General features: G+C 59.7%; 54 protein-coding genes and 1 tRNA gene (2 of these 55 running past the window's edge). 23 read left to right on the forward strand and 32 right to left on the reverse strand.

The window, feature by feature from the left end; all coding sequences use genetic code 11:
• Positions 1–347: the 3' end of a polysaccharide deacetylase family protein gene (locus MRBLRC7O_RS09745; protein ID WP_080866352.1), read on the forward strand. The gene continues 637 nt to the left of window position 1, outside the view; only the last 347 of its 984 coding nucleotides appear in the window; its start codon lies off the left edge, out of view; the stop codon is at positions 345–347.
• Between the two features lie 84 nt (positions 348–431).
• Here the strand turns inward: MRBLRC7O_RS09745 and sbmA are convergent, their stop codons facing one another.
• The 4 genes from sbmA to MRBLRC7O_RS09765 all read right to left on the reverse strand — a co-directional run bounded on the left by sbmA (position 432) and on the right by MRBLRC7O_RS09765 (position 5,201).
• Positions 432–1,700 (reverse strand): peptide antibiotic transporter SbmA, encoded by a 1,269-nt coding sequence (sbmA, locus tag MRBLRC7O_RS09750; RefSeq protein WP_060727457.1) that lies wholly within the window; start codon positions 1,698–1,700, stop codon positions 432–434.
• A gap of 183 nt (positions 1,701–1,883) precedes the next feature.
• Positions 1,884–3,074: an MFS transporter gene (locus MRBLRC7O_RS09755; RefSeq protein ID WP_080866353.1), complete on the reverse strand. Its 1,191-nt coding sequence runs from the start codon at positions 3,072–3,074 to the stop codon at positions 1,884–1,886.
• A gap of 259 nt (positions 3,075–3,333) precedes the next feature.
• Positions 3,334–4,086, reverse strand: a complete 753-nt coding sequence (gene map / locus MRBLRC7O_RS09760; protein ID WP_003510360.1) for a type I methionyl aminopeptidase — start codon at positions 4,084–4,086, stop codon at positions 3,334–3,336.
• A gap of 53 nt (positions 4,087–4,139) precedes the next feature.
• Positions 4,140–5,201, reverse strand: coding sequence for an LLM class flavin-dependent oxidoreductase (locus MRBLRC7O_RS09765; RefSeq protein ID WP_003510358.1), 1,062 nt, complete (start codon positions 5,199–5,201; stop codon positions 4,140–4,142).
• Positions 5,202–5,421: 220 nt separating this feature from the next.
• Between MRBLRC7O_RS09765 and MRBLRC7O_RS09770 the strand changes: the two genes are divergently transcribed.
• The 5 genes from MRBLRC7O_RS09770 (at position 5,422) to MRBLRC7O_RS09790 (ending at position 12,184) form a co-directional block, all read left to right on the forward strand.
• Positions 5,422–6,198, forward strand: a complete 777-nt coding sequence (locus MRBLRC7O_RS09770; protein ID WP_003510356.1) for a 3-hydroxybutyrate dehydrogenase — start codon at positions 5,422–5,424, stop codon at positions 6,196–6,198.
• Between the two features lie 137 nt (positions 6,199–6,335).
• On the forward strand, positions 6,336–7,805 hold the full coding sequence (xdhA, locus tag MRBLRC7O_RS09775; protein WP_080866355.1) for a xanthine dehydrogenase small subunit: 1,470 nt from the start codon (positions 6,336–6,338) through the stop codon (positions 7,803–7,805).
• A 3-nt stretch (positions 7,806–7,808) separates the two neighbouring features.
• Positions 7,809–10,148, forward strand: a complete 2,340-nt coding sequence (xdhB, locus tag MRBLRC7O_RS09780) for a xanthine dehydrogenase molybdopterin binding subunit (RefSeq protein ID WP_162690745.1) — start codon at positions 7,809–7,811, stop codon at positions 10,146–10,148.
• Positions 10,149–10,162: 14 nt separating this feature from the next.
• Positions 10,163–11,017 (forward strand): xanthine dehydrogenase accessory protein XdhC, encoded by an 855-nt coding sequence (gene xdhC, locus MRBLRC7O_RS09785; protein WP_162690744.1) that lies wholly within the window; start codon positions 10,163–10,165, stop codon positions 11,015–11,017.
• A gap of 237 nt (positions 11,018–11,254) precedes the next feature.
• Positions 11,255–12,184, forward strand: a complete 930-nt coding sequence (locus tag MRBLRC7O_RS09790) for a LysR substrate-binding domain-containing protein (protein ID WP_080866357.1) — start codon at positions 11,255–11,257, stop codon at positions 12,182–12,184.
• Here MRBLRC7O_RS09790 and MRBLRC7O_RS09795 read toward each other — a convergent pair.
• Positions 12,160–12,498 carry a hypothetical protein gene (locus MRBLRC7O_RS09795; RefSeq protein ID WP_003510346.1) on the reverse strand — a complete coding sequence of 113 codons (339 nt, stop codon included), beginning with the start codon at positions 12,496–12,498 and terminating at the stop codon, positions 12,160–12,162. The two genes, MRBLRC7O_RS09790 and MRBLRC7O_RS09795, sit on opposite strands and share 25 nt — an antisense overlap.
• 503 nt (positions 12,499–13,001) lie before the next feature.
• On the opposite strand from MRBLRC7O_RS09795, the gene puuD reads away from it, so the two are divergent.
• The 4 genes from puuD (at position 13,002) to MRBLRC7O_RS09815 (ending at position 17,808) form a co-directional block, all read left to right on the forward strand.
• Complete coding sequence (gene puuD / locus MRBLRC7O_RS09800) at positions 13,002–14,264, forward strand: urate hydroxylase PuuD (protein ID WP_003510343.1); 1,263 nt, start codon at positions 13,002–13,004, stop codon at positions 14,262–14,264.
• Positions 14,261–15,571 carry a guanine deaminase gene (gene guaD, locus MRBLRC7O_RS09805; RefSeq protein WP_003510342.1) on the forward strand — a complete coding sequence of 437 codons (1,311 nt, stop codon included), beginning with the start codon at positions 14,261–14,263 and terminating at the stop codon, positions 15,569–15,571. Before puuD ends, guaD begins: the two co-directional genes overlap by 4 nt.
• Before the next feature lie 304 nt (positions 15,572–15,875).
• Positions 15,876–16,595 carry a sulfite exporter TauE/SafE family protein gene (locus tag MRBLRC7O_RS09810; protein ID WP_112540345.1) on the forward strand — a complete coding sequence of 240 codons (720 nt, stop codon included), beginning with the start codon at positions 15,876–15,878 and terminating at the stop codon, positions 16,593–16,595.
• A 79-nt stretch (positions 16,596–16,674) separates the two neighbouring features.
• Positions 16,675–17,808, forward strand: a complete 1,134-nt coding sequence (locus MRBLRC7O_RS09815) for an alpha-hydroxy acid oxidase (RefSeq protein WP_162690299.1) — start codon at positions 16,675–16,677, stop codon at positions 17,806–17,808.
• 193 nt (positions 17,809–18,001) lie between these two features.
• Here the strand turns inward: MRBLRC7O_RS09815 and MRBLRC7O_RS09820 are convergent, their stop codons facing one another.
• The gene (locus MRBLRC7O_RS09820) at positions 18,002–18,346 is read right to left on the reverse strand and encodes a DMT family transporter (RefSeq protein ID WP_003509523.1); all 345 of its coding nucleotides are present in this window, start codon (positions 18,344–18,346) and stop codon (positions 18,002–18,004) included.
• The gene (locus MRBLRC7O_RS09825) at positions 18,343–18,927 is read right to left on the reverse strand and encodes a TetR/AcrR family transcriptional regulator (protein WP_080866359.1); all 585 of its coding nucleotides are present in this window, start codon (positions 18,925–18,927) and stop codon (positions 18,343–18,345) included. The genes MRBLRC7O_RS09820 and MRBLRC7O_RS09825 overlap by 4 nt, the downstream gene beginning before the upstream one ends.
• A 190-nt stretch (positions 18,928–19,117) precedes the next feature.
• Between MRBLRC7O_RS09825 and MRBLRC7O_RS09830 the strand changes: the two genes are divergently transcribed.
• On the forward strand, positions 19,118–20,386 hold the full coding sequence (locus MRBLRC7O_RS09830; protein WP_003509519.1) for a D-alanyl-D-alanine carboxypeptidase: 1,269 nt from the start codon (positions 19,118–19,120) through the stop codon (positions 20,384–20,386).
• Positions 20,387–20,389: 3 nt separating this feature from the next.
• On the opposite strand, the gene MRBLRC7O_RS09835 is transcribed toward MRBLRC7O_RS09830, so the two are convergent.
• The 9 genes from MRBLRC7O_RS09835 to MRBLRC7O_RS09875 form a co-directional block, all read right to left on the reverse strand.
• Entirely contained in the window at positions 20,390–21,133 is a 744-nt protein-coding gene (locus MRBLRC7O_RS09835; protein ID WP_003509517.1) for a metallophosphoesterase family protein, read from the reverse strand.
• A 5-nt stretch (positions 21,134–21,138) separates the two neighbouring features.
• Positions 21,139–21,495, reverse strand: a complete 357-nt coding sequence (gene uraH / locus MRBLRC7O_RS09840; RefSeq protein ID WP_003509516.1) for a hydroxyisourate hydrolase — start codon at positions 21,493–21,495, stop codon at positions 21,139–21,141.
• The gene (locus MRBLRC7O_RS09845) at positions 21,492–21,992 is read right to left on the reverse strand and encodes an ureidoglycolate lyase (RefSeq protein ID WP_003509515.1); all 501 of its coding nucleotides are present in this window, start codon (positions 21,990–21,992) and stop codon (positions 21,492–21,494) included. Before MRBLRC7O_RS09845 ends, uraH begins: the two co-directional genes overlap by 4 nt.
• Before the next feature lie 3 nt (positions 21,993–21,995).
• The gene (locus MRBLRC7O_RS09850) at positions 21,996–22,358 is read right to left on the reverse strand and encodes a HepT-like ribonuclease domain-containing protein (protein ID WP_003509514.1); all 363 of its coding nucleotides are present in this window, start codon (positions 22,356–22,358) and stop codon (positions 21,996–21,998) included.
• Positions 22,355–22,648, reverse strand: coding sequence for a nucleotidyltransferase family protein (locus tag MRBLRC7O_RS09855; protein ID WP_003509513.1), 294 nt, complete (start codon positions 22,646–22,648; stop codon positions 22,355–22,357). Before MRBLRC7O_RS09855 ends, MRBLRC7O_RS09850 begins: the two co-directional genes overlap by 4 nt.
• A gap of 53 nt (positions 22,649–22,701) precedes the next feature.
• Positions 22,702–23,199, reverse strand: a complete 498-nt coding sequence (uraD, locus tag MRBLRC7O_RS09860) for a 2-oxo-4-hydroxy-4-carboxy-5-ureidoimidazoline decarboxylase (protein WP_060725203.1) — start codon at positions 23,197–23,199, stop codon at positions 22,702–22,704.
• Entirely contained in the window at positions 23,199–24,122 is a 924-nt protein-coding gene (gene puuE, locus MRBLRC7O_RS09865; RefSeq protein ID WP_080866360.1) for an allantoinase PuuE, read from the reverse strand. Before puuE ends, uraD begins: the two co-directional genes overlap by 1 nt.
• Positions 24,123–24,326: 204 nt before the next feature.
• Positions 24,327–25,034 carry a DUF1045 domain-containing protein gene (locus MRBLRC7O_RS09870; RefSeq protein WP_080866361.1) on the reverse strand — a complete coding sequence of 236 codons (708 nt, stop codon included), beginning with the start codon at positions 25,032–25,034 and terminating at the stop codon, positions 24,327–24,329.
• 96 nt (positions 25,035–25,130) lie between these two features.
• Positions 25,131–26,339, reverse strand: coding sequence for an NAD(P)/FAD-dependent oxidoreductase (locus tag MRBLRC7O_RS09875; protein ID WP_031233540.1), 1,209 nt, complete (start codon positions 26,337–26,339; stop codon positions 25,131–25,133).
• Here MRBLRC7O_RS09875 and mnmC2 point away from each other — a divergent pair.
• Positions 26,338–27,093, forward strand: a complete 756-nt coding sequence (gene mnmC2 / locus MRBLRC7O_RS09880; RefSeq protein WP_080866362.1) for a tRNA (5-methylaminomethyl-2-thiouridine)(34)-methyltransferase MnmC2 — start codon at positions 26,338–26,340, stop codon at positions 27,091–27,093. The genes MRBLRC7O_RS09875 and mnmC2 overlap by 2 nt on opposite strands.
• Positions 27,094–27,124: 31 nt before the next feature.
• Here mnmC2 and MRBLRC7O_RS09885 read toward each other — a convergent pair whose 3' ends face one another.
• The gene (locus tag MRBLRC7O_RS09885) at positions 27,125–30,799 is read right to left on the reverse strand and encodes a PAS domain-containing hybrid sensor histidine kinase/response regulator (protein WP_162690742.1); all 3,675 of its coding nucleotides are present in this window, start codon (positions 30,797–30,799) and stop codon (positions 27,125–27,127) included.
• A gap of 504 nt (positions 30,800–31,303) precedes the next feature.
• Here MRBLRC7O_RS09885 and MRBLRC7O_RS09890 point away from each other — a divergent pair.
• Positions 31,304–32,776: a DEAD/DEAH box helicase gene (locus MRBLRC7O_RS09890; RefSeq protein WP_080866364.1), complete on the forward strand. Its 1,473-nt coding sequence runs from the start codon at positions 31,304–31,306 to the stop codon at positions 32,774–32,776.
• Between the two features lie 233 nt (positions 32,777–33,009).
• On the opposite strand, the gene MRBLRC7O_RS09895 is transcribed toward MRBLRC7O_RS09890, so the two are convergent.
• From MRBLRC7O_RS09895 to MRBLRC7O_RS09910, 4 genes are all read right to left on the reverse strand, one after another.
• Positions 33,010–33,918 carry a DMT family transporter gene (locus tag MRBLRC7O_RS09895; RefSeq protein ID WP_080866365.1) on the reverse strand — a complete coding sequence of 303 codons (909 nt, stop codon included), beginning with the start codon at positions 33,916–33,918 and terminating at the stop codon, positions 33,010–33,012.
• Positions 33,919–34,081: 163 nt separating this feature from the next.
• Positions 34,082–34,471, reverse strand: coding sequence for a DoxX family protein (locus tag MRBLRC7O_RS09900; protein ID WP_031233598.1), 390 nt, complete (start codon positions 34,469–34,471; stop codon positions 34,082–34,084).
• Between the two features lie 241 nt (positions 34,472–34,712).
• Positions 34,713–35,330 carry a L,D-transpeptidase gene (locus tag MRBLRC7O_RS09905; RefSeq protein ID WP_003509494.1) on the reverse strand — a complete coding sequence of 206 codons (618 nt, stop codon included), beginning with the start codon at positions 35,328–35,330 and terminating at the stop codon, positions 34,713–34,715.
• Between the two features lie 78 nt (positions 35,331–35,408).
• Entirely contained in the window at positions 35,409–36,305 is an 897-nt protein-coding gene (locus MRBLRC7O_RS09910) for a DMT family transporter (RefSeq protein ID WP_003509492.1), read from the reverse strand.
• A 431-nt stretch (positions 36,306–36,736) separates the two neighbouring features.
• Here MRBLRC7O_RS09910 and MRBLRC7O_RS09915 point away from each other — a divergent pair, with 431 nt between their 5' ends.
• The 7 genes from MRBLRC7O_RS09915 (at position 36,737) to MRBLRC7O_RS09945 (ending at position 42,251) form a co-directional block, all read left to right on the forward strand.
• On the forward strand, positions 36,737–38,146 hold the full coding sequence (locus tag MRBLRC7O_RS09915) for a circularly permuted type 2 ATP-grasp protein (protein ID WP_020809408.1): 1,410 nt from the start codon (positions 36,737–36,739) through the stop codon (positions 38,144–38,146).
• 3 nt (positions 38,147–38,149) lie between these two features.
• Positions 38,150–39,091 (forward strand): alpha-E domain-containing protein, encoded by a 942-nt coding sequence (locus MRBLRC7O_RS09920; RefSeq protein ID WP_003509488.1) that lies wholly within the window; start codon positions 38,150–38,152, stop codon positions 39,089–39,091.
• Positions 39,092–39,112: 21 nt separating this feature from the next.
• The gene (locus MRBLRC7O_RS09925) at positions 39,113–39,928 is read left to right on the forward strand and encodes a transglutaminase family protein (RefSeq protein WP_020809407.1); all 816 of its coding nucleotides are present in this window, start codon (positions 39,113–39,115) and stop codon (positions 39,926–39,928) included.
• A 4-nt stretch (positions 39,929–39,932) separates the two neighbouring features.
• The gene (locus tag MRBLRC7O_RS09930; RefSeq protein WP_080866618.1) at positions 39,933–40,529 is read left to right on the forward strand and encodes a class I SAM-dependent methyltransferase; all 597 of its coding nucleotides are present in this window, start codon (positions 39,933–39,935) and stop codon (positions 40,527–40,529) included.
• A gap of 117 nt (positions 40,530–40,646) precedes the next feature.
• Positions 40,647–41,111, forward strand: coding sequence for a GNAT family N-acetyltransferase (locus MRBLRC7O_RS09935; RefSeq protein ID WP_020011468.1), 465 nt, complete (start codon positions 40,647–40,649; stop codon positions 41,109–41,111).
• A 48-nt stretch (positions 41,112–41,159) separates the two neighbouring features.
• Entirely contained in the window at positions 41,160–41,570 is a 411-nt protein-coding gene (locus tag MRBLRC7O_RS09940; RefSeq protein ID WP_080866366.1) for a VOC family protein, read from the forward strand.
• A gap of 27 nt (positions 41,571–41,597) precedes the next feature.
• A complete protein-coding gene (locus tag MRBLRC7O_RS09945) occupies positions 41,598–42,251 on the forward strand; it encodes a histidine phosphatase family protein (RefSeq protein ID WP_080866367.1) in 654 nt (217 codons plus the stop codon).
• Between the two features lie 178 nt (positions 42,252–42,429).
• Here the strand turns inward: MRBLRC7O_RS09945 and araD1 are convergent, their stop codons facing one another.
• From araD1 to chvE, 4 genes are all read right to left on the reverse strand, one after another.
• Entirely contained in the window at positions 42,430–43,425 is a 996-nt protein-coding gene (gene araD1, locus MRBLRC7O_RS09950; RefSeq protein ID WP_162690864.1) for a 2-keto-3-deoxy-L-arabinonate dehydratase AraD1, read from the reverse strand.
• 119 nt (positions 43,426–43,544) lie between these two features.
• Positions 43,545–44,741 carry a sugar ABC transporter permease GguB gene (gguB, locus tag MRBLRC7O_RS09955; RefSeq protein ID WP_003509476.1) on the reverse strand — a complete coding sequence of 399 codons (1,197 nt, stop codon included), beginning with the start codon at positions 44,739–44,741 and terminating at the stop codon, positions 43,545–43,547.
• Positions 44,738–46,276, reverse strand: a complete 1,539-nt coding sequence (gguA, locus tag MRBLRC7O_RS09960; RefSeq protein WP_020011472.1) for a sugar ABC transporter ATP-binding protein GguA — start codon at positions 46,274–46,276, stop codon at positions 44,738–44,740. Before gguA ends, gguB begins: the two co-directional genes overlap by 4 nt.
• A 90-nt stretch (positions 46,277–46,366) precedes the next feature.
• Positions 46,367–47,431: a sugar ABC transporter substrate-binding protein ChvE gene (gene chvE / locus MRBLRC7O_RS09965; protein ID WP_080866369.1), complete on the reverse strand. Its 1,065-nt coding sequence runs from the start codon at positions 47,429–47,431 to the stop codon at positions 46,367–46,369.
• Positions 47,432–47,685: 254 nt separating this feature from the next.
• Here chvE and MRBLRC7O_RS09970 point away from each other — a divergent pair, with 254 nt between their 5' ends.
• Positions 47,686–48,690: a LysR family transcriptional regulator gene (locus MRBLRC7O_RS09970; protein ID WP_003509470.1), complete on the forward strand. Its 1,005-nt coding sequence runs from the start codon at positions 47,686–47,688 to the stop codon at positions 48,688–48,690.
• Between the two features lie 71 nt (positions 48,691–48,761).
• The gene (locus tag MRBLRC7O_RS09975) at positions 48,762–49,238 is read left to right on the forward strand and encodes a hypothetical protein (protein ID WP_080866370.1); all 477 of its coding nucleotides are present in this window, start codon (positions 48,762–48,764) and stop codon (positions 49,236–49,238) included.
• A 55-nt stretch (positions 49,239–49,293) separates the two neighbouring features.
• Here the strand turns inward: MRBLRC7O_RS09975 and MRBLRC7O_RS09980 are convergent, their stop codons facing one another.
• Positions 49,294–49,557 (reverse strand): hypothetical protein, encoded by a 264-nt coding sequence (locus MRBLRC7O_RS09980; protein WP_080866371.1) that lies wholly within the window; start codon positions 49,555–49,557, stop codon positions 49,294–49,296.
• A gap of 252 nt (positions 49,558–49,809) precedes the next feature.
• Complete coding sequence (locus MRBLRC7O_RS09985; protein ID WP_020809385.1) at positions 49,810–50,316, reverse strand: MarR family winged helix-turn-helix transcriptional regulator; 507 nt, start codon at positions 50,314–50,316, stop codon at positions 49,810–49,812.
• A gap of 521 nt (positions 50,317–50,837) precedes the next feature.
• On the opposite strand from MRBLRC7O_RS09985, the gene MRBLRC7O_RS09990 reads away from it, so the two are divergent.
• Positions 50,838–50,914 (forward strand) — tRNA-Arg (locus tag MRBLRC7O_RS09990).
• Positions 50,915–51,527: 613 nt separating this feature from the next.
• On the opposite strand, the gene MRBLRC7O_RS10000 is transcribed toward MRBLRC7O_RS09990, so the two are convergent.
• From MRBLRC7O_RS10000 to MRBLRC7O_RS10020, 5 genes are all read right to left on the reverse strand, one after another.
• A complete protein-coding gene (locus MRBLRC7O_RS10000) occupies positions 51,528–53,462 on the reverse strand; it encodes a methyl-accepting chemotaxis protein (protein WP_111821146.1) in 1,935 nt (644 codons plus the stop codon).
• Between the two features lie 348 nt (positions 53,463–53,810).
• Positions 53,811–55,013 (reverse strand): MFS transporter, encoded by a 1,203-nt coding sequence (locus MRBLRC7O_RS10005; RefSeq protein ID WP_080866383.1) that lies wholly within the window; start codon positions 55,011–55,013, stop codon positions 53,811–53,813.
• A 2-nt stretch (positions 55,014–55,015) separates the two neighbouring features.
• Entirely contained in the window at positions 55,016–55,588 is a 573-nt protein-coding gene (locus tag MRBLRC7O_RS10010) for an NADPH-dependent FMN reductase (RefSeq protein WP_003509456.1), read from the reverse strand.
• A 140-nt stretch (positions 55,589–55,728) separates the two neighbouring features.
• The gene (locus MRBLRC7O_RS10015) at positions 55,729–56,640 is read right to left on the reverse strand and encodes a homocysteine S-methyltransferase family protein (protein ID WP_060725264.1); all 912 of its coding nucleotides are present in this window, start codon (positions 56,638–56,640) and stop codon (positions 55,729–55,731) included.
• A gap of 20 nt (positions 56,641–56,660) precedes the next feature.
• Positions 56,661–57,108 carry the 3' portion of an ABC transporter permease gene (locus MRBLRC7O_RS10020; RefSeq protein WP_003509452.1) on the reverse strand. It continues 242 nt past the right edge of the window, so the window shows 448 of its 690 coding nt (coding positions 243–690); the start codon falls outside the window, past its right edge; it ends in the stop codon at positions 56,661–56,663.

Below are 57,108 nucleotides of genomic sequence, written 5' to 3' on the forward strand. Positions count from 1 at the left end.
TCGGCCTGCCCCTCGTTCCCGAAGGACCGGGCAACCGCCCGATCATCGCCATGGACTACAATCTCTTCATCCGCCACTCCATCGGCATCGAGACGCCGGATCGTTCGAAAGAATTCGAGGAACGCGCCTATGCCGCCTTCCGCACCGCTTTTGACAGGCAGTATAATGGCGAGCGCATTCCCCTGCAGATGGGCTTTCACTTCGTGAAGATGAATGGCGGCGCCTATTGGAATGCCTATGAGCGGCTGCTGCGCGAGGTCTGCCACAAGACCGATGTCGCCTGTGTGAGCTATGCCGAAGCCATGCCGATGATCGAGGCGCGCAAGAAGCAGAAGACCGAAGGTTAAACCCGACCGCGGATCATCCTCGGGCTTCTTCCTTGGACCGAAGCAACAGGTGCAAAAGGCGGCCGAGGGGCCGCCTTTTCTTACTCAGGGCTTGTTGGCCGCCAGTTCACCGGCTTCCGCTTCCCGCTTCAGATAACGCTCATCGATATCCGGCAGGGGCTTGTCGTCAATCGCAGCCTCAAAGGCCACAAGACGCTTGTGGATTGAAAGCAGCTCGATGATCGTCGTCCAGGAATTGACGAGATACTGGAACGAATTGCTGACCTGACCGAAGGCCGTGGCGATCTGCTGGTAGATACCATAGGTGATCTTGCCCGCCACGATGGTCGGAACGAGCATCAGAAGCAGGAACACCGCATCGGCCTGAATGTAGAAATATCGTGCGACGTTGAAATAGAGATAGTGCCAGTACATGCGGAAATAGTTTTTCCGCACATTGGAGTAGAGTTCCTTGACTGTCGGCGGCTGGGCGCGGTCGGCGTGGTCCTCGCCATAGACGAGTTCCTTGCGATAGGCGGCTTCCACACGCTGATTGCGGAAGTTCAGGCCGGGCAGCTTGATGCCGACTGTCGCCAGAAGCACCGTACCAAATACCGACCAGACAATCGCCAGCCAGAACAGCGCATGCGGCACTTCACCGAGGATCGGCAGTTCCGAGACATAGGACGACAGCGCAAACAGGATCGGCAAGAAGACGACGAGCGTCATCACCGAGTTGATGAGCGTGATGCCCAACCCTTCGAGCGTCGAGGAGAACCGCATCGTATCTTCCTGAACGCGCTGGGACGCACCTTCGATGTGACGCAGCTTTTCCCATTTCGACATGTAGAAGTCGTTCATCGCGGTTCGCCAGCGGAAGATATAATGGCTGGTGAAGAAATCCGTCAGGATCGAAACGGCCATGCTGAGAAAAGCGATCTTGGCGAAGACGATTTGAAGACTGTAGAAATCCCAGACCTCGATACCCGGCTGTTTCGAAAGGGCATTTTGCAGAAGATCGCCGAAAGGCCGCCGGAAATTGTTGATCACGACGGAAATCTGAACGCCGAAATAGGTCACCGCGATAATCAGCAACGATCCCCAGATGGACCAGTATTTCCAGGGATGATCCTTGGCGATAACGGTCCACACGCCGCCGAACGCCGCCAGGCACAATGCGAGATAGCCGTAAAAGAACAGGTTAGCCGGGACCAGGAAGTAGCTGAGATCGTAGGGTTCCTGTTCAGGCATTACATAGCCCCAAGACCGACCTAACCCTTCAACGATGAAGTACCATCCAAGAATGGCGAAAAAAGCCCAGATAATGGCCGACGTGAAGAAGATTTTCGGTTTGGGAAAGAAAGAATGAAACACGTTTCGAACTCACGCGCGTTTGAAATCAGCCATTATTGGCGAAGCACTAGATGGCCCGAACCTAGGGCAGAAATTTGTGCACAGCAATGAAGAAGCGCTGACCTTAACAAGATGTAAGGCGTGCGCGGCGGACAATCCCCAAGGGAAACACCAGATTAAAGGCAGGAAAAGACGGCCCGCGGCCTAGCTCCGCCGCTCCGTGGCGAGCACCGGCAGCATCAGGAGAATGCTGACGACGAGCACGGCCGAAGCGAGAATGCTGGGCGCGGTAAAACTTCCCGTCACCTCAGCAATCCAGCCGGCGGCAAGCGGCCCGACAATCTGGCCCGTGCCGAAAGCGGCCGTCATCAGCGCAAAGGCGCGGCGCGGGCTCGGCCCGGCAAATTCCCGGCCGAGCTGCAGGCCATAGGCGGTGATGACCATGAAGGTCAGTCCGAGAAGCAGGCCGCCGGCGAGAACACCCGGCACGGGCGGCAGCATCACGGAAGCGAAGACACCGATGGCTTCCAGCGCCAGCACGATCACGAAAGCCCGTTTCAACCCCTGCGATTTCAGCACCGGTTTCCAGAGGAAAAGAGAAATCGCGGCGGCGCAGCCGGTGATGAACCAGGCGAGAAACTCAACGAAAGCACCGGCGGCGGCCATGCGCGCTATCGCCACGATGAAGGTGGCGGTGATGACATAACCGAAGCCGAAAAGCCCGTAGGCGAGCGTCGTCAGAACCAGCGGCCGTGTCCAGCGAAGCGGCGGCTCCGCCACCGCGGATGCATGCCGCGGCGGGCCAGCGGGAAGCACGCGAAAGACGAGAAGAAATGTGACGAAGGAAAAGACCGCGCCGGCGATCCATTCCTCTCTCCACGAGGCGCCGCCGCCGTCAAAAACAACGCCGATCAGATAGACCGCAAGCGAAGAAATCGCGATACCCGCGCCGACGCCGCCATAATGCAGCGCCTGGATAGTGTCCCTGCCGGCCTTCATGGCGTGGCCGATGACGATCTGCGAGGTGAAGATCATGGTCATTGCACTGGCGACACCGGCAAGAAACCGGATGACGGTGAAAGCCGCGACGGAACTGAAAGCGGCCATGGCAAGCAGCAACGCAGCGGTGGAAAACAGGCCGCAAAGGGCCACCAGCCGCTCCCGCCCCGACCCCCATGAATAGGCGGCCAGAACCGCACCCGCCAGATAACCGGCGAAGTTGCCAGCAGCCACGATCCCCGCATCGCCCGCCGAAAGCGGAACATCCGCCATCATGCCGGGCAGGATGGGCGTGAAGGAAAAACGGCCGAAACCCATGGCGGAGGCCATCATCAGCGCCCCGGAAAATCCAAGTGCGGTCAGATGTTTGGCGGAAAGTGGCTTGTCGATGGTCATGCATGGCTTATCGCAACGGGGCAGATAAGGGACAAGCGAGTTATTTTGATCGGCGTCATAAGCGGTCGTTATCGGTGCGAGACCTCAGGTGAAGGATACGGCGCCGCGCCCTCCAACCCTCATTCCCGTGCTTGTCACAGGAATCCAGCCGACGCGCGTCGGCGCGACGAGAGGGCTCTTTTCAGCCCAAGGACTTGGGCTGGCTGGATCCCTGTGACAAGCACAGGGATGAGGAGATGGAAACCCGACAGCCCACACCTCACTCGGCCAGCGTCAGCACCAGCGGCCCGTTCTTCGTCGCCACGACCGTATGTTCATACTGCACCGTCGGCGCGCTCGGATCGCTATAGAGCGTCCATGGATCGTCATCGCCATCCTCGGCCCAATAGGCCCCCGTCGACAGGAAGGGCTCGACGGTAAACACCATGCCTTCCTGCATGATACGGCGCTCGTCCTTGTCCGGCCAGGTCGCCAGTTCCTTCGGCTCCTCATGCAGCGAGCGGCCGATGCCGTGGCTCGCCAGATTGGTGATCAGCGTATAGCGGTTCTTTTTCGCGAAAGCGCCGATGGCATTGCCGATATCGGCAAACGGCCTGCCGGTCTTCACCTGCTGAAGACCCGTCCACATGGCGCGTTTGCCATCGCGGCAGAGGCGCTCGATTTCCTTCTTCACCGGCGGCACGGCAAAAGACGAACCGGTATCGCCGAAGAAACCGTTCTTCACGGCCGAGACATCGATATTGACGAGGTCACCCGCCTTGATGATACGCGGTCCCGGAATGCCGTGGGCCACTTCCTCGTTGACGCTGATGCAGGTTGCCCCGGGGAACTTGTAGCAGAACTCCGGCGCCGATTGCGCGCCATTATCCTCCAGCACCTTGCGGCCGATAGCATCCAGCTCGGCCGTGGTGATGCCGGGTTCCAGCGCGTCCGCCATGGTCTGCATGGCAACGGCGCAAAGGCGACCGATATCCTTGAGCAGAACCAGTTCTTCTTCGGTGGAAATGACCATGTCTCTGTCCGTCGTTCTGTCTGGCGGGTCTGAAAGCGCCCGCCTTGTAATAATCAGGCCGTGGCTTTCACCGGATCGGCGCTCCCCGTCAATTCTTTTCTGACGATCGGGGCGACTTTCGTACCATAAAGCTCGATGCCGCGCATGATCTGGTCGTGCGGCATCAGGCCGATGGCCATCTGCAGCAGGAAGCGATCATTCCTGAACACGCCATGCGCCTTGATGATCTTTTCCGCCACCAGCTCCGGTTCGCCGAGGAAGAGATTGCCCTCCGGTCCGCGCGCCGCATCGAAATGGGCACGGTTCGTCGGCCCCCAGCCGCGTTCGCGACCGATGCGGTTCATCACCTCCGCCTGCGGGCCGTAAAACTGGTCGGCCGCCTTGTCGGTGGTGTCGGCAATGAAACCATGCACGTTGATGCTGGTGCGCAGCTTGGTCTTTTCCTGACCCGCCCTGCGCGCAGCCTCATGGTAAAGATCGAACAGCGGCGCAAAGCGACGATATTCACCGCCGATGATGGCAAGCGCCACCGGCAGGCCCATCGCGCCAGCCCGCGCCACCGATTGCGGCGTGCCGCCGACGGCGATCCACACCGGCAGACGCTCCTGCAACGGACGCGGATAAACCCCACGCCCATTGATGGCGGGGTGCTTGGTGCCGGACCAGGTGATGATTTCCTGTTCGCGCAGCGCCAAAAGCAGATCGAGTTTTTCGGCAAAGAGCACGTCGTAATCTTCGAGATCGTAACCGAACAGCGGATAGGATTCGATGAAGGAACCACGCCCGGCCATGATCTCGGCGCGGCCGTTCGACAGGAGATCGACGGTCGAGAATTGTTGGAACACCCGCACCGGATCATCCGAACTCAGCACCGAAACGGCGCTCGTCAGGCGAATGTTCTTCGTCTTCACGGCGGCTGCCGCCAGCACAGTTGAGGGCGAGGACACGACATAATCCGGACGGTGATGTTCCCCGAGGCCAAAAACATCGAGCCCTACCTGATCGGCAAGCTCGATTTCCTCCAGCAGATGTTTGAGACGGCGCGCGCCTTCCGGCCCGCGACCATCGGCGGGGTTGGGATTGACATCCGCGAATGTGTAAAGACCGAGTTCCATAAACGATACCTCTGTTTGCTTGCCTCAGAGATAGGGGCCGACGCCCCCGCAGGCAAATGCAAAATCTGGCGCAAAATCTGGATGCTTAGCTTCGAAAAAATGGATGGGCGTGGCCGGATTCACCCCTCTGTCACCCTCACCCGAAATCGCGATTGCCAGCCCGCCCCCTTTGGGCATACGCTGCTTAAACATGTGCGAAGTAATGCAAAAAGGGGAAAGCATGCATCGGACAGTTATCGTGACAGGCTCTACAAGCGGTATCGGTCTTGCCATCGCGCAGAGATTTGCGCGGGAGGGCGCCAATATCGTACTGAACGGCTTCGGCGACGAAGACGAGATCGAAAAACTGCGGCTGTTGCTGGAAGCCGAAAGCGGCGGGCGTGTGCTTTACCACCCCGCGGATATGACGAAACCGGACGAGATCGCCGACCTCATCCAGTCCTCGCACGAAAAACTCGGCTCGGTGGATGTGCTCGTCAACAATGCCGGCATCCAGCATATCGCGCCCATCGAGGAGTTTCCGACGGAAAAATGGGACTGGATCATCGCCATCAATCTGACCAGTTCCTTCCATACCATGCGCGCCGCGATACCGCTGATGAAGAAGGCCGGCAAGGGCCGCATCATCAACATTTCCTCGGCCCACGGTCTCGTCGCCTCACCGTTCAAATCGGCCTATGTGGCGGCCAAACACGGTATCATGGGCCTGACGAAGACGGCAGCGCTTGAGCTTGCCCAGACCGGGGTTACCGTCAACGCCATCTGTCCCGGTTATGTACTCACGCCGCTCGTCGAAAAGCAGATACCTGAGATGGCCAAGGTGCGCGGCATCAGCGAAGAAGCGGTGAAGAACGACGTGATGCTGGAGCTGCAGGCGACCAAGCAGTTCGTCACCGTCGATGACGTGGCGGCCGCCGCCATATTTCTGGCCAGTGACGCCGCAAGCAACATCACCGGCACCCATATTTCCGTGGATGGCGGCTGGACGGCGCAATAATTGCCAGATTTTCTTTCCGTTATGGAAACAATGAATTGCCAAAACGGAAATCGATATACGCGCAAGAGCGTGCATAGATACGTCAAGATAATCACAAGAAACCGGCTCGGCAGCCGGTCAAAACAGCAGGGCATTGCATGAAGGACGCGATCAGCTTCATCCTCAACAACGAAACGGTTTCGTTGAAGGATTTCGGACCGACGGACACGCTTCTCGATTACCTCCGCCTCAGCAAGCGGTTGACCGGGACCAAGGAAGGCTGCGCGGAAGGCGACTGCGGCGCCTGCACGGTGCTGGTCGGGCGGCTGCTCGATGGTTCTCTGCGTTATGAGAGCGTCAACGCCTGCATCCGCTTTCTGGGCTCCCTGCACGGCACCCATATCGTGACCGTTGAGCATCTGGCCGCCCGCGACGGCACGCTGCACCCCGTGCAGCAGGCCATGGTGGATTTTCATGGTTCGCAATGCGGTTTCTGCACGCCGGGTTTCATCATGTCGCTTTATGGCCTGTGGCTTACCAGCGAAAACCCCGGCCGCGCCGATATCGAAAAGGCGCTGCAAGGCAATCTCTGTCGATGCACGGGCTATGAGCCGATCGTGAAGGCCGCTGAAAAGATCGCCACTGCGCGCCCAAGCGCGCTGTTCGACCCGCTGCAGCGCGACCGCACCGACATCATGGCAAGGCTCTGGGCGATCCGCGAAAACGAGACGATCACCGTCGTCAGAGGCGAGGATCGCACCATCATTCCGGCAACGCTTTCCGATCTGACCGAGATTTACGCTGCCGAGCCGAAGGCGACCATCGTTGCCGGCTGCACCGATGTCGGCCTATGGGTGACGAAGCAGATGCGGGCGCTGAACCCTGTCATCTTCATCAACAATCTCGGGGATCTGCAGACCATCGCTGTGGATGAGAACGGTATCACGCTCGGTGCCGGTGTCACCTACAGCCAGGCCTTCAAGACCATTGCAGAACATTTTCCGCCGCTTGCCCGGCTGTTTGACCGGCTCGGCGGCGAGCAGGTGCGCAATATGGGCACCATCGGCGGCAATATCGCCAACGGTTCGCCCATTGGCGACACGCCCCCCGCCTTGATCGCACTCGGCACGACGCTCACCCTGCGCTCGTCTTCCGGCAACCGCAGCCTGCCGCTGGAAAGCTATTTCATCGACTACGGCAAACAGGACCGGCTGAGCGGCGAGTTCGTCGAAAAACTCTTCATTCCGTTCCGGAAGCCGGAAAGCCGTTACGCCGTCTACAAGATTTCCAAGCGGCGCGACGAGGATATTTCCGCGCTGTGCGCCGCCTTCAACCTGACGCTCGATACCGACGGCACGGTTAAAGACATCCGCATCGCCTTCGGCGGCATGGCCGGCACGCCGAAACGGGCCGCACATCTGGAGGCAGCGCTTCTCGGCAAAGAGTGGTCGCAGGAAACGATCGATGCGGCGCGCGATGCGCTGGATGAGGATTTCACGCCACTGACGGACTGGCGCGCCACGGCCGAATACCGGCAACTGACGGCCAAGAACCTGCTGACGCGGTTTTTCCTTGAGACTTCAGGGGAGAAGCAGGAACTAACACGCTTCACTTTGGAGGAGGCTTGAACCATGGACACCACAAGCTTCGACAAGACGAAGACCGAAATCGACGGCCCGATGCATGCCTCGCTCCGGCACGATTCCGCGCATAAGCATGTGACCGGCAGCGCCGAATATATCGATGATATTCCCGAACCCGCCGGCCTCGTTCACGGCGCGCTCGGCCTTTCCGACCGCGCGCATGCTGAAATCGTCTCCATGGACCTGTCAGAGGTAGAAGCCACACCGGGTGTGCTCTGGGTGATGGTTGGCAAGGATGTGCCCGGCGAAAACGATATATCTTCCGGCGGCCGTCACGACGAACCGCTGCTGGCCGAAACAAAGGTGGAGTTCCACGGCCAGCCGATTTTCGCAGTCTTCGCCGAGACCCGCGATATCGCCAGAAAGGCCGCCCGCAAGGCGAAGATCACCTATAAGGACCTGCCGCATTTCACCGATATCGACACGGCGATTGAAAATGGCGGCGCGCTCGTCATCGATCCGATGACGCTGACGCGCGGCGATGCCAAGCTGGAAATGGATGTGGCGCCCCGCCGCCTCACCGGCACGATGCGGATCGGCGGGCAGGAGCATTTTTATCTCGAAAGCCACATTGCCATGGCCGTGCCCGGTGAGGATGACGAGGTAACGCTGTGGAGCTCCACCCAGCATCCCAGCGAAATCCAGCACATCGTCAGCCACATCCTTCAGGTGCCGTCCAACGCCGTCACGGTGCAGGTGCGCCGCATGGGCGGCGGCTTCGGCGGCAAGGAAACGCAGGGCAACCAGTTTGCCGCCCTCTGCGCCATTGCCGCCAAGAGGCTGAACCGAGCCGTTAAAATTCGCCCCGATCGCGACGAGGACATGACGGCGACCGGCAAGCGCCATGATTTCCGCGTCGATTACGAACTGGGCTTCGATGAGGAAGGCCGCATCCACGCCGTCGACGCCACCTATGCCGCACGCTGCGGTTTTTCCTCCGATCTGTCAGGCCCGGTAACCGACCGCGCGCTGTTTCACGCCGATTCCAGCTATTTCTATCCGCATGTGCATCTGACGTCCCGGCCGCTGAAAACCCATACGGTTTCCAACACCGCCTTTCGCGGTTTCGGCGGTCCGCAGGGCATGCTCGGGGCGGAACGTTTCATCGAGGAAATCGCCTATGCCGTCGGCAAGGACCCGCTCGATATCCGCAAGCTGAATTTCTACGGAGAGACCGGCTCCGAGCGCACCACGACGCCCTATCATCAGGAGGTCGAAGACAACATCATCGCCCGCATCGTCGAGGAACTGGAAGCTTCCAGCGAATACCGTGCGCGCCGGCAGGCAATCGTCGAGTTCAACAGGACGAGCCCGATCATCCGCAAGGGCATCGCGCTCACCCCTGTCAAATTCGGCATCTCCTTCACCATGACCGCCTTCAATCAGGCGGGTGCCTTGGTGCATATCTACAATGACGGTTCGATCCACCTGAACCATGGCGGCACGGAAATGGGCCAGGGCCTTTATACCAAGGTGGCGCAGGTGGTGGCCGATGCCTTCCAGGTGGATATCGGCCGAGTGAAGATAACGGCCACGACCACGGGCAAGGTGCCGAATACCTCGGCCACCGCCGCCTCCTCCGGCTCCGATCTCAACGGCATGGCGGCCTATGACGCCGCCCGCCAGATCCGCGAGCGGCTCGTCAAATTCGCCGCCGAGAACTGGAACGTGCCGGAAGAAGAAGTCGTCTTCCTGCCGAACCGGGTGCGGATCGGGCTTGAGGAAATCGCCTTCAACGACTTCATCAAAAAGGCCTACTTCGCCCGCGTGCAGCTTTCCGCCGCCGGTTTTTACAAGACCCCGAAAATCCACTGGGATCGCGCCGCCGGTCGCGGTACGCCGTTTTATTATTTCGCCTATGGCGCGGCATGCTCGGAAGTGTCGATCGATACGCTGACCGGCGAATATATGATGGAACGCACCGATATTCTCCACGATGTCGGCAAGTCGCTGAACCCGGCCATTGATATCGGCCAGATAGAAGGCGCCTTCGTGCAGGGCATGGGCTGGCTGACGACCGAGGAATTATGGTGGGACGGCAAGGGGCGGCTGCGCACCCACGCTCCCTCGACCTACAAGATCCCGCTCGCCTCCGACCGGCCGAAGAGCTTTAACGTCAAGCTGGCGGAATGGTCGGAAAATGCCGAACCCACCATCGGCCGCTCCAAGGCCGTGGGCGAACCGCCCTTTATGCTGGCGATCTCGGTTCTCGAAGCGCTCTCCATGGCCGTCGCCTCCGTCGCCGATTACAAGGTCTGCCCGCGGCTTGACGCGCCGGCAACGCCCGAACGGGTGCTGATGGCGGTGGAACGGCTGAAGAAGGTGTGAGGGGGCCAGCGCCAATGCCTGATATCCCCCTGTCCGCGTTCCTCGCCCGCCTTGTCCCCGCAATCCTCGTGGAAATCGAGGCTGTGAAAGGCTCATCGCCGCGTGAGGCTGGCACCTTCATGCTGGTCTCGCAAGACGGCATGTGGGAAACCATTGGCGGCGGGCAGTTTGAATATATGGCGATAGACCACGCCCGCGCGATGTTGAGGAGCGGTGCCGCCGAAGACCGCATGGATATTCCGCTCGGCCCGGAAATCGGCCAATGCTGCGGCGGGCGCACCCTGCTCCGGTTCCGGCGCGTAACAGTGGAACTCGCGGCAGCGCTCGAGGCAAGGCTGAAGGGCGAGGCCGAGCAACAGCCCGCCATCTTCATTTTCGGGGCGGGCCATGTTGGCAAGGCACTGGCGCAGGCTCTGTCGCTCCTGCCCTTGACCCTGACAATCGTGGAAACCCGTGAAAACGAGCTGCACGATCTTCCAGTGAACGTCGCATCCGTGTTGACCCCCATGCCGGAGGCGCTCGTCGCGAAAATCCCGGCAAACGGGGCGGCCATCATCGTCACCCACGATCACGCACTCGATTTCCTCATCGCGAAGGAGGCGCTTGTCCGCGACGACCTCGCCTATGTCGGCATGATCGGCTCGAAGACCAAACGCGCCACCTTCGCCCATTGGCTGGGGCGGGAGGGAGAGCCGCTGTCCCGGCTTACAAAACTCATCCTGCCCATCGGCGGTAACAGCGTCAGGGACAAGCGGCCTGCAATCATAGCGGCCCTTGTGGCAGCCGAGTTGCTGCAAGCATTTTCCGCTGCCGAAACCCGTCGCAACGAAAATCAACGCGGCCATCCTCAAGACCAAGATCACGCTTGAGCCCGTCGGGCAGGCTTTCATCCGCCAGATTGTCCGGTGCAAGGCTTTCAAGGGTAAACCGTTCCGCTGTCCGCAGACCCGCACGCAGGCGGGACCACGCGCGCAAAAGTGCTGTGCGCATGTTCGTCTCCATTCAAAAATGTCAGAAGCTCAGTTGATGAATCGAGCTAAAAATGCTCTGTTTTCCGAATAAAAACCAATGAAACCTTTGGCCGCTGGCATAAAGAGAGCTTATCCATGAAAATGTCCCGCCAGTTCCCCCTGAATGCCCTGCGCGTGTTCGAAGCCGCAGCAAGGCATCTGAGCTTCACCAAGGCCGGTGAGGAACTGGGCATGACGCAGACGGCGGTCAGCTATCAGGTGAAACTGCTGGAGGAGAATGTTGGCGAGCCGCTCTTCATCAGAAAGGCGCGGCAGGTTGTGCTGACCGAGGCCGGGCAGAAACTGGCGCCGAAAGTTGCGGAAGCCTTCAACACTTTGCGGGAGGCCGTCGATAATGTGCGCGACACCTCCGACACGACCCTGACAATCCATTCCACCGCGACTTTTGCATCACGCTGGCTTTCCCGGCATCTGGGTGCTTTCCAGCTCGAACATCCCTCGATCGCGGTGCGGCTCGACACATCAAGCACATTGATCGATTTTTCCCAGTCCGATTGCGATGTCGCCATTCGCTGGAGCAAAGATAACGGCAAAGGGCTGATCTACCATCAACTGCTGCGCGGTGTTTATACGCCGATGCTGCATCCGAGCCTTGCCGAAAGCATCGGCGGATTGCAAAAACCGGAAGACCTGCTGCGCCTGCGCATTATCGATCCCGGCGATGTCTGGTGGAGCCAGTGGTTTCAGGAAGTGGGCGTCGAAAATCCCGGCCTCGACCGTTATCCCCGCAGCCGCCTCAATGTGCAGGCCTTCGAAGCCGCCGCGGCAATCGCCAGCCAGGGCGTGGCCATGCTCACCCCTGAACTCTACGCCGATGAGATTGCCCTCGGTCGACTTTATCAACCCTTCGAGCACCTCAGCAGCGAAGGAAAGAACTATTGGCTGGTCTACCCTGAAAACCGTAGGAACATTCGCAAGATAAGGCTGTTTCGCGACTGGATACTGAAGCGGACCGAAGAATGCCGCCCGCAGAAACCACATCAAAATCCCATATCCGGCGCATAAAAACAGCGCGGCGTATCTTCATCCGGAAACAGGCAGAGGTGATATTCGCCATCTTCTGATCGTCTTGCCTCGCGCTGCGACCAGCTGAAAACGTGGCGTCGGGTGACCATGCGGTGATCGCCGGGTGCGAGCGAGACCTCGTAACCGTCAGGCGTCACACGAACACTTCGCGTGGGAATCATCTGGCAGTCGCCGGTTTCGGCGTCACCATTGCAGCAGTAGCTTTCATATTTGAACCCCTTGTGGGATTCATGCGCAAGCGCGGTGGCGCTGAATGCCAAAAGCAGGAACAGGACCGTCAGAACAAGGCGCATCGGCATGGTCTCCGTTGAAACAACGGCGGCCGCCGGAAGATCATTGCGTCCCTTTATTCAAATTTCACATCAACACCCACCCGGACACAACGGCACCGGGAACTGCGATACCTGCCCCCTGATCTGCCCCGCCCAGGGTTCGCAGCGCCCGCTTTCGGAAGAACCGCCAGCGAAACATGTCATTGAAGCCCTGCGCATCGGCGTAAAACCGGAATGGATTTCCGACGAAGCGCGCCCGAGGGCTCCGCAGCCTTATATTTTAGCACATCGGCAGACTGCACAAAGGATAATAGCTGAGTCGCGTTAGCCAGCTAAGCACAAACTGCGACAGGAATGAGCGGCTGCAACTTTACCGGGTCACCCCGCGTGCATGGGCGAACCGAAACAAGATTGCGGACAAAAAGGCATCGGATTGTGAACAATCATGTTCCAACCTTTGCTTTTCACTTTCCTAACGGTCAAATTTCTCGCAAGGTGCGCTGCACAAGGATCAGGGGAACCGAATGTACGAATACGCCATTGCGTGGGAATGGATGGCCTTTGCCGTCCGCTGGCTCCACGTCATCACCGCCATCGCCTGGATCGGCTCATCCTTTTATTTCATCGCGCTCGATCTCGGGCTGGTCAAACGGCCGCATCTGCCGCCGGGGGCCTATGGCGAGGAATGGCAGGTACATGGCGGCGGTTTCTATCACATCCAGAAATATCTGGTCGCCCCCGCCCAGATGCCCGAGCACCTGACATGGTTCAAATGGGAAAGCTACGTCACCTGGCTTTCCGGCTTCGCCATGCTCTGCATCGTTTATTATGGTGGTGCCGATCTTTTCCTCATCGACCATTCCGTGCTGGCGCTCACCCAGTTCCAGGCCATCTGTCTGTCGCTTGCCTCGCTTGCCATCGGCTGGCTGTTTTACGATTTCCTCTGCAAATCTCCGCTCGGCAACAATACCTGGGGCCTGATGATCGTGCTCTATGTCGCGCTGGTGGCGATGGCGTGGGGTTATACTCAGGTTTTCACGGGCCGCGCCGCGTTCCTGCATCTCGGTGCGTTTACCGCCACCATCATGTCGGCGAATGTGTTCTTCATCATCATTCCCAACCAGAAGATCGTGGTTGCCGATCTGATCGCCGGGCGCACGCCGGACCCGAAATACGGCCGCATCGCCAAGCAGCGCTCGCTGCACAACAACTACCTGACGCTGCCCGTCATCTTCTTCATGCTGTCGAACCATTATCCGCTGGCTTTTGCCACGCAGTTCAACTGGATCATCGCCGCACTCGTCTTCCTGATGGGCGTCACCATCCGCCACTGGTTCAACACCACCCATGCCCGCAAGGGCAAGCCGACATGGACCTGGCTGCTGACTGCGCTGATCTTCATCGTCATCATGTGGCTTTCCACCGTGCCGAAAGTGCTGACCGGCGAGGAGGAACAGAAGGCCGCCACCCTCTCCCCCATGCAGCAGCAATTCGTCAGCGACGCCCATTTCGCCAAGGCGCGTGATGTGGTTCAGGGCCGCTGTTCCATGTGCCATGCCGCCGAGCCGGTGTGGGAAGGCGTGCCGTTTACGCCCAAATCCGTGAAGCTCGAAACCGACGAACAGATCGCCGCCCACGCGCGTGAAATCTATTTGCAAGCCGGGCGCAGCCATGCCATGCCTCCCGGCAACATCACAGCCATCACCCCGGATGAGCGCAAGGTGCTGACCGCCTGGTATGAAAGCGCGGTGTCCGGGACAGGAAAAGCCGAAGGAAAGACTGAATGAGCATGGTTCTGCTGCGTGGCCGCCTGCTGAGCTTCCGCCGCGCGCCGCTCTCGATCGACGATACGCAAAGCTATCTCTATATCGAAGATGGCGGCCTGCTTCTCGAAAACGGCAAGATTGCCGCCATCGGCGATTATGCCGATATTCGCAGCCAAGCGCCTGATGACATCGAGGAAAAGGATCACCGGCCGCATCTCATCGTGCCCGGCCTTATCGACATGCACCTGCATTTTCCGCAAATGCAGGTCATCGGCTCATACGCTGCCAATCTGCTGGAATGGCTGAACACCTATACCTTCCCGGAAGAATGCCGTTTCGTTGAAACCGCGCATGCCCAGCGCATCGCCACGCATTTTTACGACGAACTCCTGCGCCACGGCACCACCACTGCCGCCGCCTATTGCTCCGTGCACAAAACCTCCGCCGACGCCTTTTTTGCCGAAGCCATGAAGCGCGACATGCTGATGGTTGGCGGCAAGGTGATGATGGACCGCAACGCCCCGCAGGGCCTGCTAGACACGCCCGAGACCTCCTACGACGAGACCCGGCAAGTGATCGCCGACTGGCACGGCAAGGGCCGCAACCACGTCGCCATCACCCCTCGCTTCGCCATCACCTCCACGCCGAAGCAGATGGAAGCCGCCCAGGCGCTGGCGCAGGAATTTCCCGATCTCTTCATCCAGACGCATCTCTCCGAAAATCTGGACGAGATCAAATATACCTGCGAACTCTACCCCGAAGCGACCGACTATACCGATATCTATGTGCGTTACGGCCTGATGGGCAAAAAGACCCTGCTCGGCCACGCCATCCACCTCTCAGAGCGCGAAGCGGATGTGCTGTCGGAAACCGGCGCGGTGGCCGTGCATTGCCCCACCTCGAACCTCTTCATCGGCTCCGGCCTGTTCCCGATGAAGAAGCTGCAGCGTCGCGAAAAGCCGGTGCGGATCGCCGTTGCGACCGATATCGGCGGCGGATCGAGCTATTCCATGCTGCGCACCATGGATGAGGCCTACAAGATCCAGCAATTGCTGGGCGAGCGCCTGAACCCGCTGGAAAGCTGGTATCTGATGACCCGCGGCAATGCCGAGGCGCTTTCCATGGTCGACCGCATCGGCACCCTGGAAGCCGGCACGGACGCCGACATCACGGTGCTCAACGCCTCTTCCACCCCCGCCATGGCGCTGAAGATGGAAGTAGTGAAAAGCCTGACGGAAGAACTGTTCCTGATGCTCACCATGGGCGACGACCGCACCGTCGTCGAAACCTACGTGGCCGGCAAGGCGATGAAAAGCACGCTTGCATAGTTCGGCTTGGGCCGAAGCACTTAGCCACAAACTCATTTACACAGTCACATATTGAATCGAGCGGGTGCCGCGTCTTTCTTCTCCCCGCCGGGGAGAAGTCCGCGGCAGCGGGATGAGGGGGCAAGGGTGGTGAGATACGGCAACGTCGCCCCCTCATCCGACCCTTCGGGCCACCTTCTCCCCGGCGGGGAGAAGAAACCGTGCCGCACCCGCTCGCTTTCTATGTCTGGCTGGCACCCCCGGCCAAAATGCGAATGACCTCTGGAGTGCGCCCGTGCCGGATTTAGACACAACCACCATGCTGATGGTTTTTGCCACCTTCACCGTCGCAGGCATCGTCAAGGGCGTCACCGGCATGGGGCTGCCCACCGTCGCCATGGGCGTGCTCGGCCTCTTCATGCCGCCGGTTGTTGCCGCAGGGCTGCTCATCCTCCCTTCCTTCATCACCAATATCTGGCAATTGCTGGCCGGCCCGGATTTCAGGGCTATCGTGGCGCGGCTCTGGCCGATGATGATCGCCATCGCCGCCGGCACGCTTCTCAGCGTCCGGCTGATGACGGCAGGCGCCGGCATCTGGACCACGTCGGCGCTCGGCCTGTGCCTTGCGGCTTATGCGGCCTACAGCCTTTTCGCAAAGCCCTTCGCCATTCCTGCGAGACTGGAACCGAAGCTCTCTCCCACCATTGGGCTGGCGACCGGCCTGTTGACCGGCGGAACCGGAATTTTCGTCGTGCCCGCCGTGCCCTATATCCAGTCGCTCGGTTTTACCCGCGACGATCTCGTGCAAGCGCTCGGCCTTTCCTTCACCGTTTCCACCGTCGCACTCGCCGCAGGCCTCGCCTCGCAGGGCGCCTTCCACGTCGAGCATCTGTCACTGTCCGCGCTCGCCATCCTGCCGGCGCTTCTCGGTATGTGGCTTGGCCAGAAGATCCGTAACATCGTCAGCCCTGCGACATGCCGGCGCTGGTTCCTCATCTGCCTGCTTTTATTGGGGGCCGAACTGTTTTTGCGGGCTTTCTGGTGATCAACCCCGTCGATTTTGATGTTGCAGCCATCCCATTCATGTTATGTGAAGCCATCATTCAAATGTGAAGGCTTTATCCATGGGCAAAATCCTGACCATAGCGGACCTGAAGCAACAGGCTCAGCGCCGTGTGCCAAAAATGTTTTTCGATTACGCCGATAGCGGCGCTTGGACGGAAGGCACCTACCGCGCCAATGAGGAGGATTTTTCTAAGATAAAGCTGCGCCAGCGCGTGCTGGTTGACATGACCGACCGGTCGCTGGCGACCGAAATGGTCGGCCAGAAGGTGTCCATGCCGGTAGCACTCTCCCCCACCGGCCTCACGGGCATGCAGCATGCCGATGGCGAAATGCTGGCCGCACAAGCGGCGGAGGAATTCGGCGTGCCCTTCACGCTCTCCACCATGAGCATCTGCTCCATAGAGGATGTCGCCTCGGTCACCTCGAAACCCTTCTGGTTCCAGCTTTACGTGATGAAGGATCGTGACTTCGTCAACAATCTGATCGACCGCGCCAAGGCCGCCGGATGCTCTGCGCTGGTGCTGACCCTCGACCTGCAGATTCTCGGCCAGCGCCATAAGGATCTGCGCAACGGCCTCTCCGCACCGCCGAAATTCACCCCGAAACATATCTGGCAGATGGCGACCCGGCCGAAATGGTGCATGGACATGGCTCGCACCAAGCGCCGCAGCTTCGGCAATATCGTCGGCCACGCCAAGAATGTCTCCGACCTGTCATCGCTCTCCTCCTGGACGGCCGAACAATTCGATCCGCGCCTGTCCTGGAAGGATGTCGAGTGGATCAAGCAGCGCTGGGGCGGCAAGCTGATCCTCAAGGGCATTCTTGACGAGGAAGATGCGCGCGCCTCTCTCGATACCGGCGCCGACGCCATCATCGTCTCCAACCATGGCGGCCGCCAGCTCGACGGCGCGCACTCCTCCATCGCGATGCTGCCGAAGATCGTCGACGCCGTCGGCGATAAGGTCGAGGTGCATATTGATGGCGGCATCCGCTCGGGTCAGGATGTGCTGAAGGCCGTGGCGCTCGGCGCCAGAGGCACCTATATCGGCCGGCCTTTCCTTTATGGCCTCGGTGCCGATGGCAAACAGGGCGTGACGACAGCGCTCGAGATCATCCGCAAGGAGATGGATGTCAGCATGGCGCTTTGCGGCAAGCGGCTGATTACGGATGTGGATCGCAGTATTCTGGCGTGATGGTGACAGAGGGCGGTAGTCTTCTCTTCCGTCATGCCGGACTTGATCCGGCATCCAGCCACGGCGCGTCTGCGCCGTGAGAAATCAGCCTTTCGCGATCAAGGACTTGACCGCACTGGACCCGGATCAAGTCCGGGGTGACGGAGTGTGGATATCGCCCTCTGTCACCAATCCCACATGCAAATAACCACCCTCAATGCCCCACCGTCTTCGAAAACACATTCACAATCACCACGCCGGTGATGATGAAGCCGAGGCCGACCACGGCGGCGAGATCAAGCGTCTGGCGGAAAACAAAATACCCGATGCCGGAAATCAGCACGATGCCGAGCCCGCTCCAGATCGCATAGGCCACACCGACCGGCAGCGCCCGCAGCGTGAATGACAGCAGATAAAAGGCCGCACCGTAAAACAGCGCCATCAGCACTGTCGGCAGCAACCGGGTGAATTGCTGCGACTGCTGCAGGAAAGAGGTGGCGATGACCTCGCAGACAATGGCCGCGACGAGCGCCCCATAGGTGAAGATTGCCGCGTTCATCGTGCCGTTTCCCTTTTTGTCTGGGCGATCATCCGGGCCTTGAGAGCCACCCTGTCGCCACCTGCCCTGCCGTCATCGGCCAGAAGATCGGCAAACCAGATGCCATCAGCCGCAAGCCGCACCATCTCCAGTACCACCCCGTCATCCGTTTCTTTATGACGGGCAAGGCGCCCCTCGAACCAGCCGGTCCACATGCGCCTGAGCGACGGTTCACCGACCATCGACACCGATAGTGCAACCCACTGTCTGCCCGAATCCCGGTCTCGATCAGCGAAAACCGCGTTCACATAGGCCCGCGTGAAGCATCCATAAGCTTCACAATCCTGTGAGACGAGCACATCGATTTCCGCGTCCAATGCCGCCAGAAGGTCCGCCATGACAGCTTCCAGCAGCGCCTGCTTGGAAGGAAAATGATGGAACAGCCCACCTTTGGTCACTCCCGCCGCGTCCGCCACCGCCTGCACGGAAAGCGCCGCAACACCTTGGTCAGCAGCAAGTTTCGCCGCGCAATCGAGAAGATTGCGGCGCACGATCTCAGGCTGCTTTTTGCGTTCGTGTGCATTTGTCATGGCAATAAACATACCGGATGGTTGGTTTCTTTTCAAGAAAATTGTGAGGGCAGCCATCGGGTTGAAATTCATACTTAATTAAGCATGAAAACGATCTCTAAAGTTTTAGCGGTTTTGTTGCCGGAAAGTGTCAGTAAAACTTCGTCCATCGCGGCGATCGAACAAAAAGGGGTGGATTATGTCGGGAACGGTCAAACGGGGAATGGCGGGTGCATGGGTTTTCGCACTCACCTTCTTTTGCGCGATCCTCTCATTGCAGGCATCGCCTGCGCAGGCCGGCTATGCCCATTTCATCATGGACGCCAACACCGGCAAGGTTCTGGCCGCCCGCAATGCCGATGTGCTGAACCACCCGGCATCACTCACCAAGATGATGACGCTTTACATGACCTTCGAGGCGCTGCACGCCGGGCGGCTTCGCTGGGACCAGAAGATAACGATGTCCAAGAATGGTGCAGCCGTTATCCCCTCGAAGCTCTATGTGCGACAGGGCAAGACCTTCACCGTGCGCGAGGCTGTTTATGGCATGATCGTCAAATCCGCCAATGACATGGCCGAAGGCATGGGCGATCACCTCGGCGGCTCCGAAGCGCGGTTCGCCGACATGATGACCCGCAAGGCCCGCCAGCTCGGCATGACCAAGACGGTGTTCCGCAACGCCTCCGGCCTGCCCAGCAAATCGCAGGTGACGACCGCGCGCGACATGGCCAAGCTCGGCCTTGCGCTGCAGCGCGACTTTCCCAAGGAATATGGCCTCTTCGCCATGGAATCCTTCAGTTTCCGGGGAAAACGCATCCGTGGCCACAACAATCTGATGTATCGTTATCAGGGCATGGACGGCATCAAGACCGGTTATACCAATGCCTCCGGCTTCAACCTCGTCAGCGCCATCAATCACAATGGCCGCCGCGTCGTCGGCGTCGTGCTGGGCGGCAAGACCGCGCGCAGTCGCGATGCGCAGATGGCCGCCCTTCTCGACAAGGCCGTGCCGCAGGCATCGAGAAGCCGCAATACCGAACAGCTCGTCGCCAGCGCCAGTGTCAGCCGCACCTTCGATGTGCCGCCCGCAGCCGTGCCGCTCCCCATGTTCGCCGAACGCCGCTCCGACCCGGTCGCCATGCAGATCGCCACGGCCAACAACCAGATGGCTGACATGATCCAGGTCTCCGCCATTCCGAAACCCGCACCCGCCGCTGCCATTGGCCAGCCCACGGGCCAGAGAAGCCGCTGGGAAGTGCAGATTGCCGCAACCGACAGCGAAGCCGCCGCGCGCTCGCTGCTCGCCAATGCCCGTTCCAACATCGGCAGCTATGCCGGGATCGCTCCCTATACCGAAGCCGTGCTGAGCGGATCGGCGACGCTCTACCGCGCCCGCTTCACCGGCTTCGAAGACCAGTCTTCGGCCGTATCCGCGTGCAAGGAACTGAAGGCGCAATCCTATGCCTGCGTGGTGATGACCAGCGAGGGGTGATGCCTACCGCTTCAGCCAGCCGTTCTCCAGCGCATCGGCCAGATAGGGAATGCCGTTGACCCGCGCCATTTCGGACATCGCCAGATTGTCGTAACGGATATTCCGGAAATAGACCTGCCAACCGCGCCCGGTCTCTTCCAGCACGGCATAGGTGGCGAGCGGGTGACCCACCTCGACGTGATGATCGAAAGGCGTGTCGTCTTTCCAGCCGGGGCAACCGACGCTGCCGGGATTGACGATCAGCCGCCCATCGGAAAGCTGCACGGCACGGGGAATATGCGTGTGGCCGCACAGCATCAGCGGCTGGGTGATACCATCAGCCATGGCTTCGATTTCGGCGAGCGGCCGCAGTTTCAGAACGCCTTCCGGCGAAAGCGTCTCGAGCCAATATTCCAGATCGCCGCGCGGTGAGCCGTGGCAGCAATAGGCGACGTCCTTGAACACCATGCTGAACGGCAGCGTTTGCAGCCAGTCCATATGGGCTGGGCTCAGCTGCGCATGCGCGGGTCGTTCCCAGCTCCCCATCTCCTCCGGCGCGCGCTCGATCAGCTCGCGATCATGATTGCCGCGAATGCTGGGTATCCAGTTGCCAACAAGCACATCGCCGGTAAATCCCGCTTCCAGCGGACCGCTGAAACAATCACCGAGATTGACGATATCCTTGATGCCAAGCCTGGCGATATCCTCCAGCACGGCTTCGAGTGCGGCGCAGTTTCCGTGAATATCGGCAATGGCGGCAAAGATCATGGCGATCAGCTTCCTCGATAGGTGGAATAGCTATAGGGCGAAAGCAAAAGCGGCACATGGTAATGGCCGCTCTCATCGGCAATACCGAAACGGATCGGGATAATATCGAGAAAGGCAGGCTCCGGAAGCGCGATGCCGTTGCCGCGCAGATAATCACCGGCATGGAAAACCAGTTCATATTCGCCGGCCTTGAAACTGTCGCCAACAAGCAGCGGCCCGCCATCGACACGGCCGTCGCTATTGGTCTTTACCGTCTTCAGCTTCTCGCGGCGATCACCGGAGAGCCGGTAAAGCTCGATCACCAGCCCTTCGGCGGGTGTGCCATGGGCGGCATCGAGGACATGGGTTGTCAAACCGGTCATAGGCTGGGCTCCGCGATCATATAGGGCTTATCGAAAAAATACTCTTCCAGATTGTTGCCCGGTCCCTCGCGGTCGGCAACCAGAAAATCCGAAACAGTTTGCAATGGCATCAGCGGATAATGCCAGACATTGCGGCGGTAATTCACGCCCTGATCGCCCCGCGCCAGAAACACCTGCGGCCGCGCCGGACGGCCTCCGTCATCTTCCGCAACGACGACGAGGAAAGGCCTGCTGGACAGCGGCGAAAAACTCTGGCTGCCGAGCGGATGCCGCTCCATCATCTCGATGTTATGCGGGAACACCCGCGGCTGCCCCCGGAAGATGTTGAGGATGATGCGTGCGCCCTCGCCCGCCGCCTCGGGTGCGGCAAGCGCATGATGCCGTTCGGTCTGGCCGCCATTGATGGCCCGCATGGAGGAAGGCGTGATTTCGATCACATCGCCGAAGGATGCGAAAGCCTCTTTGGTGAGAGGTTCTATGTCGAGAAAATCAGTCAAATGTCATTCACCTTGGGCATGCCAGTTTTGCAGAAGTAAGAGTCTGTCCAGAAGATCCGGTATAGCCGTCTGTGTCGTATCCCAAACGGTTTCCAGATTGATGCTCAGATATCCGTGCGCGATCCTGTTCCGCATGCCGCGCATCTTGACCCACGGGATATCCGGAAAATCCGCCACGAAAGCCGGAAACTCTTCCATTATCCGCGCCGTCGTTTCGCCGATAATCAGAAGGTTCATCGCCACCGCCCGTTGACGGACCAGGTCAGCCAGAAATTCGTCCTTTGTCTTCAATCGAACGAATTCGATGGTTTCCGAAGCAATCTGTCTGATGTCCTGAAGATAAACATGCAGTCGCTCCGCGCTCATACGGGCTTCGCTTCCTGCAAAACCTTCACACGAACACGCTCGGGAAAATCCCCTGGCGTCAATAGATGAATTTCTGTGCCGCGCATGATGGCTGATAGCTCTTCCAACAAGCCGCCCAGATCAAACAAGGTGGCACCCGGCAATGCATCCACCAGAATGTCGAGATCGCTGTCCGGCCGGTCCTCACCGCGGGCGACGGAGCCGAACACGCGCGGGTTCGCCGCGTTGAAGCGCTTCGTCGCTTCGCGGATCGCTTCCCTGTTCTTTTCCAGCACCTCGGAAGGTCTCATGATCTCCATCTCCAGTCAGCGCGATTCTAACAGAACGACCCCAACTCGCCAATTCAGCCTTCCGGCAGCATCGCGGAAAGACGCAGCCAGGCGATCTTTTCCACCTGCGCCGTCGCAGTCTCAAATTCTTCGGCCGCATCATTGCCGATACGTGTCTCGAACGCCGAGAGAATATCGTGCCTGTTCAGCCCCTTGACCGCGATGATGAAGGGAAAGCCGAATTTTTCGGTATAGGCGCTGTTCAATTCGGTAAAACGGGCATGTTCTTCCGGGGTAAGACGGTCCAGCCCCGCACCGGCCTGTTCGTTGCGGCTGTCGGCTGTCAACTCGCCCGCGATCGCCAGCTTGCCGGCAAGATCGGGATGCGCCCGCAACACGCCGAGCCTTTCCGCCTCGGAAGCGACGCGAAACTGCCCGCTAAGCGCAGCGTGAACCGCCTTCGCCGTCAGTTCCAGGCCCGCTCCGCCGGCATCATAGGCCCGTTCTGCGATGAAGGGCGAATGTTCGAACACGCCGCCGAAGCGGGCGACAAAGTCCTCACGGGTCACCATCAGAGCGCCTCCGGCTTATGATGTTCGTGCCAGTGACGGGCGATCTCGATGCGCTGCGGGATCCACACTTTCTCGTGGCCGAGCACATATTCGATGAAACGGCGAAGAGCCGCCGCGCGGCCGGGGCGGCCGACAAGACGGCAATGCAGGCCGACGCTCATCATCTTCGGCGCGCCTTCAATACCTTCCTGATAAAGCACGTCGAAAGCATCTTTCAGATAAGTGAAGAACTGGTCGCCGGAATTGAAACCCTGCGGCGTGGCAAAACGCATATCGTTGGTTTCAAGCGTATAGGGAATGATCAGGAAAGGCTCGTCCTTCACGCCCTTCACCCAATATGGCAGATCGTCGGCATAGGAGTCCGACGAATAGAGGAAACCGCCCTCTTCCATGACAAGACGCAGCGTGTTGTCCGAGGGCTTGCCCTGATACATGCCATAGGGACGCTCGCCGGTAACCTCCGTGTGCAGACGCACGGCTTCGACTATATGCTTGCGCTCTTCCTCTTCGGAAAAATCCTTGTATTCCAGCCAGCGGTAACCGTGGCTGGCGATTTCCCATCCCGCTTCCTTCATCGCCGCAACGGCTTCGGGGTTGCGGGCCATGGCTGCCGTCACGCCATAAACGGTGGTGGTGACGCCGAGACCGGTGAACATGCGCCACAGCCGCCAGAAGCCGGCGCGCGAGCCATATTCATAGATCGATTCCATGTTCAGGTTGCGCTGACCCGGCCAGGGCTGCGCACCGACGATTTCCGACAGCAGCGATTCCGACGCCTTGTCATTGTCGAGAATGCTGCTCTCGCCGCCCTCCTCGTAATTGATGACGAACTGCACGGCGATGCGCGCACCGCCCGGCCATTTCGGATCGGGAACATTGCGGCCGTAGCCCACCAGATTACGGGAGTAATTTTCGGAAATCATGCAGCCACCCAGAACATCTCTCCCAAGGCGGAAACCGATTTCGGGAGACATAAAACAGACCTCCAAAACGCGCCGGCCCGGAAAGGGCACAACACACGCTTCAGATATGCGATATCCGAACGGTAGCATCCGCATCCGGAATGTCGAGATCAATCTTGCCGACATTCCGATGCTTTTTTGTATACGATTGCGGCGATGTGCTCTTCAGGCAATCTTGCGGGCGGAAACGCGGCCCATGGGGTGAAGCGAGTGTACGCGGAAAGGCGCGCCCGGTTCATCCTCGATGAAAAGCGCAAGGCTGGAGAACTGCAGGGACCGGGTCAGCAACGGCTCGAAAACCTTGCGCACGGCCCGTTCGATCCTCTGGCTGCTGGAAGCTTCCACACCGCCCGTCAGCGACATCTGGAACCGGAACTCGTCCATCACATGCGGGCTGCCCCAGCGATGCAGATTGGTGAGCTGTGAGGCCGAAAGCCGGTCCGGATCCGCCCGCTCGATTTCCGCCTCGGAAAGCGGCGCACGGTAGCGGTCGAATTCCTGCACCACGCGGGCGGCAAAAAAATGCAGCACTTCGCAGGGACGCTCGGGAACAAGACTGAAGACATTATCGTGCCTTGCCACCACCAGCTGTGGCAACGTGAAAGGATCCTGCCTGCCGGAAAAATACATCAGGTCCCGCAAAAGCGCTGCTTCGGAATGGCCTTCGGCAAGGCGGAAAGGAGCCTTGATTGTGCCATGGAAACCATACCGGCGCGGCAGGGCCGTATGGTAGGAAATCTCCTGCATGCCGAGGTCGATCGTGCCGGGAGGCTCCACCGCCTGACCGGAATAGACATCGCGCCCCAACCACGCGGCGGCCGCCTGCGTCAGGGGGTCATTGGGGGAAGGCGTGAAATGAATGGCGTATCGCATGCGCTGTCACCTCGCCGCAAATGCGGACAAACCGGCCTCTTTGCAGGCCAGCAGATAAGTGATTTGCGTGACAGATTAACGACGTGGGCGGCCTGATCAGAACTTTCTAAAGTCCGCGACGGCAATACTCACGTGTTCTTGAAGGCGAAAGCCTGAGGGGATGACAGGCGTGTGACCACACACGGTCTGCAATGCCGCATCGGCAAGAAAATGCGCAAGACCGAAGCTGACCTTGAAGCCACCGGTCAGCGCAACGAGCTTCGGATGGCCGGGGAGCACCCCCACCATCGGGTCCCTCCCCACCGCCTTCGGGCGCAGCCCCGCCCAGCGTTCCAGCACCGGCGCGCCGGCAAGCGAGGGAACAACAGCAGACGCGTCGGCAAGCAGTTTTTCGAGCTTTTCATCGGTATTTAAGGGATCGGAAAAACAATCTTCGCTGGTACTGCCGATCGCAACGGTGCCGTCTTCATGCGGCACGATATAAAGACCGTTCAGGAAGACGACCGGCATCGCCGGGTCGACCGCCGCGTCGAGAAGCGCTGCCTGCCCCTTCACCGCCTGCCCGAGCGTAACGCCCGCCTCCAGACCGAGAGCATCGCGGATCAAGGGAAAAGAATCATGCCCGTTGGCAACAATGACATGGCCGAAAGCAACCTCGTCGCCTGACGACAGCACCGCCCGCCCGGCATCCGCGTCAAGCGAAAGGACGCGGCAACCCTGCGCCAGCCGCACATGCCGCGTCTTGCCAAGAAAAGCCGAAAGAAGGGCGATCATCGCACGCGGCGAGACCCGCGCCGCCAGCGTATCGAACACGAAACCCGCCTCACCAGCCGCGTCATCCACCCAGCCCGTGACCGAAGGGCTGTCTCCGACATGCCAATGGAACCGGCGCTCACCCGACACCCAGTTCTCCAGCGCATCCCGTTCATGCCGCTCGGCAATGGCGCGCAGATGCGGCTTCGGCAGCGGAATGATCCGGCCTGAGCGGCGGTAGCCCGCCGAAAGCCCGGTCTCCGCCTCCAGCCCGGCGATCTCTTTTTCCAGCGCAACGAGGGCATCGAACTGGAACTGCTTCTTGTCCGACCAGCGATCCGGCATATGCGGCATCAACGCGCCCAGCAGCCCGCCGCTGGCGCCGCCGCCGGGGCGATCCGCCTCCACCAGCAACGTCTCGATGCCGAGCCTTTCCGCCTTGACGGCGGCCCACAGCCCCATAATGCCGCCGCCGATGATGAGGAGCGGCATGGAAGCCGGCAATCTTGGCGATTGACCCTGTTCGAAACCGGGATTATCGGCTTTAGCCATGAAACATTCCAACGAAACTATCACAGAGACTGGCCCAGAAACCGGCGCAGCGACCGGAGAAACCCCCACCGCGCTCGACTGGCGTGACGGGGATATGCCCTATTCACTGGCCTTTGACGACCATTTTTATTGCCAGACGGACGGCAGGCTGGAATGCGGCCATGTCTTCCTGTCCGGAAACGGCCTGCCGAAGCGCTGGCTCGAACGGGAGGGTGTCTTCCGCATCGGCGAACTCGGCTTCGGCACCGGGCTTAACCTCTGCGAGACATGGCGCCAATGGAAAGAGGCCCGCAACGGCCGCTCCAGGCTGCATTTCATCTCCTTCGAACTCTACCCGATGAAGGCGGAGGAAATCGACCGGGCGCTTTCCCGATGGCCGGAAGTGGATGCCGAACGCAAGGCGCTCACCGCCCTCTGGCCTGCCGAGCCGAAAGGCCGGGTCGAGATCCAGCTGGATGACGAAACGCAGCTGACGGTGGTTTGCGGCGAGGCGCTCGCCGGCATTTCCGCAAGCGCGGAAAGTTTCGACGCCTGGTTTCTCGATGGCTTCGCACCCGCGCGCAATCCGGACATGTGGTCGCTGGAGATCATGCAGGCGCTTTTCGCAAAGACGACGCCGGGAGGCACATTCGCCACCTATGCCGCCGCCGGCTTCGTTCGCCGCAACCTCATCGCCGCCGGTTTTGAGCTGGAGCGCCGGAAAGGATTTGCCGGGAAGCGCGAGATGCTCTGCGGCACCAAGCCCTTCGGCTGACGCCAGGCAGAAGCATATTCTAGTCGGAAACTCAGACGCCCGGCGCGTCGCGGCGCGGCATGTTTTCGCCCAACCATTGCGCGATCTTGTCTTCAAGCGTTTCCGGGCTGATGGGCTTCGACAGATAATCATCCATGCCCGCCTCCAGGCATAGTTCTCGATCCGCCTCCTGCGTATGGGCGGTAACGCCGATGATCGGCACATGCCTGCCATCGGCGGCCATCCGTTCGGCGGCGCGGATGGCCTGCGTCGCCTGATGCCCGTTCATGACCGGCATCGAGACATCCATCAGGATGATGGCGGGATTATTCTCCTGCCACGCCTGTACGGCTTTCTTGCCATTACCGACGATCAGAAAGCGCAGACCCGCCTGCTGCAATATCTGGGTGAAAACAATCTGGTTGACGTCATTGTCCTCGGCCACCAGCACATCGACAAGGCTGGGCCGATGCCGCGTCGGCACCGCCGGTGATATATCAGCCCGCTGTTTCCTCTCGACGGCGCCGTTTTCCGGCCGGATGGCGCCCTCACCGCGGCCTGTCTCACGCGGGGACGGAGCCTGCCGCGCGCGCTTCAGCCGCACATCCCGCACCACATCGAACAGGGTGGAGCGCAGGAGCCGCGCCCGCGCCGGCTTCATCAGATGCGCCTGCACGTTGAGATCGGTAAAGAGCGTCTCGTCACCGACGACATCCATGGAGGTCAGGAAAATAATGGCGATGTCGTCAAAGCGCGCATCCGCGCGGATGCGCTCCACCACATCCAGCCCGTTCATGACGGGCATATGATAATCGAGGATGATGGCGTCGAGGGAAAAGCCGAGCGATGCCGCCTCCTGCAGCACGGCGATGCCGGAAGGCCCGTCTTCCACCGCATGGCCGTCTACGCCCCAGCTTCTCAGCTGCTCCGTCAATATACGGCGATTGACATCGTTGTCGTCAATGACGAGCACACGGATATCGTCGATCGCCACGGAAAGAAGCGGGAGGTCGCGCTGTCTCTCGGTCACCTGAAACGGAATATTGACCTCGAAGGCCGATCCCTTGCCGACGTCGCTGACGACATTGATCGCGCCATCGAACAGACCGACGAGGCCGACCGTGATCGCCAGCCCCAGTCCCGTTCCTTCGTGCCGACGCGTCGCGGAGCCATCGACCTGGCTGAACTTGTCAAAGATGGTTTCGAGCTTGTCTGCCGGAATGCCGATGCCGCTGTCTTCGACGCGCAGCGACAGAATGGCCTCGGACGCTTCCGCCGACCGCGCCGAAAGCTCGACCAGCACATGCCCCGTTTCCGTAAACTTGACGGCGTTTCCAACGATATTGGTCACGATCTGCCGAAAGCGCCCGGCATCGCCGATAACCTTGCCGAAAACCGAAGCATCGATACGGACGATCAGCTCGATGTCCTTTTCCAGCGCCGCCGAGGACAGGAGGGACACCACATCCTCGACCGCCTCAGCCGGATCGAAAGGCACGCTGCGCAGCCTCATCTGCCCGGCCTCGATCTTCGAGAAATCGAGAATATCGTTGATGATCGTCAGAAGCGCGTTGCCTGACTTGACGATGATATCGGTAAAAGTCTTCTGCCGCGTATCGAGATTGGACTTGGCCAGAAGCTCCGCCATGCCGAGAACGCCATTCATCGGCGTGCGGATTTCATGGCTCATATTGGCCAGGAATTCCGATTTGGCCCGATCCGCCGCCTCCGCGCGCGACAGCAGCCGCTGCAATTCCTCTTCACGCAGCTTCATCTCGGTCACATCGGTGACGATGATGAGCCAGTAATTGCCGGAACTGTTGGTGGCTTCCAGATTGAGCCAGCTTTTGCCGGCGACATGGATGAGCCAGGAAAACGGCCGGTTGGCGGCGATATTCTCCCTCCAGGCGGCAAGCGTCCCGGCCGCTTCGTCAGCCGTGCCGAAATCCCCGCGCCCGGCGCAATGGGCGAAGAAACCCGACCAGTTGCAGCCCTTTTCCAGGAGATGCGGCGGCACGTCGAACATGCGCGCCATCGCCTCGTTGGACATGATGATCGTGCCCTGCTCGACCAGCACCAGCCCCTGCGCCATGGCGCGTGTGGCGCCCTGCATATATTCGCCGACCCGCTCCAGTTCGGCCTTCGCCTTGCTGATCTCGACATCGCGCATGCGCACATCGGTGACATCGGCATAGGTGCTGAGGATTTTCCCGCCTTCGAGCCGGGTTTTCGAAATGACGGTAACCTTGCCGCTTTTGCTGCGCACCTCACGTGGCGCAAAGACCTCCTCCTGCAGAAGCCGCTGCACCCGCTCGCCATAGACCTCATCGAAAGGTCTGTCGCCATAGTCATAAAGGCCGCTGTCGAAATTCATCTCCATGAATTCGCGATAACTTTTGCCGACCAGCGACTTCTCGCCGCCGATCTCGCCCCAGACCTCGTAGAAGAACGGATTGACATATTCGATGACGAGATCGGCGCTGAGCAGCAGCACGCCCACCGGCAGGGCATGGAGAACCGCTTCGAGCTGGCGGTGCAGCGCCTCAGCCTCGGCCTGCGCCGCGATCAGCGCCTTTTCCCGGTCCTGCAACAGGCTGGCATCGGTGACCGAGCCCACCAGATAATATTCATCGTCAGGCGTCGCCACCCGGCCGAGCCTTGTGATGACGGGAACGACCCTGCCATCCGAAAGCGGAACGCTTCCCGTCTTTTCAACGGCCTCTCCGGTTCGCAGAATATGCTCGTTTTCCCGCTGGAACTGCAGGCCTTCCTCCGGAAACATCTCGCATTCGGTCTTGCCGATATGGTCGGCGAGGCTGCCGCCCAGATATTTCTCATAGGCCGCATTGGCAAAGGTCAGTCGCCTGTCCTGATCCCTCAGGAACACGCCGACCGGCAATTGCTCCAGTGCGGCGCGCAGAAGCCAGGTCTCGCGAATCTGCGTGCTCAGAAGCGTCTCATGCGCCTTGAACTCGGTGACATCCACCCGCAGCCCGACAAGCATGCCGTTTTCCAGCCGCTTGTTGACCATGCGCACCCAGCGGCCATCGGCAAACTGCTCCACCCTTTCGAGATAGGGCAGGGAAAACTCCCGCAACTGCTCCTGCATCCACCCTTCGAATGCCGGATCGTCTTCTTTCGCATCGCGGTAGCCGCTCGAAAAATAAATGGCCCTCATCAGCGTCTCGAGCGGGACGCCGGCCTTCAGTTCGACACCGAGGGCGCTGTAGAACTCCCTGAACCGGGCGTTGCAGTAGACCAGCCGGTTTTCGCGGTCATAAATGACGATACCCGCATCAACGAGATCGATCACGCCGCTGTCAAACAGCAGGTCCGAAGCGCTGCCGGCGTCAGGAAAAATCTCCACGACGGCGGACGGCATGTCCTCGAACACCTCGAACAGGAACAGATTGCCGTCGTCACCGGTGAAACGTTCGCAACGAAGCGTATATGGCCCGGACGAATCCGCGCCATGGCAGGCGATCATCTCATCCGTGGCGAAGACCAGCGAGCGGCGCTCCCTGTCCTCCCGCTCGGCATCGCGAATATCGGCGGAAAGGGAAAGGCTGGTGTATCCTTTGAACGCTCCGGACGGGCGTCCCATGACCCGGCCATAGGCGGCGTTGACCGCGACATAGCGCAGCTCGCTGTCCTTGATGCACGCGGGCAGGTCCAGGGCGGCCACAGCCCTGCAAGCCTTTTCCAGCAACCCGCAGCCTTCGGTCAATCGATACTCCACACCCTGCAGTCCATTCTTGTCGAATCAAATAGTTCTGGACGCCGTCGCAAAAACGTTATGTGAGAAAATCGATCTTTGCTATGTATCCGACGGTGCCGTTACCCTTTTTTAACCATATTCTTCGCCTGCGCCTGTGCCGTCACGGTATTCGCCAGCCACCGAGATGCATGGCTGCCATGCGCCCTCCTGCGGCCGTGTTACAAAACTATTGCTTGACTTTGACGCACAAAACGCCCACATGCCCCTCAAGCTTTCACCTTTGGCAGCCGCGTGAGCTGCAGCGTATGACCAGAAAAACTTCCTTAAAAAAGGAATCTGGCCCGCATGAAGGAAAAGCGCAAAGAATACAGAAGACGGCATGTGCCGCACTGATGCGCAGAAAGTTATTCCAACCCACAAGTTCCCAATTCACGCGGGGTTCTTGACGCCGAGACCACCGGACAGCAGCCCTGCTCCGGATGAGTTTGTTTTGGCGCCCCGAAAGGCATTATATTGACCAGTTTTAGCGAACTCGGCCTCTCCGAAAAGATCGTGGCCAGCGTTACCCAGCTTGGCTATACGACCCCTACTCCCATTCAGGCAAAGGCCATTCCGCTGCTGCTCGAAGGCCGCGACCTGATCGGCCTCGCACAGACCGGCACCGGCAAGACCGCCGCTTTCGGCCTGCCTATCATCGAAATGCTGATGAAGCAGGCGGACCGCCCGGCAAATCGCACCTGCCGCACCCTTATCCTCGCCCCGACGCGCGAGCTGGTGAACCAGATCGGTGAAAACCTGCGCTCCTTCGTGAAGAAGACGCCGCTCCGCATCAACCAGGTGGTCGGCGGCGCATCGATCAACAAGCAGCAGCTCCAGCTCGAAAAGGGCACGGATATTCTGGTGGCGACCCCCGGCCGCCTGCTTGATCTCATCGCCCGCAACGCCATCTCGCTCTCCAAGGTCACCTATCTGGTGCTTGATGAAGCGGACCAGATGCTCGATCTCGGCTTCATCCACGACCTCCGCAAGATTTCCAAGATGGTCCCGGCCAAGCGCCAGACGCTTCTGTTCTCGGCCACCATGCCGAAGGCGATCGCCGATCTGTCGCATAACTACCTGACCGATCCGGTCAAGGTCGAAGTGACGCCTCCGGGCAAGGCTGCCGACAAGGTCGAGCAGTACGTGCATTTCGTGGCCGGCAAGAACGACAAGACCGATCTCCTGAAGAAGTCGCTCAACGAGAACCCTGATGGCCGCGCCATCGTGTTCCTGCGCACCAAGCACGGCGCCGAGAAGCTCTACAAGCATCTCGAACATATCGGCTTCAAGGTCGCCTCCATCCACGGCAACAAGAGCCAGGGCCAGCGCGAGCGGGCACTGAAGGGCTTCAAGGATGGTGAGATCAAGGTACTGGTCGCAACCGACGTCGCTGCCCGCGGCATCGACATTCCGGCCGTAACGCATGTCTTCAACTATGACCTGCCGGAAGTGCCTGACGCCTATGTCCACCGCATCGGCCGTACCGCCCGCGCCGGCCGCGACGGCATCGCCATCGCATTTTGCGCACCGGACGAAACCCGTCTGCTGCATGACATCGAAAAGCTGATGAAGATCGATATTCCGGTCGCCTCAGGCGAACGTCCGGCCGGTCTCGCCAGCCCGACGCGCCCCAACAACAACCGCGGCGGCCGCAACAACAATGGTGGCCAGCAGCGCGGCCCGCGTGAAGGCGGACGTCACAATGGCGAGTCCCGCCCGTCCCGCCACCATGCACCGCGCGATGCCGACAACGATCTGGAAGTCACCTCCGACTTCAAGCGCGTCAAGACGGCGGAAGGCGATGCAGGCCGCCCGGCCGGCCCGCGCAAACAACGCCGCCCGGCCCGCAAGCCCGGCGGCAGCGGCGCCAACCGCCACGCCCCTGCCGGCGGCAACGGCCAGGAAAAGCGCGCTTCCGGCAACGGCCATCGCGGCCGCAACCGCTAAGTTGCACGGAGTGGATTGAGGACGCGCGGCATTGCCGGGCGTCCTTCTCCCTGGCGGGGAGAAGGTGGACCGAAGGGTCGGATGAGGGGGTAACGTTGCCGTATCTCACCACCCTTGCCCCCTCATCCCGCTGCCGCGACCTTCTCCCCGGCGGGGAGAAGAAACAAGCGGCACGCACTCGCCAATAATCAAGCCCCGCAGCCACAGCCGGCCAGCGGGGCTTTTCTTTGCCCTCACCCGCCCTGCGCGACCGGACGACGCCTTGACGGCAGGGTCATGGCCAGCACACCGGCAATGACGCAGACAAGACCGACCCACATGGCAAGCGTCGGCATTTCCCCCAGAAACGCCATGCCGATGGCGACGCCGACCGGCACCCTGAGATAGGCCTGCGAGGTGGTGCCGACCGAACCAAGCGTCTGCATCAGCCGGAAATAGATCATGAAGGCGAGCGCGGTCGAAAAGACGCTGAGGCACACCAGTGCGGTCAGTGACGCCGCCGAAGGCGACAACGTCCAGGGTCGGTCAACGATCAGGCTCACGGGCAATAGCAGGACAGCACCGCAGATGAGTGAACCGGCGGCCGGCATGACCGGATCAAGCCCTTTGAAATTTTTACTGAAAATGGCCGCGCAGGCATAGGAAAAAGCTGCCGTCAGCACGGCGAGCTGGCTCCATATCGCCTCCCCCGCACCGCTTAAGGCTTCGACACCGATGATGAGGCACACGCCCGTCATGCCGGCAATGGTGCCAAACAGCTTGCGCCCGCTGACCGGCTCGTGCCGGATCACAAGCGCTGTGAGAAGAAAGGTGAAGATCGGCGTCGTCGCATTGAGAATGACGGCGAGACCGGCATCGATGCTCTGCTCCGCCCAGGCAATCAGCGTGAAGGGCAGAACGCTGTTGATACAGGCCTGAATGAAGAACAGCCGCCACGTCGCAAAATCCGTGGGCAGGCGCAGCCCGCGCAACCGGATCACCACGTAGAGCAGCAGACCGGCAATCAGCGTGCGCAATGCGATGAAGGTGATGGGCGGTATCGTCTCCACCCCGATCTTGATGAAAGTGTAGGATGCGGCCCACAGCGTGGACAGCAGGGCGAGAAGCAGCAATTCGCGGGTGATGGTGTTCTGAGGGGTCACGGATCAATTTTCCTACTGCGTTCAGGATGGCGCGTTCTAACCCGAAAACAAGCTTCGATGCTTCGGCCGCGGCCGAAGTTTCAATCCTTTTCAAAAAAAGAAGCTCCGCATGGCGTGACCATGCGGAGCTTCGGCAAAAGAGATCGATGACAGTTCGGGCAGATCAGGCCCGGCGCTCATCCACCGAGAAGGCGCCCGGACCGGCAACGAACAGATAGAGGAAGATGAAGCAGAACAGGATGGCGGCATCACCACCGTTCAGGGCCGGGAAGAAGTTGCTGGGCGCGTGCGCCATAAAATAGGCGACCGCCATCTGGCCGGACAGGATGAAGGCGACCGGGCGCGTAAACAGGCCGATCAGCACGAGAATGCCGCCGATGAGTTCCAGAAGCGCCGCCACCAGCAGCATCGTCGGCAGGGAGCCATCCATCTGCGATGCCGGAAAACCGAACAGCTTCTGCGTTCCATGCGCAATGAAAAGCAGCGCCGTCATGATGCGCAGCGCCCCGAGTGCCTGCGGGCGATAGCGAGAGAGAGAGTCGAAAGTTGCCATGGTCATGTGTCCCCGTTGAAGTGATGCCGCGCTCGATACAGCGCATTTAAGCCTTTATGGATACACGTCTCGAACACCGGAAATCACGTTTCCGATATAGCAGAACTCCCTTAAATACCTAAAGGGAGGCATTCTACACATGGTTGATTTTCCAGCATAAAATTGGCCTTCCACCGAAAAAATCAACTCAAGGGTACAGGCATTTTCTTGCGTGGAAAAGGCGGAAAAATCCGCCTTTACGTCACGCCTGCAAGACGACGACCTTCGAACCCACCGGCACGCGGCTGTAGAGATCGATGATATCGTGGTTCAGCATGCGGATGCAGCCGCTCGACATGGCGTGGCCGATGGATTGCGGCTGGTTGGTGCCATGCAGGCGGAACATGGTGTCGTTGCCGCCGCGATAGAGGTAGAGCGCGCGTGCGCCGAGCGGATTGCTGGGGCCACCGGGCATGCCGGCGGCGAATTTCAGATTGCGCGGATCACGGCGCATCATATTGGCGGTCGGCGTCCAGGACGGCCATTCCGCCTTGCGGCCGATATAGGCATCGCCCTTCAGCGCAAGGCCCTGACGACCGACACCGACGCCGTAGCGCATGGCGCGACCATCGCCCAAAACGTAATAGAGCCGCCGCGCCGGCGTATCCACCACAACCGTTCCGGCCGGGTGTCTGGTGTCGTAAGTGACTTCCTGCCGGCGGAGCTCCGGCTTGACCTTATCGAGATGCATGGCGGGAAGTGGGAATTTCTCTTCCGGCTTTGCCCCATAATTCAGCCTTTGCTGGCCAATACCCGTATTGGCGCAGCCGGCCAGAAACAGCGGCAATCCGAACAGAACACCACGACGTGAAATAGACATGTAACCCCCGCCAAATCTTTGGATTAACGAGAGGTATAATTTTATGGTTAACAAACCCCTAATATGCGGTTGTAGTAATTAACGTACAACAACCGTTGCGGCAGGTTTGCGGTTGGCGAGATAGACCCCCGTCACCGCCAAAACAGTGCCGGCAATCATGGCTGGCGTCAGTGTTTCGCCGAAAAGCAGCGCAGCTTCCACGGCCGCAAGCGGCGGCACGAGATAGATCAGCGAAGCGGCCCGCGAGACCTGCCCGCGCCGGATCAGATAAAGAAGCAGCGCTACGGCGCCAATGGAGATCGCACCCACGGACCAGGCGAGCGTGGCAGCAAGGCCGAGGCTCCAGTCCACATGTCCATCCTCCAGCAAAAGCGCGAAGGGAACCGTCACCAGCAGCGCACCGACATATTGCAGCGTTGCCACCGCCATGATGTTTCCGCCATGGACATATTTCTTCTGGTAGAGGGTGCCATAGGTAACCGACGTCATGCCCAGCACATTCACCGCCACGGCGTAAAGCGGCACGGAGAGGCCAAATGCGCCCGTCGCCATGACCTTCGGCAGCACGGCAATGGCGATGCCCACAAATCCAAGCAATAGGCCCGCGCGCTGCAAGGGCGAGATTTTCTCGCCGATCATGTAGCGGGCAGCCACCGCCGTCATCAGCGGCTGCAGACCGGCGATGATGCCGCCGATCGCCGCCGGCACGCCCTGCCCGATCGCCCACCAGATCATGCCAAGATAAAGACCGTGCAGGAAGACGCCGGACAAGATCGCCCGGAAAAGGTCGACGCGCCGCTGCGGCCACTGGATGGAGGAAAAGCGGCAGATCGCCCACAGCAGCGCTCCCGCCAGAAGATAGCGCAGACAGAGAAAGGTCAGCGGCCCGGTATAATAGACCGCATATTTGGCGGTGACCCAGCCGGTCGACCAGAGAAAGACGAAGATGGCCGGAGCCAGACGGTCGAGCGACATGGGAACATCCACTGTGCCGCATGATGCCGTAACCGGGACAGGCGGCGAATTGATATTTCTGCGGCTTCACGCAAACCGGCGAATGATCGAACCGGGTGTTCAGCATGGCGGTATCCGCATCCCGACCCAAGGTCAAAGGTGTTTTCGTGATCGCATCTTTCAGATTTTCTGATGTGATGCCGGATATTCATCAACCGAAAGCGAACGAACAAAATTTATGCATTCGCCCACGGCGCACACAGCGCCACCACGCCATTACACCCCTCGTCACCGCGCAACCAATTTGCCGATGCCGCATTTATAGGCTGAAACCGAAAAAACGCTTCTTTTTTAAAACTCTAGGGCGGTAAAAAATCTTCTCGGGGAGGCCTGCATAGTTCTTGCATTGCATTTGGCGTTGTATTCATATGGCAAAAAAGGGGACATCGAAGTTGGCATTTGACGAAATGATAAATGCGGACGACACGCCGCGAAGCCCATATGAAAACTATAACGAGTGGTACAGCCGACAGGACAGGGCTCACCTGATCCAGAAATCAAAAGACGCGGAAAACATCTTTCGGAAAACCGGTATTACTTTCGCAGTCTATGGCCATGCCGATAGTTCAGAAAAACTGATCCCCTTCGATATCATCCCGCGCATCATCTCCGGCCGCGAGTGGCGCAAACTGGCCCAGGGCATCGAACAGCGCGTTCTCGCCCTCAATGCTTTCCTCGACGATATCTACCACAAGCAGGAAATCATCCGCGCCGGGCGCATTCCCCGCGAAATCATCGAGAAAAACGAAGCCTTCCTGCCGGAAATGATCGGCTTCACTCCGCCCGGCGGCGTCTACACCCATATTGTCGGCACTGACATTGTCCGCACTGGCGAAGACCAGTTCTACGTTCTGGAAGACAATGCCCGCACCCCCTCCGGTGTCAGCTACATGCTGGAAAACCGCGAGACGATGATGCAGATGTTCCCGGAACTCTTCCACGAAAACCGCGTGCGCCGGGTGGAGGATTACCCCTATCTGCTGCGCCAGTCGCTCGCTTCGCTCGCACCGCCCGGCTGTTCCGGCAAGCCGCGCGTCGCGGTGCTGACGCCCGGCATCTATAATTCCGCCTATTACGAGCACTCCTTCCTCGCCGACATGATGGGCGTGGAACTGGTGGAAGGCTCCGACCTGCGCGTCATGGACGGCAAGGTCAAGATGCGCACCACGCGCGGCTACGAAGCGATCGACGTGCTCTACCGCCGCGTCGATGATGATTTCCTCGATCCGCTGACCTTCCGGCCGGATTCGGCGCTCGGCGTGCCCGGCATCATGGATGTCTATCGCGCCGGCAACATCACCATCGCCAATGCGCCCGGCACCGGCATTTCCGATGACAAGGCTATCTATTCCTACATGCCCGAGATCGTCGAATTCTATACCGGCCGCAAGCCGCTGCTGGAAAACGTGCCGACCTGGCGCTGTTCGGAGCCGGACAGCCTGAAATACGTTCTCGACAACCTTGCCGATCTCGTCGTCAAGGAGGTCCACGGTTCGGGCGGTTACGGCATGCTCGTCGGCCCCACCGCATCGAAAAAGGAACGGGCGCTTTTTGCCGAAAAGCTGAAAGCACGCCCCTCCAATTACATTGCGCAGCCAACACTGTCGCTCTCCACCGTGCCGATCATGGTGAAAAACGGCATCGCGCCGCGCCATGTCGATCTGCGTCCCTATGTGCTTGTCTCGGACAAGGTTCAGATCATTCCCGGCGGCCTGACCCGTGTTGCCCTCAAGCAGGGCTCACTCGTGGTCAATTCCAGCCAGGGCGGCGGCACCAAGGATACATGGGTACTGGAGGATTAAGCCATGCTGGGCAGAACGGCAAACGGGCTCTACTGGATGTTCCGGTATATCGAGCGCGCTGAAAACATCGCCCGGCTGATCGATGCGGGCCTGCGCGTTTCACTGACGCGCAGCGGCAGCGGCGATGAGGACTGGGACGGCGTGTTGCAAAGCGCCGGCGTGCACGACGAATTTCTCGAAACGCGCGAGAAGGTGACGGCGGCGAATGCGATCGATTATCTGTTGCGGGACAAGGCCAACCCCTCCAGCGTCATGTCGTGCATCGAGGCGGGCCGTAACAATGCCCGCATGGTACGCACGGCGCTGACGCGCGAGACATGGGAAGCCACCAACGAATTCTGGATCGAGCTGAAGAACATCCTCGGCCGCAAGCTCAGCCACGCCGAGCTGCCGCAGACCATCGATGTCATCAAACATCGCGCCGGTCTGGTGCGCGGGGCTTTCCACGGCTCGATGCTGCGCAACGATCTCTATAATTTCTCCCGTATAGGCACCTTCATCGAGCGCGCTGACAACACCGCCCGCATTCTGGACGTGAAATATTACGTGCTGCTGCCGGCGGTGGCGCATGTCGGCTCCTCGCTCGACAATGCGCAGTGGGAATCCATCCTGCGCTCGGTCTCGGCGCACCGCTCCTATGGCTGGGTTTATGACGCGGAATACAAGCCGTCCAATATTGCCGACTTCCTCATTCTCAACGGCCGCATGCCGCGCTCGCTTGCCTATTGTTATGAAAAGATCGCCAGCAACCTCAACTACATCGCCGAGGACTACAGCGAGAGGCACAAGGCGCATGACACGGCCGAGAGCATTCGCGACAGCCTGCGCACGACCACCATCGGCCGGGTGATGGATGAGGGCTTGCACGAATTTCTGGAGAGATTTGTCAACCGCAACGGACAATTGGGACAGGAAATCACGGAAGGCTACCGCTTCTATCAATAAGCGCGTGGACGGGGACAGCTTATGCGTCTGAAAATCACCCATACGACGGAATATGTCTATGACGAGCCGATGCCCTATGCATTGCAGCGGCTGCGCCTGACACCGCAGACCGGCCCGAGCCAGACGGTGGAGGACTGGGATGTCTCGGTCGATGGCGCCACCGTCGAAGTGACCTATGACGACCATTTCGGCAACCGTGTCGCGCTGGTGGAAACCGAAGGCCCGCAAAAGCGGGTGAAGGTCGTGGCAAGCGGCACGGTGAGCACGCAGGACAAGGCCGGCGTTGTCGGGCACCACATCGGCAATGCACCGCTCTGGCTGTTCCTGCGGGAAACACCGCGCACGAAACCGGGAAAGCTTGTGCGCGAACTGGTGAAGGTGAGCGTGGGCGAAACCGAGCTTGCCCGGCTGCATAACCTCATGGAGAATATTCACGACAAGGTGGACTATGTTCCCGGCTCGACCGACATCGAAACCACGGCGGAAACGGCGCTGGAAGCGGGCAAGGGCGTCTGCCAGGACCATGCCCATATCCTGATTTCCGCCGCCCGGCTGATGGGCCTGCCCGCGCGTTATATTTCCGGTTATCTGATGATGGAAGAGGTAGAGGAACAGACCGCCACCCACGCCTGGGCCGAGGTGCATCTTCAGGGGCTGGGCTGGGTGGGCTTCGACGCCGCCAACAATATCTGCCCCGACGACCGTTATGTGCGCATCGCATCCGGTCTCTGCTACCGCGACTGCGCGCCGATATCAGGCATGCGCATCGGCCCGGCGGGCGAGACGCTGAGCGTTTCGGTCACCGTGCAGCAGTCGCAGAGCCAGTCACAGAGCTGAGATGATGGCCGGCAAGGACGACGATACAATCGGCTTTTATACTGATAACGCCGCAGCCTATACATCACGGGGACAGGCGGCGGACCGCCCGCATCTGGAGACATTTCTGGCGCGCTTGCCAGAGGGCGCAAGCATTCTCGAACTGGGATGCGGCGGTGGTCAGGACAGCGAATTCATGCTGGCCGCCGGTTTCGACGTTCATCCCACCGATGGAACGCCTGACATCGCGAAAGCGGCGGAAATCCGGCTCGGCATTCCCGTCAGGACATTGCTGTTCGAGAATATCGATGAGCGTGAGCGATATGACGGTGTCTGGGCCAATGCCTGCCTGCTGCATGTGCCCCGTCCCGCCCTGCCGGGCATTATCGGCCGCATCCACACGGCGCTGAAACAGGGCGGCGTTTTTTATGCCAGCTTCAAGGCGGGAGAGACGGAAGGACGCGACATGTTCGGCCGTTACTACAATTATCCTTCGAAGCCTTGGCTGAAAGACGTTTACGGACAGTTTGACTGGACGGCGGTGGAGATTGAGGCGCGGCAGGGCAGCGGTTACGACAATCTCCCGACCGCATGGCTGCATGTGACGGCAACGAAATCCTGATCCGGCGCGACAAGTTGGCGGTTGCGAAACCCCTTCCTACCCGGTTTAATCTCCGCATCGATTTGAAAGCATGATCCGGCTTCCGCCCGCGGGAGGAAAGCCGGCCAGGAGACGGCCTTGTACAGCATTTCCGACTATCGCGACTGCCAGTCGCATGGACCCGTCATCGCCGAGCGGGTCTGGACGGCATGGTGGCAGGATAGCGGTCTTCAGGTGGGCGACGTCGCCGAGCACCTGAAAGACATGACCAACCCCCATACGCTGCCCACCGGTTTCGTTGCCCATGACGGCGACGACTATGTCGGCTCCGCCTTCCTCATCCATTGCGATCTGGAAGAGCGGCCGCAATATCTTCCCTGGGTCGCCGCCCTTTGGGTGGAGGAAGATCGCCGGCGCTCAGGCGTGGCACGGGCGCTCATGCAGGCGGCAACACAAAGGGCCGCCGAACTCGGCCACGAGACCAGCTATCTCTGCTGCCAGCGCGATCTGGAAACTTATTACACCGGTTGCGGCTGGACCGTTCTGGAACGTGGTGTCGGCAAACACGACCTGACGGTGCTGACCTACAGCGCGAAAATTTAAAGCCGTCTGTCCCCACGCCGGACAGCCCATGGACTACCGGAGGAAACCATGCGCCCACCAGCCGCCCTTATGGAAACCGCGATTTACGCCGATGATCTCGATGCCGCCGAGGCCTTTTATCGGGATGTCTTCGGGCTGGAGGTGGTGCGCAGGCTGCCCGGGCAATTCATCTTCTTCAGATGCGGGCAGCAGATGCTGCTGATCTTCGACCCGCAGCAATCCCGCCGGGCCGACCCCGACAATCCGATCCCCCGCCACGGTGCGGTGGGGCAAGGCCATTTCTGTTTTTACGCGAAGGACAAGTCGGAAGTGGACGGCTGGAAGGCTCGTTTCGAAGCGCTTGGAATTCCCGTCGAGCACTATCACCGCTGGCCGAATGACAGCTATTCCGTCTATATCCGCGATCCCGCGGGCAATTCGGTGGAGGTGGGTGAAGGCAAGCTATGGGGGATTGGGTGAGCCCAACTAATACGCGGAAGAAGCGCTATGAAGAACATTTTTGTCGTCACGCACACTCAGTCCGTCCACCATGTCGAGAACAAGGTCGGGGGCTGGTATGATACCGAACTGACACCCAAGGGCAGGGCCGATGCGGAAGCGACAGCCGCCAGACTTGTGGCCTTGATCGACAGCGCCTCAATCGAAATCTTCAGTTCCGATCTTCTCCGGGCCTCCCAGACTGCGGCAATCCTTGCTGAACACCTCAAGCGCCCTTTTGAAACCACACCTGACCTACGGGAAATCAGCTACGGTTCGGCCGGCGGCATGCCACAGGAATGGCTCGACGCCCGTCAAATACCCGCCCCTGAGCACAACCGGATGGATCACCGCGGCGGAATTGCTGATGGCGAAACGAGACGTGAGGTGGCGGAAAGAGTGTATCGCTCTGTAAACACCATTATATCGCGGCCATGCCCCACGCAGGTCATCGTTACCCATGGCTTCGCTCTTACCTTCGTCATCGCGGCATGGATCAAGATGCCAATAGAAAGCGTCGGCTATGCCAGCTTTCCGGCGCGTTCTGGCTGCATTACGCACCTAAGACAAGACGACTACTGGCAAAGTCGCTCCGTTGTTGCTTTAGCGGATGTTTCGCACCTGAAGGCAAGCTGTGGGAGTTCGGCTAAGGCAAGCGCTTGAAAGTTGCGAACGGGATAATGCTATGAAAAAGCTCTCATCAAGCGTCATCTTCGGGCTTGACCCGAGGATCTATCCACGTCGCGTAAAATCGATCGGATGTGGATCCTCGGGTCAAGCCCGAGGATGACGCCGAGGGAGAGCAAGGCGCCCCCTCGACCAACTTCACGTAACGCGCAGATCAAATCTGCCGAACAGTGATCTCTTCTTCCGCATCAACCGCAAGCGGGTTCTTCAGCGGCAAGCCGAAACCGGCGGCCTCGATTTCGAAGACATCACCCGCTTCCGGCTTGACGCCTTCGGCAAAGGAGAGCGTCGCGGTGCCGAACATGTGCACATGCACGTCGCCGGGAGCGCGGAACAGGCCGTATTTGAAGTGGTGATATTCAAGGTTCGCGAAGGTGTGGGACATGTTGTCCTCACCCGAAACGAACGGCTTTTCGAAGATGATCTTGTCGCCGCGGCGGATGCGCGAGGTGCCGCGAATATCGGACGGCGGAGCACCGACGCGGATTTCCGGGCCGAAGCTTGCCGGGCGCAGCTTGGAATGGGCGAGGTAGAGATAGTTGATCCGCTCGGTGACGTGATCGGAAAACTCGTTCGAGACGGCAAAGCCGATGCGCACCGCTTCACCCTTGTCGGAAATCACGTAGATGCCGGCCATTTCCGGCTCTTCGCCGCCATCAAGCGCGAAGGACGGAGAGGTGAGAGCCGCGCCCGGTGCTGCCGCCACATGGCCGTTGCCCTTGTAGAACCATTCGGGCTGAACGCCCTTTTCGCCGGCCTTGGGCTTGCCGTTTTCGAGACCCATGCGGAACATCTTCATGGAGTCCGTCAGGCTTTCCTCGGCGGCTTCCGTGGTCTTCTTGTGCATGCTGTCACGGGTCGCAGCCGAACCGAGATGGGTAAGGCCAGTACCGGTCAGATGCAGGTGCGCCGGATCGGGATGGGTGATCGGCGGCAGGAAGCGACCTTCGGCATAGGCCTTTTCAAGATCGACAGCATCGCCCAGACCATGGGCGGAAATGACATCGGCAAGGCTCTTGCCGCCATTGGCGGCTTCCATGGCGAGCGCATAAACCGACTCCGCACCTTTGACGGCCTGCGCCTGCCCGCCCTCTTCGCGAACCGCTACGGTGATTTTGCCACTGGCATCTTTGATCTGTGAAATGAGCACGGGATTTCCTTCCTCCGGCGCAAAGCGCCTTGTCTCTTCTACGCGGCGCATAACGCCTGCATCTTATGAAAGTGGCCGGAAACCGGCCACTTTTTTGACTGCGATAGGGTTGGGGCCGATCAGCCCTTGTTTTTGTTGTAGACGTCGAAGAACACGGCGGCGAGTAGCACGAGGCCCTTGACCATCTGCTGGAAATCGATGCCGAGGCCGACAATCGACATGCCGTTGTTCATGACGCCCATGATGAACGCGCCGATGACCGCACCGGTGATCTTGCCAACGCCGCCGGAGGCAGAAGCACCACCGATGAAGCAGGCCGCGATCACATCGAGCTCGAAGCCCACGCCTGCCTTCGGCGTTGCCGAGTTGAGGCGGGTCGCGATGATCATGCCGGCAAGACCGGCCAGCACGCCCATGTTGACGAAGGTGAGGAAGCTCAGGCGTTCGGTGTTGATACCGGAAAGTTTGGTCGCCTTTTCATTGCCGCCCATGGCGTAGACGCGGCGGCCAATGGTCGTGCGGCGCGTCACGAAGCTGTAGAGCGCAATCAGAACCAGCATCACGATCAGAACGTTCGGCAGGCCGCGATAGGTGGACAGCTGGTAACCGAGGAACAGAATAGCACCTGAGATCAGCAGATTCTGCACAATGAAGAAACCGAACGGCTCGACGTCGATGCCATGCTTCACGTTCACCACGCGACGGCGCCAGGCCAGATAGAACAGCACGACCGTAATCAGCAATGTCAGGATCATCGAGGTGGTATTCAGACCTTCGATACCACCGATATCAGGCAGGAAGCCGGTGCTGATGACCTGGAAATCGGTCGGGAAAGGACCGATGTTCTTGCCGCCGAGCACGAACAGCGTCAGGCCGCGGAACACCAGCATGCCCGCCAGCGTCACGATGAAAGACGGAATGCGGTGATAGGCGATCCAGTAACCCTGGGCAGCACCGATGATGCCGCCGATAACAAGACAAATCAGCGCCGCAAGAAACGGGTTCATGCCCCATTGCACGGTCAATATGGCCGCGATCGCACCGACGAAGGCGACGATGGAACCGACCGAAAGGTCGATATGCCCGGCCACGATGACGAGCAGCATGCCCAGCGCCATGATGACGATGAACGAGTTCTGCAGGATGAGGTTGGTCAGGTTCACAGGGCGGAACAGGATGCCGCCGGTGTAGAACTGGAAGAAAACCATGATAGCGACGAGCGCGATCAGCATGCCGTATTCGCGGATATTGGAGCGAATATACGACCCGACCGAGATGACGTTGCTTTCTTCGTTTGTGGTGTTTGCCGAACTCATGAGTTCTTCTCCCCTGAGCGCATGATAGCGCGCATGATGCTTTCCTGGCTCGCCTCTCCCTTCGGCAATTCAGCGACGATGCGGCCTTCGTTCATGACGTAGATGCGGTCGCAATTGCCGAGCAGTTCGGGCATTTCCGATGAGATCATCAGAACGCCTTTGCCGTCGGCAGCGAGCTGGTTGATGATGGTGTAGATTTCGTATTTCGCGCCGACATCGATACCGCGGGTCGGTTCATCGAGGATCAGCACGTCAGGATTGGAGAACAGCCACTTGGAGAGCACCACCTTCTGCTGGTTGCCGCCCGAAAGATTGACCGTTTCCTGGAAGATACCCGACGAGCGGATGCGCAGGCGCGTGCGGAAATCGCTCGCCACCTTCATTTCCTTGATGTCGTCGATGATGCTGGCATTCGATACGCCGGCCAGATTGGCGAGCGTGGTATTGTGCAGGATGTTGTCGTTGAGCACGAGACCGAGATGCTTGCGGTCTTCCGTCACATAGGCAAGACCGGCATCGATCGCCTTGCGCACGGTGCTGACGTCAACGGGCTTGCCGTCGATCAGCACTTCACCGCTGATCTTGTGGCCATAGGACTTGCCGAACACGCTCATCGCAAATTCGGTGCGCCCTGCCCCCATCAGACCGGCAATGCCGACCACTTCGCCCTTGCGCACGGTGACGTTGATATCATGCAGAACCTGACGGTCGCGATGCTGCTGGTGATAGGCGTTCCAGTTCTTGACTTCGAGAATGGTCTCGCCGATCGGCACATCGCGCGGCGGATAACGATCTTCAAGATCGCGCCCCACCATGTTGCGGATGATGACATCCTCGCTGATTTCTTCCTCGTGACAGTCGAGCGTCTTCACCGTCATGCCATCGCGCAGCACGGTGATCTGATCGGCCACCTTGCGCACTTCGTTGAGCTTGTGGGTGATGATGATCGAGGTCATGCCCTGCTTGCGGAATTCCATCAACAGGTTCAGCAGCGCCTCGGAATCGCTTTCGTTGAGCGAAGCCGTCGGTTCATCGAGGATGAGCAGCTTCACGCTCTTTGACAGCGCCTTGGCGATTTCGACCAGCTGCTGCTTGCCAACGCCGATATCGGTGATCAGCGTCTCCGGCGATTCCTTCAGACCCACCTTCTTCAGAAGTTCGCGGGTACGGTTGAAGGTCTGCTGCCAGCTGATGACGCCGTTCGAGGCGACCTCGTTACCAAGGAAGATGTTTTCCGCAATCGACAGAAGCGGCACGAGCGCCAGCTCCTGGTGAATGATGATGATACCAATATCTTCACTGTCGTTGATGGCGCGAAAATTCCGCACTGCGCCTTCATAGTGGATTTCGCCCTCATAGGTGCCGGCGGGGTAAACACCGGAAAGGACCTTCATCAAGGTCGACTTCCCCGCGCCGTTCTCACCGACGAGTGCGTGGATCTCACCCTCCTTAACCTTGAGGTTGACGTTCTCAAGCGCTTTCACGCCCGGAAACGTCTTGGTGATGTTCCGCATTTCGAGAATGGTATTGGCCATATCGCAATCCAGCGCCCGATTAATTCCGGCGTTTTTATTTTTATGGAAAAACGGGGATGACGCCAAGTCATCCCCGCATGTGTCTTCAGCTTATTTCAGCTGGTCTTCCTTGTAGTAACCGCCATCGACGAGAACCTGCTTGTAGTTCTCCTTGGTAACGGCAACCGGCTTCAGGAGGTAGGACGGAACGACCTTGACGCCATTTTCATAGGTCTTGGTGTCGTTCACTTCCGGCTCCTTGCCCTGCAGAACAGCGTTGACCATGTTCACGGTCACCTTGGCGAGTTCGCGGGTGTCCTTGAAGATGGTGGAATACTGTTCGCCTGCAATGATCGACTTGACGGAGGGAACTTCAGCGTCCTGACCGGAAACGACCGGCAGCGGCTGGTCCTTCGTGCCATAACCCACGCCCTTCAGCGAGGAGATGATGCCGATGGAGAGACCGTCGTAAGGCGACAGAACAGCGTCAACCTTGGCGTCGGTGTAATAAGCGGAAAGAAGGTTGTCCATGCGGGCCTGGGCCGTTGCCGGATCCCAACGCAGCGTACCGACCTTGTCCATGCCGGTCTGGCCGGACTTCACGACGAGCTTGCCGCTGTCGATGTAAGGCTGGAGAACCGACATTGCGCCGTCATAGAAGAAGAACGCATTGTTGTCGTCAGGAGAGCCGCCGAACAGCTCGATGTTGAACGGGCCCTTGCCGTCCTTCACGCCAAGCTTGTCGACAATCGAAGTCGCCTGCAGAACGCCAACCTGGAAGTTGTCAAAGGTTGCGTAGTAGCTGACATCGCCGCTGTTGCGGATCAGGCGGTCATAAGCGATGACCTTGATGCCCTGCTCGCCAGCCTGCTTCAGGACGTCCGACAGCGTCGTGCCGTCGATCGATGCGATCACGAGAACCTTGACGCCCTTGGTGACCATGTTTTCGATCTGGGAAAGCTGGTTCGGAATATCGTCATCGGCATACTGCAGGTCGGTCGTGTAACCGGCTTCCTGAAGCTGCTTTACGATGTTGTTGCCGTCATCGATCCAGCGTGCGGACGACTTGGTCGGCATGGCGATACCAACGGAACCCTTGTCCTGCGCGAAAGCCGGCGCTGCGAAAGAAGCAGCACCGATGGCACAAGCCGCCATCAGCGAAATAATGGACTTCATTAACTCTCTCCCTTGAGCCCTTCTCTGGAGCCCGCATGCTGCGGTGCACCATGAAATTCATGCCGTCAGAGGAAGAAGCCGCGTTGCACTCATTCCGTTTCGCACATGCGAAATGGAACAGCTGCCGCTCCTCCCCGGCATTCCGCAAATTGTTCTGAATCCATATAACTGTCAAATAGAATAAATCAGTTTCCATATATCAATTATGATATATTAAATCGATACAAAAACCGATGAGGGGTATAAAACCACGAATGAACAACCAAAAAGTGTATGAGCAGGCGCAAACAACAGAGGCCCTTTTCGTCTTTGAGGACAACCCTTTGCTGCGGGCCGGATTGAAGATGAGCCACCTGCGCATGCTGGTCATGATCGAGGAGCACGGGCAGGTCAGCGCAGCGGCGGCCGCCATGAACATGACGCAGCCAGCAGCCTCGCGCATGCTCGCGGAAATGGAGGCGATCGTCAAATCACCCCTTTGTCAGCGGGCCTCGCGCGGGGTGGTGCTGACGAAATTCGGCGAGGCGCTGGCGCGCCGGGCCCGCACCATCTTGTTGGAACTGCGCGAGGCGAGCCGTGAACTGAACCAGATGAAGTCGGGCAGCGGCGGCTCGGTCTATATCGGCGCCGTCACCGCGCCCGCCATCAGCCTCGTGGTTCCCGCCATAAGGCGAGCCATGGACACCTATCCCGGCATTGAAATCAACGTGCAGGTGGAAAGCAGCAACGTGCTGGCGCGCGAACTGCTGGCCGCGCGCCACGATTTCATCATCGGCCGCATTCCCGATGATTTCGACCCCGGCCTCTTCTCCATCCATGAAATCGGCATCGAGCGCGCCTGTCTTGTCGTGCGCGAAGGCCACCCCCTGCTGCGCGGCGAGCCCGTGACCCTGCAGGATCTCTCCGGTTACGACTGGGTTTTCCAGCCGCCCGGCGCGCTTTTGCGCAGAACCATGGAGGATGTCTTTCTGACCCACGGCGTCACCATGCCGCGCAACATCATCAACACGCCCTCCATGCTTTTGACGCTCGCCCTGATCTGCAACACCGATGCTATTGCGCCGATCGCCCAGGACATGGCCGAATTCGTTGCCGGCCAGCAGGCGGATATCGGCCGAACCCGCATATTGCCGACGGATTTCGAACTCGTCGTGAAGCCCTACAGCATCATCACCACCAAGGGCCGGGTTTTGCCGCCCAGCGCCCGCCTGCTCTACGATCTGGTTCTGGATGAGAGCCGCAAGCTGACCGGCCCGTGACGGCGGCAAGCCAGACACCACCTTCATGATCCATAAAGGCCGGATAGTCAGACCGGCGAGGGAAAAGCCGCATGCTCTTCGGACAATCCGTTTTCCAATCGGTCGTCGAAAGGCTGAAACAGGAAAAAGAAGAGGAAGGCGTGGAACCGCCACCGCCCGCCGGTCACCGCATTGCCGGTTTCAGCTCGGGTTTCGTCCTCGACACGCATATCGAAGCGCCGCTGCCCTCGAACGGCAATCTCGATGCCTATCTCGCCTTCATGGCTGAGCCCGCGCCACCGCCGGAACCTCAACCGGAGCCCGAGCCGGAAGCAATGCCGGCTCATCTCGAAAAGACCTCGCTTGCCGATGTCTCCGCGGAACTGGCGATCCACGAAACCGACACGGCCGCAACGCTTGCGGAAAAGCGGCGCGCCTTTGCACGCCTCAATCATCCAGACCGGGTGAAGCCGCAATTCCGGCACAATGCGACGCTGCGCATGACGGCGGCCAATCTCCTGGTCGACCAGGCGATCCGGATGTTGCGAACGCGCGAGCATTTCCGCTGAAAATGCCGGGTCGCCTTATCTCGGAAAATATATAAAACGGAAGATGAGCGGCGCTTCAGCCCGCATCGTTCTTATCGGTGGGCGTGCTTTCGGCGGCGGGCTCATCCGTGCCATTCCCGCCCTTGTCGGCATCGCTTGCGGGTTTGAACTTCAGCAGCAATTCATAGGCCGCATAAGCCCCGATGCCGGCAACGATGGTTCCCCAGAAAAACTCGCGATTGACGAATTCGATGACGGCCCAGGCGGCGCAAAAGCCGACAATGAGCAACCGGACCCACAGGGGACGATAAAGCGGATGACTCGTATCGATATTCAGCATGGCGTTCCCGTCCCGGGCCTTTCCAGTCGATCGCATGATTGCGGCTCCGCGCCACAAGACGTGAAGATGCTTATGCGTCTTGGCGGTTTCGCGGGAGAATTGCAACGCAATTCGGCCCGCTGCCGATCAGGCTGACGTGAAAGACCAGCGGGAAGAAGATGGTGCGATGTCGCAGACAATGGACGACAGGCGCAGGCCGCACCCCGCAGCCGCCCGGCACTACTCTGATTGCCCGACGCTCTCTTCGACGGTTCAGTCGCGCAGGCGTCCAAGCAGAGCCAGAAGCTGATCGCGGGCCTTCTTGCCGCCGATCCGGTCGATCAGCTTTTCCTCACGGTCCCGCCAAGTATTGGAAAGCCGGTCAAGAAGGCTGCTGCCTTCCTCCGTCATGTCGAGGAAATGAACGCGCCTGTCCTCTTCCGATTTGCGGCGGACAAGCAGCCCCTTCTCTTCCATGCTGTCGACGATCGCGACGAAATTGGCCCGCTGTATGCCGAGCGCTTCAGCCACATCGCTCTGTTTGAGGCCCGGATTACCGCCGACGATGACGAGCACGGAAAAATCGGCGGGCCGCAATCCCTGCTCGGCCAGCACATCGGCAAAGCCATTTGCCACGGCAAGTTGCGAGTGCCGCAAGTGATAGCTGATCGCAGTCGTCAGCAACCCATAGTCGATCGCCGTGAGGTGCGCCGCTTCCGCGCTGCCGCTTTCGGCCTTTTCCGTTCGCGGCCCGTTGCTGTGTGCCAATCGCAAAGCCATCCGATCCCCCGCCTGATTCGTTCCTTTACCTTGCCGAAATCATAACCGACAACGTTGCGAAACTGTATCCCAAATAAATGTAGATGATACTAATATTGTATAATAATTTGACAGTTAATCGCCGGCGAAGCAACCACGGACTCCGGATCGCGGTTGGCAAAACAGAAAAAGTATGACTATTTACCCACCAATTTTGAGGGGCTAAAATCGACTCCCGCGCCGTGTTTGAAAGGCATTGCAGCAATCCGGCCGCCACTTCGATAATAGGGCAGGACAACGGTCTGGCTCGGCGATAACATACTACTTATAAGGGAAAATCTATTCCGGTAAAAACACAATACGTCAAACGACGTAACGCCCCGCCGCCACGGAAAAGCGTGCGATGACCTCACAACACGCCCTCACGCCCGGCCCCGCCCGAAAACAGGCTAACTTTCGCAAATCTTTGATTTTTAGACGTTGATGCGGAAACAAAGCTGGGGTATGAACCAACCGCTGCACGCGATTCAAGCGTGACTGCTGCACCCGTAGCTCAGCTGGATAGAGTGTTGGATTCCGATTCCAAAGGTCACAGGTTCGAATCCTGTCGGGTGCGCCATCAATTTCCTAGTGCATTGAAACGCCAAAACATCTAGGGTTTCAGGACCTTAGGGATAGCCGTCTTGTACACAACGCTATCTCACAGGGGTTGCACACTTGATGGCAGGAATCACGTACATGCAGCGACGAAGCTCCGGCATATATGAATTTCGAAAGCGGCTCCCAAAGGAACTGGCCGGGAAGCCAGCACCCGAGCACGCCAAGCAATATGTCCCCGAGTTGGTCAATCCCGATACAGGGCGCTTCAAGCGTGAGCTTACCGTGTCTCTCGGCACCAATGACCCTAAAGCCGCGAAACGCAGAGACCTTGCGGAAGCGCTCAAGGCAGCGGACCTTTTTGAGAAAGCCGCCCTGCTCATTGCTCAAGGACCCGCCGCAAAGCTCTCCCCTCAACCGCTGCCAGAAGTTTCTACCATAGAGGCATGGGCCTTTCGCAAGATATTGGCGGGCGACGAGGAGACACGCAGACAGGGCGATTTGCGCAGGCATCTCCAGAAACCGGAAGAACGGCAGCAATGGCCTGACCTAGAGCGCATCCGCTTCACCGGTATGGGGATGGAAAGCAGCCACCTCTTTGTACACGGCGAGGAGATAGACATGTGGCTGGCCGACTACCAAGGAGCCTTGGCGAGGTATGATATGCCCGAAAACGCCGAGGCAATCTTGCGACCCAGCGCGCGGACGGGGGATGCCACATATTTGTCGTTGCCGGCGGCGCTGCGAACCGGAGCAGGCTGGCTTTTTTGCTGATAAGCGCCATCGGCGAGCCTGAACTGGGAGAGCAGCTGGTTGAGCGACGCCACTTCCTTGGCCAGGCTGTGGCTTGCGGCATTGGTTTCTTCCACCATGGCCGCATTTTTCTGCGTGTCCTGGTCCATCTGGTTCACGGCCGTATTGATCTGCTGCAGGCCGGAGGATTGTTCCTGCGCAGCCTCCACGATGGAGACGACGTGCCGGTTGATTTCCTGCACTTCAGAAACGATGGTCTCCAGCGCCTTTCCGGTGTCACCGACCAGCTGCACGCCCTGCTGCACCTGGTCGTTCGATGTGGTGATCAGGGCCTTGATCTCCTTCGCCGCGTTGGCGGAGCGCTGGGCAAGCTCACGCACCTCCTGCGCCACCACGGCAAAGCCCTTGCCGGCCTCGCCCGCACGGGCGGCTTCCACACCGGCATTCAGCGCAAGCAGGTTGGTCTGGAAGGCGATCTCGTCGATCACGCCGATGATGTTGCTGATCTCATTGGCCGATTTGGCGATCTGCTCCATGGCGACCACGGCGCGGCGCACCACCTGGCCGGATTGTTCGGCGCCCGCCTTGGCGCGGCTGACGATCTGGCCCGCCTCCTGCGCGCGTTTGGTGGAATCCCTGACCGTCGTGGTGATTTCTTCAAGCGCAGCGGCTGTTTCCTCCACGGCTGCGGCCTGCTGCTCGGTGCGCTTGGCCAGATCGTCGGCGGCAGACTTGATCTCGTCCGCGCCCGCACCGATGCCGCTGGCGTTCTGCGCGACCTTGGTCAATGCCGCCTGCAGCTTTTCGGCGGACGTGTTGAAATCGTTGCGAACGCCATCCAGCGTCGCGGTAAAAGGCTGGCCGATGCGATAGGAAACATCGCCTTCCGAAAGCTTCGAGAGGCCGGCTGCGAGATTGTCGACGGCGAATTTGACATCGGCCGCCTCCGTTGCCTTCTGCTGCTCCCGCTCGATCCGGTCTTTCTCCGAGAGGCTGCGATTGGCTTCGGTTTCCTGCTCGAGACGAATGCGCTCGACGGCGTTTTCGCGGAACACCTGAACGGCTTTCGCCATCTGGCCCACTTCATCCCGGCGCGCCGTGCCGTCAATCTCCGAGGCCGTTTCACCACCGGCAAGCGACACCATGCGCTCGCGCAGACGGGCAATCGGCGTTGTGATACCACGAGACGCCACGAACAGCGCCAGAATGATGCCGATCGCAAAAGCAATGCCGACAACCACCAGGGAAGTGAAGATGGTCGAATTGGTCTTGTCGGTCAGATCGTCGCTTCCCTTGACAACACCCTTGGCAAGCTTGTCCAGAAGGGCAGAGATTTCATTCCCGGTCGAGCGGATCAAAGCGTCGGCCTTCATAAGTTCAGCGGCAGATTCCTTGTTGCGATCGGTCGAACCGAATTCCACGGCTTTGTCGGTCGAGGTGATTATGCCCTGAGCCTGGCCCAACAGCTTGTCCAGCCCCGCAGCTTCCTCCGGAAAAATGGTTTTGACATGGTTGAGGCGCGATATCAAAGCCACCTTGTCTGTCTCGTATTCGTGCTTGACGATCTTGAAGTCAGGAATGTTGGTGTCGTAAGCCATGACCTGATAGGCGCCATAAGCCATGGCCTGCAGGTTGCGGTTTGCCCGCGAAAGCTCCACCAGAGCGGCGTTGTCGTTGGCAATAAAATACGAATAGGCCGTGTCCGTCCGCTTGTAGTGCATGGACATGAAGGCTGTGGCGCCAAGGCCGACAATGCAGAGCGGGAGAATGAGCGACAGGATTTTGATGCGGATACTGGCGTTTTGAAGAAAAGACACGGGAACCTCAGGTCATTGAAAAACCGCTCCTTCCCCGTGCCGGAGGTGTTCGGCAAGACTGACATTGCACGTCAAGCGCCTCGATCATCGAAGCTCCGCTAGCCGTATCATCGGCTCTCAACGCATCTGCTTCATGCATGCGCCGGGAAAGCCGCCTGTCCCTTCAAATACGGACAGGCCGCGCCGCCCTAGATGACATGGCGGCTCCGCAAGCAAAGCGGAAACGCCACGCCGAATTTCGAGGAAGGGAATGAAATCAACCGGTTCTTCAGCCGGCGCGCCTTCCGTTTGTTTTCCAGAAAAATGATTATAGTCAAAAACTTTATAATTCCTTCACGACGACCAGTGTCAGCGGCTCGAGGCAAAAGAACGCGATCTTCGTGCGTCGCTCCGTCGCTGGAAGATCAGGGCGACAAGGGCAAGCCCGGCCATGGCGGCGAATATCAATGCTATGTCGCGATAGGCGGCGGCAAAACCGAAGCGGGCAATCCACGGCTGGCTTGCCAGCGGCGAGATGAAATGCCCGAGAAACATCGAAGCGGTGACGATGCCGGCGATACGCCCGCGCAGGCTGAGCGGCGCCAGCATGATGGTCGTGGACATGATGCCCGGCATCACCACACCGAGGCCAAACCCCACCACCGCAAGCGATGACAGCATGGCAACCAGCCCCTCGGCCATGGCAAGCAGCGCAAAACCCGCCGCCATCAACACCAGCCCGGCGGCAATGATGGCGGTCACGCTGACCCTTGCCCGCAATCGCCCGAAATTGAGCGCCGCCAACGCCCCGGCCAGATTGAAAATGCCGATGGCGTATCCCGCAATGCTGCCGGAAAACACCCCAAGCTCCCGCAGGAAAAACGGCAGCTGCGAGGGGATGGTGTAAAACAGGGCATTGACGAGAAATACTGCCAGCGCCAGCACACCCACCAGCAGCCAGTTGACCGCAAACTCCTGTTCGCCGCCGGCTTTGATCCCGCCATCGTTCCTCACCGGCTCCGTCAGAAAAAACACGGCCGCCGGCAGAATGAGCAGGGCGACGGCATAGACCGCGAAGGGCGCGCGCCAGTGCAGATCCGCCAGCAAACCGCCCGCCACCACAAAAACCACGCCGCCGATCTGGGTAAAGGCCTGTTGCAGGCCGAGATAGCGCTCCCGCGCCGGACCTTCGAAATAATCACCCACCAGCGCCGTGCCGATCGTCATGATGGCGCCGATCGCCAGACCGAGAAAGGCGCGCCCCACAAGCAGGCCGGCAAGACTTTCGGCAAAAAGGCCGGACATGCCGGAAAGGCTGTAAAGCAGGATAGCGCCAAGCAGCAGCCGCTTGCGGCCGAAGCGATCCGCCAGCACACCGGCAATGGGCGCGCAGAAAGCCACGAAAACCGAGGGCAATGTCAGCACCATGCGGCTCATGATATCCACATGCGGCGTCGACAGGAAAGTCTGCTCGATGGCCGGCAGCGAAGGTGCGACCGTGGTTCCGGCCATGATGGTGAGCGTGGCGACGAACAGGAGCGTCACTTTCAACGCGAAGGATTTTTCGGTCATTCTCACGCCCCCTTGTAAGGTGTTGCGGACCGCGCCTGTTTCAGCGCCCGCGCCCACCAGCCAAGCTTGTTCATCATCGTCTCCAGCGCGCCTGCCGCCGCCGCGCCGGCATCGAGCTGGCCGGCGGCATCGACACGATCCCAGGGATTGGCGAAGCTGACGACATCGCGGATCGTTACCGCATGCAGTTCCGCAAAGACGGGGCGAAGCTGCTCGGTGGCGCGCAGGCCGCCGGAAATCCCGCCATAGGACACGAAGGCCACCGGCTTGGCGCCCCATTCGTCATAGGCGGAATCGATCAGCACCTTCAGCGCGCCGGGGTAACTGCGGTTATATTCCGGGGTGACGACGATGAAGGCATCGGCGCCATCGAGGCTTTGCCGAAGCTGCCGCACCGAGGCGCGCTCGGGCGCGTGGTCCTGCGGCAGATCGAGTTCGCGCGGGTCGATGACCGCCAGCTCCAGTCCCGGCAGAGCCCTCAGCTGGTCAAGCAGCCATTGGCCGACAACATCGCAGAAGCGCGGGTTGCGGGCGCTGCCAAATATGATCCGTATGGAAAGTGTATCATCGCTCATGGAACGTCCTTCAACAGTGTTCCATGTCCTGATAATTCCTCAACTATAGTTGAGGTCAATAGCCGCGTACAAAAAAAGCGGCAGGTTTTGAAACTGCCGCTTTGATTTATGATGGTGGCGTTGAAAAGCGACGCCGGGCTTCAGGCCGCCGCGCGCCGCAACGCTGTGGCAACCTTGTGGATATGCGCCGCACCAATGCCGCAGCAGCCGCCGATCATGGTCGCGCCCGCATCCGCCCAGGAGCAGGCAAAACGGGAATAAACATCGTCTGTCAGATCGGCGCGCGTGTCATGCAGCCCTTCATTGGCGGCGGAATCACCCTGCTCGCCTTCAAAGGCATTGGCATAAACGCCGATTTCCAGTGACACACCCTTTTCCGCGAAGACGGCGGCGGCCGTCTCAACCGCGGCTTTCATGACTTCCGGCTTGCTGCAATTGAACAGAAGGGCGGCCGCGCCCGATTGCGCCGCCCATTCGGCGGCCGCCTTGACCGTTTCACCGGAGCGAAGCGCAGGCTCGCCGCCGGTCGCAGCCGCATCATCATTGAGCGTGAAGGAAATCCAGAACGGTTTGCCAGTCGCGGCAACGGCTTCACGCACCGCCTCGCCCTCGGCGATCAGGCTGAGCGTCTCGCCGAGCCAGACGTCGACATGAGGCGCGAGATTATCGACCAGCACCTTCAGATAGGTCTGCACCCGGCCCGCATCGAAATTCTGCGGCTCATAGGAGCCGAAGATCGGCGGCAGCGAACCCGCCACCAGCACCTTGCGGCCGGAGGCATCCGCCGCTTCGCGCGCCAGCTTGCCGGAAAGGGCGATCAGCGACGCGCCGTCCTTCTGGAAACGCTCTTCGCCGATGTGGAAGGGCACCAGCGCATAGGAATTGGTGGTGACGACATCGGCACCGGCTTCGATGAATTCCTGGTGCACCTGCCGCACGATCTCAGGCGCGTCGATAAGCGCCAGCGCCGACCATTCCGGCTGTTTCAGCACGGCGCCGAGCCGCTGCAATTCGCGGCTCATACCGCCGTCGAGGATACGGATTGTGCTCATGGTCATAACTCCCTGAATATTTATCGTCGGACGGGCACCTGCTGTTCGATAAGGCCGAAACAGCGGGCGATGATGGCGGTGAGAATGAGATAAAAGACGGTGACGACGATCAGCGGCTCATAGACGAGCAGCGTGTCCTGCCGCACCTTGTAGGCGACGGCGTAGAGATCCATGACAGTCACGGTGAAAGCAAGCGGCGTCGCCTTCAGCTGCATCACCACCTCGCCGGCAATGGTCGGCAGCGCGATGCGGATGGCGCGCGGCAGCCAGATGCGGCGAATGAGGGTGAAGCGGCCCATGCCGAAAGCCCTGCCCGCCTCCAGCTCGCCTTTCGGCACGGCCAGCAGCGCGCCGCGCAGAACTTCCGCCTCATAAGCCGCATAATTCAGCGTGAAGCTGACGGCCGCGAAGAAGAACCCTTCACGCAGCACCGGCCACATGAAGCTTTGCCTGATGCCGGGGATCATC

It is taken from the genome of Agrobacterium radiobacter, from assembly GCF_040801995.1.
In the GTDB taxonomy this organism is placed as follows: domain Bacteria; phylum Pseudomonadota; class Alphaproteobacteria; order Rhizobiales; family Rhizobiaceae; genus Agrobacterium; species Agrobacterium radiobacter.

Bases quoted from the DNA above. Each gene is read 5' to 3' on its own strand.
- xdhC (WP_162690744.1), top strand. From the start codon at position 10,163: ATGCCTGATATCCCCCTGTCCGCGTTCCTCGCCCGCCTTGTCCCCGCA.
- MRBLRC7O_RS09940 (WP_080866366.1), top strand. From the start codon at position 41,160: ATGCGCCCACCAGCCGCCCTTATGGAAACCGCGATTTACGCCGATGAT.
- MRBLRC7O_RS09910 (WP_003509492.1), bottom strand. From the start codon at position 36,305: ATGTCGCTCGACCGTCTGGCTCCGGCCATCTTCGTCTTTCTCTGGTCG.
- MRBLRC7O_RS09850 (WP_003509514.1), bottom strand. From the start codon at position 22,358: ATGAGCGCGGAGCGACTGCATGTTTATCTTCAGGACATCAGACAGATT.
- MRBLRC7O_RS09835 (WP_003509517.1), bottom strand. From the start codon at position 21,133: ATGATCTTTGCCGCCATTGCCGATATTCACGGAAACTGCGCCGCACTC.
- MRBLRC7O_RS09810 (WP_112540345.1), top strand. From the start codon at position 15,876: ATGGTTTTTGCCACCTTCACCGTCGCAGGCATCGTCAAGGGCGTCACC.
- uraH (WP_003509516.1), bottom strand. From the start codon at position 21,495: ATGACCGGTTTGACAACCCATGTCCTCGATGCCGCCCATGGCACACCC.
- MRBLRC7O_RS10010 (WP_003509456.1), bottom strand. From the start codon at position 55,588: ATGAGCGATGATACACTTTCCATACGGATCATATTTGGCAGCGCCCGC.
- MRBLRC7O_RS09900 (WP_031233598.1), bottom strand. From the start codon at position 34,471: ATGGCAACTTTCGACTCTCTCTCTCGCTATCGCCCGCAGGCACTCGGG.
- MRBLRC7O_RS09830 (WP_003509519.1), top strand. From the start codon at position 19,118: ATGGCGGGTGCATGGGTTTTCGCACTCACCTTCTTTTGCGCGATCCTC.
- puuE (WP_080866360.1), bottom strand. From the start codon at position 24,122: ATGATTTCCGAAAATTACTCCCGTAATCTGGTGGGCTACGGCCGCAAT.
- puuD (WP_003510343.1), top strand. From the start codon at position 13,002: ATGTACGAATACGCCATTGCGTGGGAATGGATGGCCTTTGCCGTCCGC.
- guaD (WP_003510342.1), top strand. From the start codon at position 14,261: ATGAGCATGGTTCTGCTGCGTGGCCGCCTGCTGAGCTTCCGCCGCGCG.
- MRBLRC7O_RS09795 (WP_003510346.1), bottom strand. From the start codon at position 12,498: ATGCGCCTTGTTCTGACGGTCCTGTTCCTGCTTTTGGCATTCAGCGCC.
- map (WP_003510360.1), bottom strand. From the start codon at position 4,086: ATGGTCATTTCCACCGAAGAAGAACTGGTTCTGCTCAAGGATATCGGT.
- MRBLRC7O_RS09925 (WP_020809407.1), top strand. From the start codon at position 39,113: ATGCGTCTGAAAATCACCCATACGACGGAATATGTCTATGACGAGCCG.
- uraD (WP_060725203.1), bottom strand. From the start codon at position 23,199: ATGGTGACCCGTGAGGACTTTGTCGCCCGCTTCGGCGGCGTGTTCGAA.
- MRBLRC7O_RS09930 (WP_080866618.1), top strand. From the start codon at position 39,933: ATGGCCGGCAAGGACGACGATACAATCGGCTTTTATACTGATAACGCC.
- MRBLRC7O_RS10005 (WP_080866383.1), bottom strand. From the start codon at position 55,013: ATGACCGAAAAATCCTTCGCGTTGAAAGTGACGCTCCTGTTCGTCGCC.
- MRBLRC7O_RS09820 (WP_003509523.1), bottom strand. From the start codon at position 18,346: ATGAACGCGGCAATCTTCACCTATGGGGCGCTCGTCGCGGCCATTGTC.
- xdhA (WP_080866355.1), top strand. From the start codon at position 6,336: ATGAAGGACGCGATCAGCTTCATCCTCAACAACGAAACGGTTTCGTTG.
- MRBLRC7O_RS09985 (WP_020809385.1), bottom strand. From the start codon at position 50,316: ATGGCTTTGCGATTGGCACACAGCAACGGGCCGCGAACGGAAAAGGCC.
- MRBLRC7O_RS09825 (WP_080866359.1), bottom strand. From the start codon at position 18,927: ATGTTTATTGCCATGACAAATGCACACGAACGCAAAAAGCAGCCTGAG.
- MRBLRC7O_RS09755 (WP_080866353.1), bottom strand. From the start codon at position 3,074: ATGACCATCGACAAGCCACTTTCCGCCAAACATCTGACCGCACTTGGA.
- MRBLRC7O_RS09790 (WP_080866357.1), top strand. From the start codon at position 11,255: ATGAAAATGTCCCGCCAGTTCCCCCTGAATGCCCTGCGCGTGTTCGAA.
- MRBLRC7O_RS09975 (WP_080866370.1), top strand. From the start codon at position 48,762: ATGCTCTTCGGACAATCCGTTTTCCAATCGGTCGTCGAAAGGCTGAAA.
- MRBLRC7O_RS09905 (WP_003509494.1), bottom strand. From the start codon at position 35,330: ATGTCTATTTCACGTCGTGGTGTTCTGTTCGGATTGCCGCTGTTTCTG.
- xdhB (WP_162690745.1), top strand. From the start codon at position 7,809: ATGGACACCACAAGCTTCGACAAGACGAAGACCGAAATCGACGGCCCG.
- MRBLRC7O_RS09970 (WP_003509470.1), top strand. From the start codon at position 47,686: ATGAACAACCAAAAAGTGTATGAGCAGGCGCAAACAACAGAGGCCCTT.
- MRBLRC7O_RS09770 (WP_003510356.1), top strand. From the start codon at position 5,422: ATGCATCGGACAGTTATCGTGACAGGCTCTACAAGCGGTATCGGTCTT.
- MRBLRC7O_RS09855 (WP_003509513.1), bottom strand. From the start codon at position 22,648: ATGAGACCTTCCGAGGTGCTGGAAAAGAACAGGGAAGCGATCCGCGAA.
- MRBLRC7O_RS09815 (WP_162690299.1), top strand. From the start codon at position 16,675: ATGGGCAAAATCCTGACCATAGCGGACCTGAAGCAACAGGCTCAGCGC.
- chvE (WP_080866369.1), bottom strand. From the start codon at position 47,431: ATGAAGTCCATTATTTCGCTGATGGCGGCTTGTGCCATCGGTGCTGCT.
- gguA (WP_020011472.1), bottom strand. From the start codon at position 46,276: ATGGCCAATACCATTCTCGAAATGCGGAACATCACCAAGACGTTTCCG.
- MRBLRC7O_RS09875 (WP_031233540.1), bottom strand. From the start codon at position 26,339: ATGGCTAAAGCCGATAATCCCGGTTTCGAACAGGGTCAATCGCCAAGA.
- MRBLRC7O_RS10015 (WP_060725264.1), bottom strand. From the start codon at position 56,640: ATGAGCACAATCCGTATCCTCGACGGCGGTATGAGCCGCGAATTGCAG.
- gguB (WP_003509476.1), bottom strand. From the start codon at position 44,741: ATGAGTTCGGCAAACACCACAAACGAAGAAAGCAACGTCATCTCGGTC.
- MRBLRC7O_RS09920 (WP_003509488.1), top strand. From the start codon at position 38,150: ATGCTGGGCAGAACGGCAAACGGGCTCTACTGGATGTTCCGGTATATC.
- MRBLRC7O_RS09765 (WP_003510358.1), bottom strand. From the start codon at position 5,201: ATGGAACTCGGTCTTTACACATTCGCGGATGTCAATCCCAACCCCGCC.
- MRBLRC7O_RS09870 (WP_080866361.1), bottom strand. From the start codon at position 25,034: ATGCGATACGCCATTCATTTCACGCCTTCCCCCAATGACCCCCTGACG.
- MRBLRC7O_RS09980 (WP_080866371.1), bottom strand. From the start codon at position 49,557: ATGCTGAATATCGATACGAGTCATCCGCTTTATCGTCCCCTGTGGGTC.
- mnmC2 (WP_080866362.1), top strand. From the start codon at position 26,338: ATGAAACATTCCAACGAAACTATCACAGAGACTGGCCCAGAAACCGGC.
- MRBLRC7O_RS09945 (WP_080866367.1), top strand. From the start codon at position 41,598: ATGAAGAACATTTTTGTCGTCACGCACACTCAGTCCGTCCACCATGTC.